This is a genomic window from Streptomyces sp. NPDC091282, from assembly GCF_044757385.1.
GTDB lineage: Bacteria > Actinomycetota > Actinomycetes > Streptomycetales > Streptomycetaceae > Streptomyces > Streptomyces gramineus.
The window spans coordinates 1,077,259-1,134,929 of record NZ_JBIVUX010000003.1 but is presented as its reverse complement, the minus strand read 5'-3'; the positions used below and the strand labels follow the sequence as shown (position 1 = coordinate 1,134,929).

Here is a 57,671-nt window from a genome sequence, read left to right as displayed (position 1 = left end):
CCGCCACCACGACCGGAACCGCCTCGGGCAGCGCGAACAACAGGAAATGCAGGATCTGGAGGAAAACCAGGATCGACTGCGTGATGATCATGGCTTTCGCGTACTCGACCTGAAGCGCCGTCCGTCCCGACAGATCGCTCATCTGGCCCGCGGACTCGGCCAGTCCGGGAACCATCTTCTCCATCTCCGTCACGAAGTCGCGGAACTCGTCCGCGATGCGGCCGCCCACGCTGTCCAGCACCGCGCCGCCCGACGCGCCCAGCTCGCCGCTCAGGCCGCGCAGTTGCCGCGCGCCCTCCCCCCACGCCTCGCCGAGCTGCCAAAGGCCCGTCTCGCTTCCCTTCGGCCAGTTCTGCCCGACGATCAACGCGGCCACCGAAGCGACCGCGTCCGGCATCTGAAGGTCACCGTCCATACGGACCGTCACAGGGAAAGCGGCTCGGCATCACGAGCCAATATGCTAGGCGGAAATCGCCGGAATTCGAAAAGCAATTCGCGCCCGAGATATTGCCCCATAGCGCAACGATAAAGCCTCGGAGAATATATTCACGGCCGGTTCGGCGACTGTTAACCGAGGAGTCGTCCGGATCGTATGCGCGGGAAACAGCGAAATTCCCGCACCGCCCCCGGCGGACGGGCGCCGGGGGCGGTGCGGGAGGGAGAGGGGTCAGGACAGGCCGGTGGCCCGCACGACGGTCTGTGTCACCGTGTCGCCCCGGCTGTCCGACGCGTGCACGCGCAGGGACAGGAAGCGGGCCGTCCGCGGCGCGCCCAGGCGGACCCGGGCCGAGCCGCCCCCGCCCGTGGCGCGCTGGGCGGGCCGCCGCCAGGTGCGGCCGTCGTCGTACGACACCTCCACCGAGTCGGTGTGCAGCGCCCCGGCGCGGATGCCCGGGAGGGCCGCGGGTGTCACCGTGAGGCCGGCGTCCCGTGCGGCCGCGCCGTCGGCGCCGGTCCTGATGCCGTAGTCGAGCTGGAGCAGCGGCAGCACCTGCGGGGCGCCGGTGCCGGGCGCCGCGGAGGCGAAGGCCCACTCGGTGCGGGTGGCGGTCGAGTAGGGGTAGCCCTCCCACCGGGCGGTCGTGGTCACGAGCCGGTACCGCGCCGCGGCGGCCGGCACGCCGTCGACGCGGAGACCGCCGCCGTCGGCGCGGGCCACGAGACGGCCGTCGCGGTACAGCTCGTTCGTCTGGGACGTGGTGCCCGGGCCGACGACTCCCGCGTGGTCGCGTCCGCCGTCGCCCCAGGCCGGGACGAGCACGTCGAAGGCGTCGGCCGTGCGCTCGGGCAGCCGCTGGGACTCGTTGAGCCGAGGGTGTTCGACGGGCCCGAACCACTGGACCCCGGTGGTCCGTCCCGCCGGGTAGGCGACCAGTCCTGAGTACTGCATGGAGCTGACACCGCGTGCGGCCTCCTCCGTCCAGGCCGCCTCCCCGGCCGGGGTCACCCAGTCGGTGCGCCCGGCGCCGACGGGGACCGGGCGGGCGTAACCGGTCTTCACGCCGAGGTAGGGCTGCATGTCGAACCGGAACTCGTCGACCTCCGTGCCCGGGTCGCCGCGGAAGTCCACGTCGACCCGGGCGAGCCGGCTCTCGGCGGGCGCGTAGCGCCGGGTCCGCGGGATGCCGCCGTGCCAGCTGTGCACCAGGTCGTAGAGGTAGCCGGTCGTCGTGCGCCCGACGGTCCGCAGCGGGACCGAGCCGGTGCGGGAGGCCTGGATGCGGCCGATCAGCGTCTCCCCCTCGGTGCGCGAGACACCGGCGATGACGAGGTCGGTGCGGGAGGCGGGCTCGCGCAGCCGGCCGTCCTGGTCGTTGACCACGACGAGCAGCGCGACGCCCGCCTCGCGGGCCGCCGTGTACGGGTCGACGTCCGCCCCGGCGGCGGAACCGGCAGCGGTGCCGGTGCGGTCCTCGTCGTCATCGTCATCGTCGGGGACGTAGCGGACGACGGCCGCCTTGCCGCGCGCGCCGGCCGCCGCGTACTCGGCGGGGGTGCCGTCGCCCGCGAACACGGCGGGCAGGGTCCGGGAGCCGGTGGCCGGGGAGCCCGATCCGGGCTGGAGCCAGAGGTCGTCGAAGTCCTGCGGCCCGGAGGACAGGCGCAGCAGCGGCTGCTCCATGCGCCAGCGGACCGTGTAGGTCAGCGCGCCGCCCGCCGGCTTCGGCATCGGCGTCGCCCAGACGCTGTCGAAGGCGTCGCCGAGCGTGTCGCTGTCGACCACGGCCGGTGAACCGTCGTCGTAGGACCGGCCGAAGTCGACACGGACGTAGGTGTCGGTGCTGGTCCTCGGTGTGACCGCCTCCGTCCTGCGCAACGCCGTCCCGTCCAGGGTGACTTCGGTGTCGCCGGCGCCGACGGCGATGTCCGTGGCGGCCAGCAGCGCCCGGCCCGCGGAGGACGCGCCGTGCACGCCCCGCACGGCGGCCCAGGTCCACACGGTGTACGTGCCGGGCGGCACGACGATGTCGACCGCGCCGTCGAGGTCGCCGTCCAGCACGGTGTCCGTGGAGTCGTCGCCCTGGCGCCGGTAGCTCACCACGACGCCGGGCAGCGGGGCGCCGGACCGGTCGGTGGTGCGCACCCGGAGATGGTGGTCCTCCACCCGGGTGCTGACCGCGAGCAGGGTCCGGGTGACGGTCCTGCCGGCCACGACGCCTTCGAGGTGGCCGGTGAACCGCGACAGCGCCGGGGCCCGGTCGAGGACGGTGGTCACGTCGGTGGCCGCAGTGCCGTGGGCGGGGACGGTGACCGGCCGGTCCGGCACGGTGAACAGGCCCTGGGGCGTGCCGGCTTCGGCCTCGACGCGCGGGGTGACGACGAGCGGGGTGTCGCCGGAGTTGGTCCACGTCACGGTCCGGTGCACGCTGCCGGAGGCCCGGCCCGGGGAGTGGATGCCGGCGTCGGCGATACCGGTCGCCACCAGCGGGCCGGTGGCGGCGACGGCGTCCACCCGGCCGTTGCCGCCCGCGTCCGCGGGGCTGGCGGGCGTGGCGTGGGCGGTGCTGACCAGGGCGTCCTTGATGCGGGCGCCGTCCCAGTCCGGGTGTTCGGCCGCGACCAGGGCGGCGACGCCCGCGACGTGCGGGGTGGCCATCGAGGTGCCGCTGAGGGTGGCGTACGAGCCGGAACCGAAGGACGCCCACTGCGAACGGGCCGCCAGGATGCCGACGCCGGGCGCGGTGATCTCCGGCTTGACCGCGTCGTCCCGGAACCGGGGGCCGCGGCTGGAGAAGCCGGCGAGCGCGTCGGAGGAGTCGACGGCGCCGACGGTGAGCGCGGCGTCCGCGGCCCCCGGGGCGGCGACCGTACCGGCGTCCGGTCCTGAGTTGCCCGCCGCGACGGTGAACAGCGCGCCGGTCTCCGCGCTGAGGTCGTCGACGGCCCGGCTCAGCGGATCGGTGCCGTCGGAGGGGCGGTCGCCGCCGAGACTCATGCTGATGACACGGGCCTTGGCGTCGCGGGCGGCCCACTCCATGCCGCTGATGATCCAGGAGTCGTAGCCGGAGCCGTCGTTGCCGAGCACCTTGCCGACGTGCAGGCGCGCTCCGGGGGCGACGCCCTTCTCCGCGCCGCCGGACGCGGCGCCGCTGCCCGCGAGGGTCGACGCCACGTGGGTGCCGTGGCCGTGGTGGTCGTCCACGTCCTCGCCGGGCACGAAGCTGGCGGAGGAGGCGACCACGCCCCGCAGGTCGGGGTGCGCGGTGTCGTAGCCGGTGTCGAGGACGGCCACGTCCACGCCCTGGCCGGTGTCGCCGTCCTTCCAGACCTGGGGAGCGCCGGTCTGCGCGACGCTGTCCGCGAGGTCGGCCCTGACCCTGCCGTCGAGCCACACCTTGGTGACGCCGCCGGCCAGCGAAGGGACGGCCGGGCGCGCGGCGCGGGCGGTACTCGCTGCGGGCGCCTGCCCGGTGAGACCGGCCCAGAAGGTCGCGGCCCTGCCGTGCTCCTGGGTGACGGCGGTGCCGTCGATGCTGGTCAGCGCGCGGACCCGGGTGGATCCCGCGGGCAGCGACGGCGCCGCCTGCCGCCGGCTCGCGGCGGAGGCGTAGGTCAGGATGACGGGCAGGCCGTCGGTACGGGCGTCGTCGTAGCCGTCTGCGACGAGCCGGGTGACGTCGAAGAGCCGGTCGTCCAGCAGTCCGGCGGCCACGAAGGGTTCGGCTGCGGACGGGTAGACGTAGGTGTCGCCGCGCTCCGTGGTGATCCGCGCGTCGGCGCGGTGGCCGCCGGGTCCCTCCACGGTGACCGTGGGCGGGCCGTCGCCCCCTTCCGTCACGGTGACGCGGTCGCCGGTGACGAGGGTGACGGTGCGGGGAGCGGGGACGGTGCGGGGAGCGGGGACGGCCGCGGTGCGGCCGGACGCCGGTCCGTCCGGGCGGGCGGCGGAGGCGGAAAGGGTGTCGGCGGGCGAGGGGCGGGTGTCGGCGGATGCCGGCGGGATCGCCATCAGCAGCGCGGTGACACCCACGGCGATCGGCAGGCCTGATCGGCCGGGAAAGAGCGGTCTCACAGGGGGTCCTTCACATGAGATCCATGCAAATGTCCGGCGCATGCTAGCCAGTTGAATGTTTCAACGAATCGCCGAACGTGACGCACACCGCGAGGCCGCCCTTTCGGGCACGGACCCTGCCCGGGACCCCGGTGGTCTCAGGCGAGGTGCCACTTCTGGTTCGACGTGCCGCCGCACTCCCACAGCTGGAGCCGGGTGCCCGCCGCGGTGCCCATGTCCTTGGCGTCGACGCACATGCCGATCTGGGTGTTCACCAGGTCGTGGGAGCCGTTGAGGTTGAAGCGCTGCGCCCAGCCGCCGTTGCAGCGGGCCAGCTGGATGGTGGTGCCGTCGCTCTGCGAGGCGCCCGCGATGTCCAGGCACATGCCCATCGACCGCACGCTGCCGTCCGAGGCGAACACCCACTTCTGCCAGGAGCTTCCGGTGCATCCCTGGAGGGTCAGCGGGGAGCCGTCGGACGCCTTGTGCGCGGACACCCCGACGCACCGGGAGGACGCGTACCCGACGATCATCGACCCGGCGACGGTGGTGTGGGTGGCCGCGGGCTTCGACGGGGTCTGGTTCTGGGTCTTGGTGGTGTTCCCGGAGCCCGACGTCCCCGTGGAGCCCTTGGTGCCCGAGGAGCCCGCGGAGCCCGAGGTGTGCGCGTCGGAGGCGTCGACCGCCTTGCCGCCGCCCGAGGAGGAGGCGCCGGAGTGCGCGGACCCGGGGCCGTCCCCGGCCGCCGCAGCGCCGCCCCGTCGTGCCGAGCCGGCCGCCGCGTGCGGCGTGCCCTGCGGGGTGCCGGACGCGTGCTGCCCCGTGGCGGCGGAGGGAGTTGCCGCGTCACCGGGGACCACCGCGTCGCCGGGGCCGGCCTTCGGCACGGCTCCGTCGTCGAGGCGCATCGCACGAGGCTCGGCGTCGCCGTCGCCGCCGGGGACGGTCATGAAGGCGACGGTGCCCAGGCCGAGTGCCGCCAGCACGGCGACGGCGGTCATCACACCGACCAGGCGCACGTTCCGCTCGGGGGGAGCGCCCGGGGACGTGCCGCCGGCTCGGGCGGCCACGACGGTCCCGGCCTTGGACACCAGCAGCCGCAGGAACCTCCCGGACCGGCCGTCCGTGCCACCGTCCCCGTCTCCGTCCCCGGGCGGGTTCTCGGCCCGGTTGCCGGCCCGGCCGCCGGGTGCCGTGGCCGTCACCTCGTCCGTACCGCCGTCCGGGCCGCCGGACGGGTTCGCGGCCGAAGTGCCGCCCGGCCGGGCGCTGTTGTCACGTCGGCCGGCGTTCTGCCGCGCAGGCTCCGCCGCCGGGGCAGCGCTCGACTTCGCGCTCGCCTTCCCGCTCGCCGCGGCCGTCCCGCTCGCCGCGGCCTTCGCGGTCGCCCCGGTCTTCGCGGCCCCCTTCGCCGTCCCGCTCTCCGCGGCCTCGGCGGCCTTCGCGGAACCGGGTGCCGTCTCCGTCGCCGTCCGCGCCCCTGGCGTCGGAACGGACGCCGCCGGGCCCGGACGCACTACCCCCGCCGGTGTCGCGGCGATCGCCGCGACCGCGCTCCCGGCGTCCGGTGCGGGCCCGGCCGTCGGGCCGGTCGCGCCCGCGGACTCCGGCTTCCCGGCCTCTCCGAGCCAGGGCAGCGGCTGTTCCCAGACCGCCGCCTCCGCGGTCGACTCCGCCGGTCCGTTCCTCTGTGCCATGTGTGCCCCGCCCGCCTCAGCGTCTCGTGGTCTGCGAACGCCCGACCCTAGAAGTCCCGGAGGCCCAAATACCGCGCCCATGCGGAACGTTGCCCGGTCGGGCGAAGGGTCTTCCCCCGTGTCCCGCCGTTCCGCCGGCCGGACCCGCGCACGGCACGTCTGCCCTATCGGTCATGCTCCCGTCCCCCCGGGACAGACATCGCCCGTGACGGCCGGTCGGCGTCCGGGGCGCTGCCTAGGCTCTGGAGACTCCAGCCGCAGGAAGCAGGAAAGCGGGAACGCACGTTGAGCACCATGGTCGCCAAACGTCCGCCGCGCGCCGAGGGCCCTCCGATGCCCGAGGGACAGGTGGAGCTCGCCGAGCCCCCCGTCCTGAGCGAGCCGGCCACCGCCGACTTCGGGTCGGTGATGCTGTATCTGCCGATGGGCCTCGGTTCCGGGGCCATGGTGCTGATGTTCTCGGTCGGCAGCGGCGGAGCCTCCACGTACCTGATGTCCGGGATGATGGGCATCGCGATGGTGAGCATGACGCTCACCCAGGTGGGCCGCCCCGGCTCGGACCGGCGCCGCCGGATGCGCGCCGAACGCCGGGACTACCTGCGCTACCTGGGCCAGAAGCGCAAGCAGGCCCGGCAGGCCGCCGACGAGCAGCGTGCCGCGCTGCTGTGGGACAACCCGCCGCCCGGCGACCTGTGGGCGCTGGCCCGTGGCACCAGGCTGTGGGAACGCAGGCCGGGGCACGAGGACTTCGCCCGGGTCAGGATCGGGCTCGCCACCCGCCGCGCGGCGCTCGACTTCATGCCGCCGCAGACGAAGCCGGTGGAGGACCTGGAGCCGCTGTGCGCGATCTCGCTGCGCCGGTTCACCAAGGCCCACCAGACCGTGCCCCAGTTGCCCGTCCCGGTGTCCCTGCAACGCTTCACCAGTGTGGAGTTCACCGGTGAGACCGACGGCGCCCTGGCCCTGGCCCGAGCGATGGTGGCCCAGCTCGCGGTGTTCCACTCCCCCGACGAACTGCGGATCGCGGTGCTCGGTGACGAGGCCGCCCGCGAGGCGTGGGACTGGCTGAAGTGGCTGCCGCACAACGCGCATCCGACGGAGGAGGACGCCGCCGGTCCGCTCCGGCTGGCCGCCTCCGACCACGAGGCGCTCCTGGAACTGCTCGGGGCGGACGTCCGTGACCGGCCCGACCACGACAGGGACTCCTCCCCCAGCGTCGCCGAGCCGTTCACGGTCGTGGTGGCCCAGGGCGCGCGGATCCCCGAGTCGTCCCGCCTGCTGGGCGCCGGGATCCGGGGGGTCGTCCTGCTCGACCTGACCGGCGCGGTGCCCGGCGGCCCCAGGGTCCTGCGGCTCCGTGTCCACGAGGGCCGGGTCGACTTCCCCCACGGCACCGAGACGGTCACCGGCGACGCCGACCGGTTGACGTCCGTGGCGGCCGAGACGCTCGGCCGGGTGCTCGCCCCGATGCGCACCAGCGGCGGTGTCGACCTGGTCGACCGCCCGCTGGAGTCCGACTTCGACCTCACCACCATGCTCGGCATCAGGGACGTGCGCACCTTCGACGTCGCCGCCAAGTGGCGTCCCCGGCTCGCCCAGCACGCCCGGCTGAAGGTCCCCGTCGGGGTCACCGGCGAGGGCGAGATCGTCGAGCTGGACCTGAAGGAGTCGGCGCAGGGCGGGATGGGCCCGCACGGTCTGCTGATCGGCGCCACCGGTTCCGGCAAGAGCGAGCTGCTGCGCACCCTCGTTCTGGGCCTGGCCGCGACGCACTCCTCGGAGATCCTCAACCTGGTCCTGGTGGACTTCAAGGGCGGCGCGACCTTCCTCAACATGGACCGCCTGCCGCACACCTCCGCCGTCATCACCAACCTCGCCGACGAACTCCACCTCGTCGACCGCATGCGCGACTCCATCAACGGGGAGATGATCCGCCGCCAGGAACTCCTGCGCGAGGCGGGACACGCCTCCCTCTACGAGTACGAGAAGGCCCGCGCCGCCGGAGCCACCCTCGCCCCGCTGCCCTCGCTCCTCGTCATCGTCGACGAGTTCTCCGAACTCCTCGCCAGCAAGCCCGAGTTCGTGGAGCTCTTCGTCTCCATCGGCCGGCTCGGACGAAGCCTCGGCGTCCACCTGCTGCTCGCCTCCCAGCGCCTGGACGAATCACGCATCCACCGCGTCGAGGGCCACCTCTCCTACCGCCTCGCCCTGCGCACCTTCTCCTCCATGGAGTCCCGCAGCGTCATCGGCACCTCCAGCGCCTACGAACTCCCCTCCGCGCCCGGCAACGGCTACCTCAAGGTCGACACCACCAACCTCGTCCGCTTCAAGGCCGCCTACGTCTCCGGGCCGGTCCCCGCACCGCCGAGCCCGGAGGAGGCGGCGCGCCGGGAGGGTGCGGTCCTCGAAGTGACCCCGTTCGGGCTGGAGCAGCAGGGCCGGCTCGCCTCCGTCCGCGCGGAGGAGGAGGCCGCGGCCCTGGTCTCGCTCGCCGAGCAGGCCCGGCACGAACCGGGCGGGGACCCGGGAGCGGTCGAGGACGAGGGGGCGGACGGCAGTCTGCTCGACGTGATGGTGGGCCGGCTCGAGGACAGCGGCCCGCCCGCACGGCAGGTCTGGCTCTCCCCGCTGTCCGAGCCGGCTCCCCTGGACCAGCTGCTGCCCGGCATCGTCCCCGACCCGGAGCGCGGCATGGGCACGTCCGACGCCCGTGTCCGGGGCGCCCTGCGCGTCCCGCTCGGCATGGTGGACCGGCCCTTCGAGCAGCTGCGCGAACTGCTGGTCGCGGACCTCTCCGGGGCCGAGGGGCACGTGGGTGTCGTCGGCGCGCCGCAGACCGGCAAGTCGACCCTGCTGCGCACCCTGATGATGTCGCTGGCGCTCACCCACACCCCGGCCGAAGCGCAGTTCTACTGCCTGGACTTCGGCGGCGGCGGCCTGGTCTCCACCTCCGGCCTGCCGCACGTCGGCTCGGTCGCGACCCGGCTGGAACGCGACCGGGTCCTGCGGACCGTCGAGGAGCTGTCCCAACTGGTCGAGCAGAGGGAGCAGTTGTTCACCTCGCGCGGGCTGGAGTCGATGGCCGCGTACCGGGCGCTGCGGGCCGAGGGCGGCGTCGACGACCCCTACGGTGACGTCTTCCTGGTGGTCGACGGCTGGGCCACGCTCCGCCAGGACTACGAGGACCTGGAACAGCGGATCATGGAACTCGCGGCGCGCGGACTGTCGTTCGGCCTGCACATGGTCGTCGCCGCGGTCCGCTGGTCCGAGATCCGGCCCCGGCTCAGGGATCTCCTCGGCACCAGACTCGAACTCCGGCTCGGCGACTCCATGGAGTCCGAGGTCGGCTCCCGCGCCGCCGCCGGTGTGCCGCACCAGCCGGGGCGCGGCCTGACCGGCTCCGGCCACCACTTCCTGTCCGCGCTGCCCCGCCTGGACAGCTCGCCGCGCACCGACGACCTGACACCGGCCACCAAGGCGGCGGTCGCCGAGATCGGCACCTTCTGGACGGGCGACAAGGCACCCGGCGTACGGCTGCTGCCGACCACCCTGGACGCGCGCCGCCTGCCGGCCCCCGCCGACGCCCGCGACCTGAGGTTCTGCCTCGGCTGGGACGAGCAGCGCCTCGCACCCGTCTGGCACGACTTCGGCAGCACCCCGCACCTCCTCGTCTACGGCGACGGCGAGACCGGCAAGACCAACGCGCTGCGCCTGGCCATCCGCGCCATCACCAGCCGCTACCGGCCCGAGGAGGCCCGCATCCTCCTCGCCGACCCCGGCCGCGGCCTGCTCAAGGACGTCCCCGAGGAGTACCGCGTCGGCTACGTCGTCGACCCCGACGGACTCGGCAAGCTCGCCGAGAGCGCCGCCGTCTCGGTCGCCAAACGGCAGCCCGGCGCCGACATCACACCCGAACAGCTCGAAAAACGGGACTGGTGGGCAGGACCCCTGCTCTTCGTCCTCGTCGACGACTACGACCTCTTCGCCGGCGCCCCCGGCACGCCTTCCCCGATGACACCCCTGGTGCCCCTGCTCTCGCAGGGCGCCAACATCGGACTCCACCTCGTCGTCGCCCGCTCCACCTCCGGCGCCATGCGGTCCGTCATGGACCCCCTCGTCCGCCGCATGTGGGAACTCGGCAACCCCGCGCTCCTCTTCTCCTACCCCAAGGAGGAGGGCAAGTTCATCGGCGAGGCCAAACCCCGCACCCTTCCCGCCGGCCGTGCCCAGCTCGTCACCCGGCGCCACATCAAGCTCGTACAGACCGGTCTGGTCTCGGCGGGCCCCGTCCCCACAGGAGCACGATGACCACGGCCGCACCGTTGACGGGCAGGGCCACCGAGGTCTGCCGCGTCACCGTAGAGACGTCGGACGGCCGCACCGACCTGTCCGTCCCGGTCACCACACCGGTGTCCGCCCTGCTCCCCGTCCTGCTGCGGCGGTTGCCCACCGCGGACGGCGCCGACGGCGATCCCTGGGTGCTGCAGCTCCTGGGCGAGGAGCCCCTCGCGCCCGAGGACACCCCGGAGACCGCTGGGCTGCGCCACGGCGACGTGCTGTACCTGCGCCCGGCCGACGCGCCGCTGCCCGCGGTGCACTTCGACGACCTCGCCGACGGCGTCGCCCGGACCGTGGGCGACGGCCCCGGCCGGTGGCGTCCGGAACTGACCCGCGGCCTCTGCCTCGGCCTGGTCTGCCTGGCGCTCGCCGCGGTGGCCGCCGCGCTGCTCGGCGCGGGCGCGAGTCACCGTACCGCCGCCGTGGCGGCCGCCGTCGCCGTCGTCCTGGCCGCGGCCTGCGCGTCCCTCGCCCACCTGGAGGCAGACCGGGGCGGCGTCCTGGCCGCCGGACTGGGCGCGTTCGTCTTCGCGGCCGGGACCGGGCTGATCGTGGGCGCGGGACCGGACGGCGGCCACGCCACCCGGCTGATCGGTGTGCTCCTGGGATGCGGCCTCGCGATCGCGCTGGCGGCGCTGCTGTTCGCGCTGGGGGCGCTGCCGCTGGTCGTGCCGGGCACCGTGCTGCTCGTCGCGGTCGCCGCCGCGGGCACGGCGGGGCTGACGGAGGTCTTCGGACTGCGCGCCTCGCAGTCCGCCGCCGTGACCGCCGTGGCGCTGTTCGTGCTGGGGCATCTGGCGCCCCGGCTGGCGCTGCGCACCGCCCGGCTGCGGGTGCCCCAGCTCCCGCACGACGCACAGGAACTCCAGGAGGACATCGAGCCGGAGACCGGCACCCGGGTCTCGCTGGGAGTGTCCGTCGCCACCGCCTGCCTCGACCTGATCAGCGTCGGCTCGGCCCTGTTCTGGGTGGTCGCCCTCTGGCTGGTGGCCGCGCACGAGCGAGGCTGGGCCGGCTGGCTGCTCCCGCTCTGCCTCGGCCTCGCCGTGCTGCTGCGCGCCCGCGGCACCAACGGCACCCTCCAGCGCACCCCGGCCGTACTGGCCGGGGTCTACGCCCTCGCACTCGTCCTGGTCCTGCGCACCGCCGGTACGGGACCGGCCGGCCGGGCCTGCGCGCTGGCGGTCCTGCTGACCGCCGCGGTGCTGCTGCTCGTCGGCGCCTGGCGGCTGCCGCAGGCCCGGCTGCTGCCCGTCTGGGGGCACCTCGGCGACCTGATGGAGATCATCACCGCGATCGCGCTGCTGCCGCTGCTGCTCCAGGTCCTGGACGCCTACGCCTACTTCCGCGGCCTCGCGGGCTAGGGACGGACCGACGTGCAGACACGACGCGATCACGTGCAGGCCTACCAGTTCGCCATGGGACGCCTCGCCTCCGCACTCGTCAGCGGCGACCCCGGCCGAGGAGAGAGCCCCACCCGACGATCCGCACTCGGCTCCGTCTTCGGCGTCGGCCTGGTCGTCCTGCTCTGCGCCGGCTTCGGCGTCTACGGCCTCATCTCCCCGGTCGCCAAGAACGACTGGCGCAAGGACGGCACCGTCGTCCTCGAACAGAGCACCGGCAACCGCTACGTCTACGCGGACGGCGAACTGCGCCCCGTCCGCAACTACGCCTCCGCGCTCCTCATCGCGGGCAAGCGGACCGACCCCGCGACCCCGTCGGCGAAGTCGCTGGAGGGGGTCCCGCACGGCACCCCGGTCGGCATACCCGGCGCCCCCGACAACGTGCCCGACGCGGCCGGCCTGACACCGGGCCCCTGGGCGCGCTGCCTGCCCCGGGCGGGAGCCGCCGACGCGGGGCAGAGTCTCGCGTTCGGCCCGATCGTCTCCGCCATGCACGCCCTCCCGTCCGGCCGGCAGGCACTGGTCGACGGCCCGAAGGGCGACCACTACCTGCTGCTGGGCGGCGCCAAGCATCCGGTACCCGACGGCGCGGCCCTCATCGCGCTCGGCCTGGACGACCAGACGGCGTTCACCGCCACCGCCGACTGGCTCGCCGCCGTCCCCACCGGCGCCGCGCTCACCGCGCCCACGCCGCCCGGCACCGGGAAACCGGCCGGTGAGGTCGCCGGGAAACCCGCCACCGTCGGCCAGTTGTTCCGCACCGGCACGAGCGGCACCGAACGCCACTACCTGCTGCGCTCGGACGGCTTGGTCCCGGTCAACCCGACGGCCTACGCCCTGCTCGCCGCCCGTCCGGGCGCGCCCGAGCCGAGGCAGGTCGAGCAGACGGACATCGCCATGGCCCGCGCCTCCGCCGACCGCGGCCCCACCGACCGGGTCCCGGACGTCCTCGGCGTCCCCGCCCTCGACAGCGGCACCCCGTGCCTGGTGCGGCTCACCGCCGCCACGTACAAGCTGGTCGTCAGCCGCTTCGAGGGCGGACGGGTCGTCCTGCCGGCGGGCGGCGGTGTGCTGGCCGTCCCCGACGGCAGCCACCTCACCTATCTCGTCACCGAGCAGGGCGTGAAGTACCGGATCGCCGGCGACGACGCCGTCCAGGCCCTCGGCCTCGGCGGCGCAGAGAACCGGATCGCGCTGCCCGCCGGTGTCCTCGCGCTCCTGCCCGACGGTCCGGTGCTCAGCCGCGCCGCGGCCGGAAAGGGGTGAGCCGGGTGAGCAGGCTCCGGCTGCGGGCGACTCCGGTCGGCGGCGCGCTGCTGGTCCATCCGAAGGGACAGCTCGACGAACGGGCGGCGGGTTTCGCGGAAGGGCTGAGCGACGACCCCCAGCACACGCTGGTCGTCGTCGACCTGCCCGCCGGCGTCCTCGCCGACGAGTGGGCCGCCGTGGCCAGGCTGCTGTCCCCGTCCCGGTACGGCAGTCTGCGGATCGTCTTCGGACGCGACCGCGGCGAGGCCGTGCGCAGGGCGGCGGGGCTGATCTCCGAACGGCTCGGCCGGGAGGTCGTCGCCGCCGACGGCACCCTCGTACCGACCGTCACGGGCGGGCTGTTCACGCCCGGGGACGACGCGGGCTGGCTCCGGTTCCGCCCCGGGCACCCCACCGAGCCCGACTCCCGGCGGTTTCCCCGGCCGCACTGGGAACGCTCGCTGCCCGGCCGGCCCCGCGCGGTGAGCGACCGCACCACCGCCCAGCCGGTCCCGTCCGGCGTATGGCTGCGGCACACCGACCGCACCCTGGTGCCCGGCGAGCACCGGGGCAGGATCGAGGCCGCGCCCACCGACCCGCACCGCCTCCTCGTCGTCCTCGGCAGCCCGGACACCCCGCCGCTCCCGGTGGACGACGTGGCCCGCTACTGGGACAGCGTGCTGCCCGACGCCCGCTCCGCGGTCCGCTTCCACCTCTACGGCACGCTCGACACCCCCGAGTCCCTCTCCCCCGGGCAGTGCCTCGCCGACGCGCTGGACCACGAGGTCGTCCTCTGCGCCGACCTCCCCTCCGGTACGCCGTCCGGGACCGACGACGGCACCATGTCCTACGTCCCGGTCGGTACGGCCGTGCTGCTGCGGCCGCCCGCGTCCGGGTCCGGGGTGCCCGAGCCCCGGGAGCCCGCGGCCGGCGGCGAACTCGTCGCCCCGGGGACGAGGGCGGGTGTGGCGGGCGGCGCCGAGATCACGGCGGCAGCCGCCCCCGCGGGCGTACGCCCCCTCGTCCCGCAGCAGGCGCCGCCCCGGGTCCAGATGGAATCGGGGACCGCGCAGCGCCCCGCGGGCGCGGTACGGGAGATACCGGCACCGGTGGGCACGGGCCCCGCTCCGGAAGCCGAAGGCTCGCTGCCCGATGCCGGGGAGGGTCCCGCGAGGGGTGAGGAGGCCCTAGCGAGCGGGGACCCTGCCGTGGGTGGGGACCTTGTTCCGCGGGCGACCCCTGTCCCAGGCGAGAACCCCGCCTCGGGCGAGAGCCCTGTCCCGGGCGAGAACCATGTCCCGGGTGCGGACACCGTCACGGGTGACCGGCCGGAGAAGACCACCGTGGTCCCCCGCGCCGGGGCGCCCGCCGGGAACGCCATGCCCGTCCCCGCGCCGATCGGAACCGCCGAGCCCGGCACGACGCCGGACCCGGTGCCGGGCCCGGTGCCCGACTCGACGCCGGAGCCGGCGCCGGACCCGGTGCCGGACCCTCTGACAACGGCTCAGGCACCTCCCGCCGGACCGCCGGTCCCCGCCCCGGCTCCCCCGCTCCCCGGCCCGGACCTCGCCCCCGCCGACCCGGGCCGTACCGCATCGGCACCGGGAAGCCCCGACCCCTCCGGGCCGGACCTGCTCGCGGCTCCCGGACTCGCGCCCGGGACCGGCCCCGAGGAGGCCCCCGACCCCGCACCGGAACCTGCGCCCGCGCCGCGGCCCGTCCGCCCCGCCGCGCCCCGGTTCCGGCTGGAATCCGCCGCGCCCGTCCCGGAGCTGGGCCCGGCCCCGGAGCCGCACCCGGACCCCGAGGTGCCGGCCGCGCCCGACGCCCGGGAGCGGGCCCGGCCTGCCGGGAGCCCCACCGTCGCCTCGGGCGCCAGCGACCAGGTCCGGGTGCAGCCCGTGCCCGGCCAGGCCGCCTGCGCCATCCCGCCCGAACGCGGCGTCGCCCGCGAACGGGACTGGCTGCGGCGGATGTTCAGCGAGCAGTACAACGCCACGGCCGGTGCCGTGTCCCGCGTGATGTCCGAGACACCGGGGCTGCGCGGCGACTCCCGTGCGGAGGCGGATCAGGCGCTGACCGAACTGGTCGCCGTCCGCCTGTACCTGTCCGGTGACAGCCGCGGCGCGGACAGCGCGGTCCGTACGGCCGCGGCGGGACCGCACGTGCCGCTCGCCCGCTGTGTGACGGCGGGGCTGCGCAGGCTGCCCTCCTACCGTGGCCCGACGCTGCTGCGCACCCGTCTCACCGACGCCGAACGCGCCTGGTACCACGAAGGCAGGCTCGTCACCGAATGGGCCTTCTGCCACGCCCGCACCTCGCTGCACACGGGCCCGCGCGGCGCCGGGGCCACCGACATCCTCATCTGGTCGATGACCTCGCGCCGGACCGCCCAGCTCGACCCGGCCGTTCCCGACCGGGTGCTGTTCCTGCCGGGAACCGTCTTCAAGGTGCTGCGCACCGACGGCCACACCGTGCTGATGCGGGAGGTGTCGTCGTCGGAGATCTCGGCGGACGGCCGGGTGGAGGGCCAGCAGGCCAGGCTCGACGAGATCGCCGTCAAGGGGCTCGGGAACATCCTCGACGCCCTGGAGAAGTCCGGCACCGACGCGGCCGCCGAGTGCGCCGACCCGCCCGGACTCGTCATCACCCCCGACACGGGCCGTTCAGGTCGTGAGGAAGGAGCCACGTCATGAGCAGACAGGTGCTGTTGGTCTCCCCGGACCGGCCGGGCGCCCACCGTACGATCGCCGGCGCGCTGGCCGAGGCCACCGAAGGGGCGCTGGTCACCGTGGCGCCCGGCCGGTACGAGGAGAACCTCGACATCACGCGGGCCGTGACCCTTGCGGCGGAGAGCGGCACCGGGACCGTCCGGGTGCACGCGGCCACGGGGAGCACGGTGGTGGTGGAGGCGGACGCGGTCCAGCTCTCCGGCCTGGTGCTGTCGGGCGCCGACCAGGAGGCGCCGGTGCTCGACCTGCGCCGCGGGCAGTCCGCGCTGGACGGCTGCGTGATCGAGGGCGCGGCCTGGACGGCCGTCCTGGCCTGGAACGAGGGCGTGCTGGCGGCGCGTGGCTGCCGGGTGGTCAACCCGAACGGCGCGGGTGTCGTCGTCACCTCGCGCGGCGGGAACGTGCTGGAGGACACCGAGATCAGCGAGCCCGGTTCGTCGGCCGTCGTGGTCGCCGAGCACGGCCGTCTGGACGTGCGGGACTGCCGGCTGGACCGTCCCGGCGGCAACGGCGTCTGCGTGAACGGCACGGCGACCGCGACGGTGGAGTCCACCCGGATCACCGGGAGCGCCAAGCCGGCCGTCGCCGTCGAGCAGGAGGCCCGCGCCGCGCTGGTCAAGGTCACCGTGACCGGAAGCGCGGTCCTCGACGCCTACCTCACGGGGCGGGGCGCGACGACGCTCACCGACTGCGACTTCAGCGGCTCGGCGGGGCAGTCCGTGCACATTGCCGAGGGTGCGGCACCCCAGCTGCGCCGTTGCGCGGTGAGCGGCGCGGCGCGGGCCGGCGTGCAGGTCACCGGGGGTGCCCGGCCGCGTTTCGAGGACTGCGAGATCACCGGTTCCCCGATCGGCTTCCACGCCACCGGCGCCGGTACCGCAGTGAGCGCCACCGGGCTCACCGTGCGGGACGCGACGACCGCCGCCGTGCAGGTCTTCGACGCGAGCACCGCCGAGCTGGAGCGGCTCACCGTCACCGGGACCACGGGCGCCGGTGTCCGGGCCCAGGGCGGGGCCCAGCTGACCGTGCGGGAGGGCACGGTCGACCTCGGCGGCGGCCAGGGGGTGGCGCTGGCCGAGTCCGCGAGCGCGTTCCTCGCCGGCTGCACGCTGCGCGGCTGCGGCGCGGTCGTCGGCGAGGGCACCGAACTCGTCGTCCACGACAGCGAGTTCACCGACTCCGCCACGGACGCGATCCGGGTGCTGGCCGAGGGCTCGCTCACCGCCTTCGGCTGCCGTATGACGGGCGCCCGCGGCCAGGGGGTGAACGCCCACGACGACGCCCGGACCGAGCTGAGCAACTGCGTCGTCTCCGACAACGCGGGCGACCGGACGTCCGGCGCCGGCCGCGGCGGACCGGGCGACGGCCCGCGGGGCGTCGCACCCTCCCGGCAGGAGGCCGCCGCCGGATCCGGCACGAACGAGGGGTCCGGGCCGGGCAACGGCACCGGGCCGCTCGCCGAACTGGAGGCCCTGGTCGGCCTGGACAGCGTGAAGCACGAGGTCACCGGGCTGATCAACCTCAACAAGATGACCCAGCGGCGCACCGAGATGGGCCTGCCCATGCCTCCGATGAGCCGCCACCTCGTCTTCGCCGGACCGCCCGGCACCGGCAAGACCACCGTGGCCCGCCTCTACGGCGCGGTCCTCGCCGAACTCGGCATCCTCAGCAAGGGCCACATCGTCGAGGTCGCCCGCGCCGACCTGGTCGCCCAGATCATCGGCGGCACCGCCATCAAGACCACCGAGGTCTTCAACCGTGCCCTCGGCGGGGTCCTCTTCATCGACGAGGCCTACACCCTCACCAACCAGTCCCGCGGCACCGGACCCGACTTCGGCCAGGAAGCCGTCGAGTCCCTGATGAAGCTGATGGAGGACCACCGCGACGAGATCGTCGTCATCGCGGCCGGCTACTCCGAGCACATGGACCGCTTCCTCGCCTCCAACCCGGGCATGGCCTCCCGCTTCGCCCGCACCGTGGAGTTCCCCAACTACTCCCCGGACGAGCTGGTCACCATCGCCCGGAACCTGTGCGACAAGCACTACTACGAACTGGCCGACGACGCCCTGCTCGCCCTCCACGCCTACTTCGAGGACGTGCCCAAGGGCCCGACGTTCGGCAACGGCCGGGTCGCCCGCCAGGTCTTCGAGTCGATGATCAGCACGCAGGCGTCGCGGCTGGCCACGCACGCGGCGGAACACGACGGCGAACTGAGCCTGCTCACCGGCGCCGACGTCCCCCGGGCGGCCCCGGCGCCGCCGGGCCCGCAGACCGAGGCGTCCACGGCGGCTCCACCCGGCCGCCGGGCCGCCGACGCACGGCCGGGCCCTGCCCCGGAGGCGGCGGCCGCACCGCCGGACCCTGCCCCGGGAACGACGGCCGCAGCGCCGGGCCCCGACCCGGAAACGGCACCCGCTCCCGAGGCCGTCGGCACACCGTCGTCGCCGCCCGCACCCGAGGCCGCCGCCGCACCGCCGGGTCCGGCGGCCGGCACCGGTGGCGCACCGGCGCAGGCGCCCGGGCCCACCGCAGCGCCGGAGTCCACGCCCGGTCCCGAGGACCCGGGCACCACCCTGCCAGCGGCCGGACCGCCCGTGCGGACCACGCCCGCCGCGGCCGCTCGCGCCTTCGCCCCGCTGACCGGTGTCGACGCGGTGGCGGACGCGCTGACCGCCCGCGTGGACGCGCTGGTCAGGCTCGGCCAGGGGACCGCGGGTCTGGCGGACGTCATCCTCGAAGGCACGCCGGGCAGCGGACGGCGGGCCGTGGCCGCGGCCTACGGCCGCGCCCTCGCCGCGTGCGGCGTCATACCGCACGGGGCGTTCACGCACCTGTCCCTCTCCACCGTCCCCGCGCGCTGGTCCCCGCAGCCTCCCGCCTACCTGGCCCACCAGTTCCGGGAGGCCGCAGGCGGCCTCCTGGTGGCCGAGACCGACCCGGCCTTCGACGAGCGTCCGGACGGCGAACAGGACGCCGTCCTCGACGCGCTGGCCGCCGCGGCCGCGTCCCGTGACGCCGACGGACCGGTCCTGGTGCTGTCCGGGAGCGGACCGCGCCTGCTGGACCGGCTCCGTGACCACACCGACCTGGCCGCGGTGTTCGCCGAGTACGTCCAGCTGCCCGCCTGGACCGGGGACGGGCTCGCCGAGCTGACCCGCCGGCGGCTCACCGCGCTGGGCTTCCGGGTGGGCGAGGAGATCGTGGCGGCGCTGGCCGGACAGGACCCGGCCTACGGGGCCCTGGGCGCGCACCTGCTGGCGCACGGCATCGCGGCGGCGGCCCGCTCCGTCGACCTGACCCTCGACGACCTCGCCGGCCGTCTCCCGATCGCCGACGCCGAGGCGCTCGCGGTGACCTGACGGACCGAAAGGGCAGACGGTCCGAACGGTTGGGCAGCAAGCCCCGAAGGGGCTCGTGGTTCCCGGACCGGCTCACACACCATCGACGTCACAGGACTGAACCGCACTCACGAAGGGAACACGCGTGGCCACCACGGACACCTCGGTAAGCCTTGCGGGCATGAAGTCCGCCCAGGGCGACTTCCAGAACGCGCTGGACGAGGCCAACAGCTCGTACACCCAGATGGCGAGCCAGATCGACACCCTGCGCGCCAGCTGGACCGGTGACGCGTCCAGCACCTTCCAGAGCGCCATGGACACCTGGCTCCAGGACTTCGCGACGGTCCGCAGCCAGCTCAGCCTGATGCTGGAGAAGCTCCAGGCCAACACGGGCAGCTACACCAACACCCACCAGACCACGACCGACGCGGCCGCCCAGGTCCAGCGCGGCATGTCGCAGGGCCTGCCGGGCTTCTGACGCACCCGCCGCCCCCTCCCCCGACGACACCCCTAGGAACGGCAACATGCCCACGTACACAGTGCAGATGGACCAGGTCGAGTACGTCATCGGTGAGATGGCCGCGATCAGCAAGAAGATCCAGGAGACCCTCACCGTCCTGGACAACGGCGCCAGGATGAACCTCAGCGAGTGGACCAGCGACGCGCGCAGCACGTACGACGCGGCCAAGGCGAAGTGGGACGCGGCCGCGGCGGACATGGCGGTGCAGGCCTCCAACGCCACGAACTCCCTGGGCCACATCAACGAGGCCTACCACGCCGGTGAGCGGCAGGGCGTCAGCCTCTGGGGGCAGTGACGTGGCGAAAGAGCCCAAGGAGCCCAGCGATCCCTCCCCCAGCCCGACCCCGTCGGGCACCGGAGGCTCCACCTCCAACCAGCCCTCCGGCCCGTGGTCGGGCGGTACCGACGTCCCCCACGTCCGTGGCGGCATCCACAACGACCATCCGTTCGCGGCACCCCCCGTACCCGGCGGCGACGGCACCAAGGGCACGTCCGTCGACACCCCGTCGATGGACCGCTTCGCCGAGAACATCGACCGGCTGATCGCGCCGGTGATGGCCGCGTACCAGCGCCTCGACACGGTCAAGGTGGCGCCCGGCGCGTTCTACGACGCGAACAAGATGCGGGCGGCCGTCGCCGGGGCCCAGCAGGACGGAGCCCTGAAGAAGAGCTACTCCGACGCCCTTCACGCACTCCTCACGGGTCTCACCGACACACGCGACGGCGCGCGGAAGCTGAGCCACGACTACGGCGCCGGGGAGGACGCCAACAAGGTGACGGCCAAGAACCTGGCCGACGCCTTCGACAAGGTCCCCGGCGACTTCAACGACATGATGAAGGCCAACGGAGGCTCGGGGGCGCCCTCCACCACGGGGGGCTCCGGCTCCGGCTCCGGGGGCTCCGGCTCCGGAGGCTCGGGCTCCGGGGGCTCCGGCTCCTGACCTCTCGGCTCAGGCAGTCACCGGACCGGGACTCCGTCCTCGGCCGGGCGCGGCAGTCCGTGGCCCGCCCTCCTGGCGGCGGCCGGAGGGCGGGCCGGCGGGCACGTACGCGAAGCGCGCAACAGGAGAGCGACAGTGGCGGATTACAACGGCGGTGGCTTCGACGAGAACCATGGCATGGTCTTCGGCAGTCCCGACGGCGCGGCCGACGGAAGCCGCGACGACTACGACAAGTGGGACTGGAAGCAGATCCAGGCCGCCATCGTCGGCCAGGCCTCGGGAACTCCCAACGGCGACGACCTGGCGAGAGCACGTGGCGTCGCCGATCCCCAGTCGCTCGCTGACGCCTCCCGCGTCTTCTTCGAGGTCCAGCAGGTCCTTGAGGGAGTCTCGAAGGCCCTGACCGATCAGGCCAACGCCCTCGCGGGCGACAAGGGCCCCTGGAGGGGAGACGCGGCCCAGTCGTTCGTGAACATGATGACGACCTTCTCCCGCCAGGTCAGGGCCAACGCCGATGTCCTCTCGGGTGGTTCGACCGGGCTCAACTCGGTCCCGAAGCAACTGGCCAACAACGCCGTCGCGCTGAACAACGCCCAGAATCTCATTCTCAGGATCAACTCCTGGTACGCCCAGGAGGCCCTCCTCCAGGGTGCCGCGACGGGGCCCGACGGGGCGGTCTCGGTCAGTCAGAAGCCCAAGATCGTGGAAATGATGACCGCGGACATGCGGGCGGTGCTCAAGAGCCTCGCGTCCGACTACAGCGTCACCGTGGACAGCATCGCCACCCCCACTCCCGTGACCGTCTCGGTCAACGGCGGAGACGGTCCCGGCCTGGGCGGGGGCGACGGGCTGGACGGCGGTCTCGGCGGGGACCCGGGCGGCGGCGGCGACATCCCCGGCCTCGGTGGTGACGCCGGCCTGGGCAGCGACGGAGGAGGCCTCGGACCCGACCCGCAGAGTCTCGCGGCGCTGGCCGGCACGCCGGACACCGGCGGTCTCGACTCCGGCCTCGACCCGGGCGGCGCGGGCGGCGGGCTCGACGGACTGGGCGACCCGGCGCCCTTCCCCGGCGACACGTCCGACCTGGGCGGGGGGACGGACGGGCTCGGACTCGGCGACGACGCCGGGATCGGCGGCGGGGACTTCGACCCGTCGGGTCTCGACAACCTGATCAACCCGTCGCCGTTCCCCGGTCTCGGGGGACTCGGCTCGGGCGGCGGACTCGGCGCGGGTGACGAGGCGTTCGACGGAGTGTCGGCGGGCGATCCGGCGGCCTTCGGAGACACCGGACTCGGTGTCGGCGCCGCCGGAGGACTGGGCGACGGCCTGGGCAGCGGACTCGACGACGGACTGGGCAGCGGGCTGGGAGACGGCCTGGGCAGCGGCCTCGGCGACGGTCTGGGGGTCGGGGAGGGCGCCGCTCAGCCCGCGACCTCGGCCGGATTCCCCTACATGCCCGGCATGGGCGGGATGGGAGGCGGAAGCGCCGCCGGGGCCGGTCTGTCGTCCGAACCCTCGGACGCCTCGGGCCTGCTCGACCCGAGCACCGAGCCCTGGGAGGGCGACACCTCCGTCGGCGACGGTGAGGTGGGCTCCGAACTAGGCGCCGCGGCAGGCGGCGAGGGGCTGGGCACGGCAGCGGGCGCGGAGGGCCAGGGCGCGGCCGGGATGCCCTACCTCCCCGGTATGGGAGGCATGGGCGGAGCGACCGGTGGGAGGGACGCGGCGGCCGAACGTTCCGACGCCTCCGGCCTCCTCGAACCGGACACGGAGCCGTGGGAGCCCGAGGAGACCTCGGAGTCGGAGGAGGTCGGATCGCCGGAGGGCGTCCTGCCCGGAGTGCCGTTCCTGCTCGGATTCGGTGAGGCGGGGCCGGTGAGCCGCCCGGACACCGCGCGGCGCGGGACGGAGAGCGGTGCTCCCGCCGAGGCGGAGGCCACGGCGGACGAGCCCGCGGAGACCGCGGAGACCGCGACCGCCACGAGCGGCGCACCCGTGATGATCGGCTCCGACGGCCTGCCCGTGGCCGGGAAAGAGGTCGGCGACGGGGACGCGGCCGACGGCGGGGCGGACAACGGCGGGGCGGACGGCGGCGCCGTCGTGGCGCGTCCGCTGCCGGGTGACGGCGAGGAGGACTTCTCCGCCTGGGAGACGGCGGCGGGCGCGGCGGCCTTCGTCCCCCTCCTGTGGACGCTGCCCCGGCAGGGGCGGACGGAGCCGGGCACCGACGAGGACGAGGACCGTCTGGCGCACGAGCCCCGCGGCACCTGGCAGCCGGAGCGCAACGCCGCCCAGTCCGCACCGCCTCCGAACGCCGTCGCTCCGTTCGTGTCCTTCCACGACACACCCGCGGCGGAACCCGAGGAGGCCGAGGCCGAGCCGGAGGGGGAGACGGAGGAGTCCTCCCGGGGCATCGCGGATCTCCTCGTCCAGGAAGAAGGCGCGTGGGGCAGCGTCCCCGGCGGGGCGGGCCCGTCCCTCTAGCCCGCCGCCCCGAGGAGAAGTCACCACCGCACGAAGGGAAGAGCCCCCTATGCCCAGTCGATACGACCAGCAGATCGAGGAGTTGCTGGCCCAGTACCGCCGGCAGCGCGACGAGGCCGTCGAGACCCGGCGGCGCATCAACGAGACGACGTCCACGGCCACCGCGCCCCGCCAGGCGGTGAAGGTGACCGTCGGCGCCCAGGGCCAGGTCACCGCGGTGGAGTTTCCCACCGGCGCCTACCGACGGATGCCCCCCAAGGAACTGGCCGACCTCCTGCTCACCACCATCCAGCAGGCCAGGACGGAGGCATTGAAGAAGGTCGACGAGATCGTCTCCGAGCAACTGCCCGCCGGGCTCTCCCTGTCGAGCATGCTCCAGGGCCAGGTCGACGTGAAAAGCCTCCTGCCGGAGGAACCGCTGCGGCCCGAGGCCGCGTTCGACGCCGTGATCCGGAACACCCGAGGAGAATCCGATGGCTGAGCTGATCGTCAACAACACGAACCTCAACCCGGCGACGGAGCAGATGCGGCTTCTCGCAGACCGGTTCACATCGATCATGGACCAGATGCAGGGCGCCGTGTCCGAGCACCGGGACGCCCCGGGCAACGACGAGACGGGCGAGAGGTTCCGCGAGCAGCACGACCCGGCGGCCAGGGACATGTTCGCGGCCCTCCAGGGCTATTCCGGTGCCGTGGCCTCGACCGCGGGCCGCATGGACGACCTGGGCAAGCTGCTCGTGAACACCGAGGACACGGCCGGAGAGCAAGCGGCGCGCATCGCCAAGTCGGGGAACTAGCGGTCGGATCCCTCACGCCGTCCGCGGGTGAGGTGGCGTGAGGAGTGCGTGTCGTATGGGCGATCTGCAGATGCCGGATGCGGTGGCGTCGGTGGCGTCGTTCATCGTCGGGCAGGAGTGGCCGAAGGGGAGTGAGACGGGGCTCCGGCAGTTGGCCTCTGCGTGGAGTGAGGGTGCCCGGCAGCTGGAGGTGCTGAGCGGCGAGCTGGGGTCTTCCGGCAGCGGGGTGCTGGAGAGCGTGGGGGGCCGGATAGCGGAGGAGTTCCGGGACTTCGTCTCGGAGATGGAGAGGATGGTCCCGGGGCTCTCGCAGTCGGCGGGGCAGATGAGCGATCTGTCGGAGCAGACCGCGCTGCAGGTCGAGTACGCGAAGGCCATGATCATCACGCAGGCGATCCTGGTGTTCCTCCAGGTGCTGCACTTTCTGCTGTTCGGGTTGCCCGAGGCCGCAGCGGCGACGTTGACGGCGGGCCGGTTCGTGGTGCGGCAGTTGCTGAAGGAGCTGCTGACCTCGATCGGTATGGGCATCGCGTTGAACGAGGTCAGTGATGTGCTGGTGCAGGTCGGCCAGTTCATCGCGGGGCACCGGCATCAGTGGGACAAGGACGCGACGGTGTCGGCGGTCGAGTCGGGTGCGATCGGCGGCGCGGTGGGTGGTCTGACGTTCGGGGCGGCGCGTCAGTTCAAGCCCAGGTTCGCGGGGTCGCTGGCCGGCAAGCTGGTGCTGAGCGCGGTGGTGGGGGGTGTGACCGAGGGCATCACGTACGGGATCTGGGGCGGTGACACCTCTTCGTTCGGTACGGCGATCACGTCGGGTTTCCTGGGAGGTCTGGAGGGCGGTCACAAGTTCCGCTTCTCCGGTGCCTCTCATGAGGGGTATGTGCGGCTGAACGATGTGGAGATGCCGCGTCTGCCGGCGATGAGTGCGCTCACGGCGGCTCTGCTGGCGGGCGCCGGGGCCGGTATCGACGTGGGAGCCGCTCTCGGTCTCGGCGCCTCCGCCGACACCGCAACCGGCGCGGGCACCGGTGCGGGTGCGCGAGGGAGCGCGGGGGCCGGGGCGGGCGGCGGGCGCGGCGCGGGCACCGGAGCGGGTGCGGGCAGGAACGCGGACGCGGGCCGGGCCGGTGCGATGACCGAGCGGCGGGCACTGGGTCTGGACACGATCAAGACCGCCGTGCTCTCGGGCTCCGCGCGAGCGGGCAACGAACTCACCACGGCCCGCGACTACACCTCCCCGGCCACGGCCGGCACCACCCCCCCGCACACCGCCACCGCCCCGGGCTGGCCCGGCAGGAGCCTGGCCGACGCCCCCGTCACCGGCGACCTCGACCTGCACAGCCTCATCACCTACGGAGACAAGACCCAGACCGCCCCCGCCCAGACCGGCGCGGGCACCGCCACCGGACCGGCCGCCCCCCGCACCACCGTGTCCTCCCCGGCACCCACCACCGAAACCGGCACCCCGAACGCCCGCGCAACGGCGGCGTTCAACCGGCCCGCGACCGGCTCCGACGGCCCCAGAACCACCGCGTCCGCACCCGGCGCCTCCCCCTCCGCCCCCGTCCGGACGGCCACCGGCCCCCAGGCGGAAACCCCGGACTCCCGCACAGCGTCCAGGCACGCGACGACCACCGCGACGGCCGCAGCCGCAGCGGGCGACCACGGTCTGCCCGGCTTCGAGACGCTTTTCACCGAGCCGCACACGACGGCGGACCCCCTCGCCTCCGATGGCGCCCTCCCGCCGACCCCGGACACCCCGCCGCCCCCGCCCGAGCACACCCCTCCCGTCCCGTCCGAGCACACCCCTCCGATCCCGCCGGACCACACCCCGCCGGATCCGGTCCGCGACAAACTCGTCGTACTGAACACGTACAACTCACTGATCGGGCTGCACGGCGGCGCTCCCGTCCCCGGCAACACCGACCTCCACCGCACGATCACGGCGGCGGCGAAGAAGGCGTTCGAGCAGGGGCCGCTGGAACTGCCTCAGCGTCTCGAACTCAGGGCGTCGATCGAAGCGGCCGCCGCCGCGGCCGCCGTATCGGGGCTCCGTCACAGTGCCGACTTCGACGGCGCCATCGCCCGGGTCGCCCACCTGCTGGCCGCCCACCAGGACCTTCGCAACGTCAGGGAGCTGGGTCAGGCCACCGCGGAAACGATCCTGACCGGCGGCCGGGTCCGTATGAAGGGCGGAGCCGCCTCGCACGAAGCCGAGCACGTGGACGCCCCTTCCGGCTCCCGGTCCGGTCCGGTACCCGGACCGTCCCGGCTCCGGACGCCCGGCACCGCTGGGCAGGACATGCCGACGACCACGGGCCCGCACGGCACGCGCTCTCAGGACCTCGCCGCAGCGCTCAAGGCGCGGCGAGCACCGCTCAGCCACGACGACTCGGACTCCGACGCGGGCTCGGACGCGGACTCGGACCCGATGTGGACCAGGCAGAACGACGCGGTCCCGGCCTCGCGCGTCGCCGCCCACGCGCCGACGCGGTCTCACGAGACGACACCGGTCCGCTCCGACGCCGTACCGGAGCGGCACGACGAGACGCCCGCGCCCGAACACCGGACCGAGCACTCCGATGCCGACGAGCAGCGGCCGGCGGAGGACGAGACTTCCTTGCCCGCACCGGTCGTACCCCTGCTGGAGTCGCTGCCGGCGGGCCCGTTCGAGGCGCGCACCCTATGGGGGGACGAGAGGTTCGTCGACTTCGGGCTGGCCGTCACGGAGTTGCGTTCCGCCGACACGATCAGGTCGTTGCCGGTGGCCTACTCCCACGAGGAGGTGGCGGAAAAGCTCGCGAGGGAGGACGACGTCGGCCGGCCGGCCTGGGAGTACCGGAACACGGCGTACGAGGCCGTGGCGGACGCGGCCGCGCACCGGCTCCGGCTGATCGTCGAGCGGGCCGAGCACACCGTCCGCACCGAGGCGCCCGGTGGTCCTGAACACACCCGCGCCGAACGTCTGCTGACGACGGAGGCGTCCCTGGCGAACGACCACTGGCGGCCCGAGTACCGCAGCGAGTTCCTGCACGTGCAGATGCTGCTGGACGAGAGCGGCATCCTGGACGCACTGCCGAACGAGCTGGTCGTCAACGACCGTTGGAACCTCCCGCCCGAAAGCGACGAGAACGCCAGGACGCCGCACGCCCTGGTCGCCCCGGGTGATCCGGCGGGCCCGATCGGCGGTTCACTGCGCGCGCCCGGCGGGGTGTCGGAGCGGTTCCACGCCTGGCTGGACGAGAACGGCGGCGACAGCGACTGGCTGGCGAACTGGGCCGTCGGTCAGTCATCCGGCTCCAACCACACCGAGGCACAACGCTTCAAGGTATTGGTGAGCCATTTCCGTCCGGCGAGGAATTCCGAGTCCTTCTACATGCCCCGACTCGACATCCGGGGTCTGACACAAACCTTCGCCCCGGACAACTTTGCGGTGTTGGACATGGCCCCGAGTTACGTGCGGAGCATCGCGGCTCAGCACGCCTTCACCCACGCGATCCTGACCCGGGTGAAGATGCCGAACGTCGACCCGCAGCGAGGCATCGTCCAGCTCCTGCGCCTGGACAGGCGGTCCCTGGTGGACGACGCCAACGGCGGCCGCACCCCGGACGCAGGCGACACGCTCACCCTGCGACGCGGGCCCGCGGATTCCTACAGCCTGCTGGAACCGTACAAGGACCCCGACGGCACCGACCACACCCTCGGACCGTTCTGGGTCACCTCGCAGGAGATCCCCCTGCACCAGGTCTTCGGAACGTACCTCCAGAGCAGGGCGCCGATCGCGAACGAGGGCGAACACACCCTCTTCCTGTACGACCACGAGAACGAGTTCCTCGCGATGTCCGACGGCGTGGAGTCCGTCTTCCACGGCACCACCGTCCCTCCGCGCCTGCCCGCGACACCGTCGGAGCCGGGCGGGCACCCCGACGAGTCAGCGGCGCCGCACCGCACCGTCGCCGAGCCTTCCGCGGGCCACGAATCGCCGCCGCTCGCGCATCCCGTCGCCGAACCCGATGCCGGGGCCGGACCGCCCGAGCCCGACCCGGCGCCGACCGGTCCGGGCGGCCGGCACCTGCGCTCCCTGGCCGGAATCAAGGTGGTCGACGCTCCCTGGTCGCAGATGGCGGCCGATCTGCGGGGACGGATCCTCCAGACCCTCCCGGCGAGCCGCCGGGACGATCAGCGGACTCTCCTCGCCCTGGACGCGGAGTTGAACGAGGTCCGGCTCCCCGGCAAGCACAAGGAGATCATCGACGGCTGGAACTTCCGGATATGGGCCGGGCAGGTGCCGTACGACGTGGTCGTCACGGCCCGTCCTCAGGGCTGGCACCCGGTGGCCGACCCGCCGCTGCGGAGCCCGGACAGCGGCGACGGATTCGAGCACACCGCCACGTCCACACACGCCGCAACGCCCGACAAAACAACCCGCATGACCTCCAAGTGGGGGTTGGACGCAGGCGCCACCTCGATCGATCCCGATCCCGTGCGCCCGCTGCTCGGTCTGGCGACGCTCTCCGGCAAGGCCCTCGGAGCCCTGCACCTGTCCGACACCTCGGTGAACAGAACCACCGAGGTGACCGCGAAGACCACGTTCACCGGCCCCGTGGGCACCTACCGCTCGGCCTTCCACTACGACGTCACCGTCCACGGCCCCGCCGGTCAGCTGACGCCGCGGGACACCAGTCCGATCGCCCACGACGTCACGGCGGAGATCGCGCACGTCGAGCCGGACGGGGAGGGCCGACCGGAGGTCCGTCCCGGGCTCCTCGCGGGGCGGCCGCTCGACGTCACGGGCCTGGGCGCCGTCCGTGACCGCGTGCTCGACGGTCTCCTCACTCCCGCGGAGGCCCGGTACGGCACCGTCCGCAAGGACGTCCGCGAGTTCCTCAGCCCGCGGAACGTCGTCAGCCGTCTCGACACCACGTCGACGGGCGGGCACCTCACCTCCAAGGAGCTCACGCTGCGCAGCGGCCACCGGGCCCGGCTCGAACTCCGCGTGCTGCGCAACGGCGACCCGGTCGTCGACGGCACCGTCGCCGACAGACAGACCTTCGGCAGCAAGACCACCGTGGAACGCGCCGACGGCCGTATCGACATCTCCGGCTGGTCCGCGGGCGTCAGCGGCGGACCCTCCTTCCAGGTGTGGAAGAGCCCCTCGGCCGGGCAGTCCAACTGGCTCCAGATCACGGGCGGATACACCTACGGTTCCAGCCTGCTGCCCATGACCCACCTCAAGCAGAGCGCCACCCTGGAGGACAGCGTCGAGCACGAGGGCAGACACGATCTGCTCGTCACTCCGGTGCGCTTCGAGGTGCGGCTGATACGGCTGACGAACCCGGACCACTGGTCGGGGGAGCTGAACCTGGGGTGGGGGAATCGCCGGGCGGCCACCGATCCGGAGAGCCCGCCGTCGCCGTTGGACGGCACGATCGTCCAGGTGCGGCACCACCATCCCTCGGACACCGTTCCCGCTGCCCGGGCCGAACGCCCGGACCAGGAAGGAGCCGACCGTCCGGACCAGGAAGGCGGGGACATCCCGGTTCCGCGGCCCGCGGCTCCGGACCTGCGTGATCCACTGGTCGCCCACCGCACCGCGTTCCTTGACGTTCCCGGCTCGCGGCCCCTTGAGGACGTCATCACCCGCCGCCTGCGCGACCTGGACGAGAGGCTTCTGCCTCCCGACGGCGACACGGCCACCGGCATCAGCCGGGAGGCACTGCGGAACCGAGCGGCGCTCCGGGAGTTCCTGTCCCCCTCCGCCCTGGCAGGCAACGGCCGGGACCTGCTGAACGGGCGCTACCGCACCGTCATCGGCTCGCCCGGCCAGGCCCATGAGGTGGTGGTCCGTGCCCACCTCGGCCGAGGGTCCGACGAAGGTTCCGTCCTGTCGACCGCGTCAAGGAAGGCGAGTTCCACCAGCAGCAGCACCAGAACCGTCATGCGGGAGGGCAAGCACACGGGGAACGTCTCCGCGATGTCGCGCCAGGGGCTGATCCCGGACGACACCGTACGCGTGATGGTCCCGGGCAGCATCGACCTGTCGTACGCGGCGGCCGACCACACGGCCGTCGGCACGGAGACCCAGCTCGTCCGGGAGTTCCGGCACACGGGCGAGGCCGACGTCTTCGGCTTCGAGGTGACGTACAGCGTCATGGTGCGCCCGCACCACGAGGGCGACGCTCCGGGAGTCCTTCCCGGCGGCGACCGGCACGACGCGAACGCCCCGGAGCAGCCGATCCGTCTCGACGGCCATGAACGCCTCCGGGTCGAGGTACGGCGTCCGGCGCCACCGGCGTCGCCGCCGCCCGGCCGCCTCACGATCCCGGACCTGCCGGCGACGCACAGGATCCTCGGTGTCGACGAGGGCGATTTCACGGGCCGGGCGACGGACGCGCTGGCCGGCGCCTACCGCTCCCGCGGCACCGGTCTCCTGCCATGGAGCAGCCGGCAGGCGGACGTGAGCGGCCTCGCCAAGGCCGTACACGACTTCGCCGGGGAGGCTCAGCTCACCGCCCTGGTCGACAGCTCTCGTCAGGGCTGGTTCAGCACCAGCGACCTGTACGTGGGCAAGGACCGTGTGGGGCTGTCCGTCCGTACCCGCCTGGGCGACTTCCGGTACCTGGAAACGCTCACCGGCGAGGGCACCCTGGAACTGGAGGTGAAGTCGAGCAGCACCACCGCCGCCACCGGGCAGACGTCCAAGTCCGTCGGCGGCAGCTTCGGCCCCGACTTCAACGATGCCCCGGAGACCATGGCCGGAGCGCTGGTCACCAACCGCCAGGAGCGCATCGGCTTCCGCGGCAAGCTCAGCGGACAGTGGGACGACCTCGACACGGTCAAGTACAAGGCGACGGACTCCTACAAGTGGTCCGCCCGCTCGACGACCTGGCACGTGTACGAGACGACGGCCGACATGCGGATCACCGGCCGGGTCAGCTCCGGGGACGGAGACCCGCACTTCGGTGCCCCCGTCACCCACTCGCCGCGCGTGCTCGTCCTGCTCTCCGACGAGGACGTGGCCCGGATCCACGAAGCGTCCACGGGCTCGGACCGCACGATCGACAGCCCACCGGTGTCCGGTCCCGCAAGCCAGGGCAGCCACGGCTCGGCCGACGTGCCGGCACCCCCGCCGTCCGGTGCGGACTCCACGGCCGACAGCACGCCCCCGGCCCGTCCCGGCGCGGACGGCAGTCTCGACGGCCCGCCCGAGTCCCCGGCCGACGGCGCGCCGCGCAGGACGCCCCTGATCGGTACCGGGCCGGTGTGGATCGCCGACACCGATCCCGTCCTGCACGAGATAGCGCGCCAGAGCATCCGGCAGGCGGACGCGGCGCGGGGCACCGGGCCGGACGACGGCGTGCCGGTCGCGGCGCTGCGCTTCGCCAACGCCTTCTCCCCCGCCAACCTGGCGTCCCGCTGGCAGGAGCTGACGACCACCGGCGTCTCCGAGACCGTCGTCCGGACGACCCGGTGGGGAACCGTCACCACCACGGCTTGGGTTCGCGCCATCCCCGGCGACTGGACCGACGCCGGCCCCCGCCCCGATCTGTCCCTGACCCACGACGCCAGTGTCACCGAGACGTTCACCGGCAAGAACGGCCGCAAGACGGCCCGAGGCGGCGAGGTCGCGGGACGCGTCGGAGTACAGACCGGAAGAGAGCATCTCAACTCGGCCCTCTGGCTGGCGAGCGGCGGCCTGGAACGCAGCCAGGAGACCGGCGCCGAGTCCGGCGTGACCACGACCAGGACACAGAAGACCGCGGGATTCGGCGGCACGGCCTCGGCCTGGGAGACGGAGGTGCGTTTCGAGGTCGTGGTCTCCGAGCAGAGCCAGACGGGACGGTTCGTCAACCTGCCCGAGCCGAACGCGGTGCTGCCCGCCGGCAGGGCCGTCACCCTGGTGCCGGACGCCCTGACCACCGCGGAGGAGTCGGCCAGGCCCGTACCCGACGTGCCCGTCCACCGCGCCCCGGACGGTGCCGACTCCGCCGCGGCCGTCCCGGGCGACGGAATCGAACTCGCCGAGCTCCGGGCGCCGGACGGGCACAGCGGCCCGCAGACCGATCTGCATGCGGCACACAGCCTGCTGCACTTCGACAACACGGCCGACCTGCTCGCAGGAGCTCTCCGGGTGCACGCCGCCGCGCGGCCGGGCGGGACCGGCCTCCTCGGACAGGTCGGGGCGTACTCCTCGCACGCTCTCGCGCAGGGCGCCGGCATGGTCGCTGCGGTCGCGCGAAGGAGCCCGCTGCAACCGCTCATCGACCACGCGACCGCGTTCTACGCGTCGTTCGGCGCCGACGGCCGGCTCGCCGCGGACCATCCTCTGCGCCTGGAGCAGTCGCTGTCCGTCGAGGAACGTTCCGCGGTCCGCAGCGGACTCTCCCATCTGAACGCGCACTTCGACCAGCTCAAGGCGGGTGGCTACCGGATTCCCGGTACGCAGGTGGAGTTGACGGTGGAAGCCCTCGGTCCCGGAGTGGAGATCAGCCGCCGCGAGGCGACCGACGTTCTCACCGTCTCCCGTGAAGCCGAGTCCTCGACCAGCAACGTTCGCGGCACGGGCTGGTCGGTCAGTCCCGTCAACTTCGCGGTTCTCACGGACAAGCCGCTGGTCTGGGTGCCCGTGAATTCCTCTCCCCGCTTCAGCCGCGACCGGCTGACCGACTCGGCCGAACCGGTGACCATGGCCCCCGGCGCACCGCGGCGGGGTCTCACGCCTCTGACGCTTCCGGGCGGTACGGACGCACCGGTACCGGGCCGGGCGGACATCACCGGAACGGTCGCCCTGGTACGGCTGCCGGTCCGGTTCACCGTCCGTAACCCCAACGGAGCCTCCGAGCCGGTCGACGGTCACGCCCTGGTGTGGCGTGCCGTCGACACCACCGAGGCCGAGGCGCCCGCGTCGCCCGTGTCCGGCGAAGGCCCGCTTCCGGACCCGCGTCCCCACGACACCGAGACCACGGCCCGGCGCCCCCAGGGACCGTCGCCGGACCCGGACGACGCCAGGCCCCCGACGCCCGTCCGGCCCGACGGTCCCCCGAGTGACGATCACGCCGCGGAGGGCGACCAGGACGGCGGCCCCGCGGACGAACCCCCCGCCCTGACTCCGGCTCCGGCTCCGGCTCCGGCTCCGGCTCCGGCTCCGGCCGCACGGTCCCGGCTGGCGGCGCTGCTCGCGACGGCGGGACGCAACGACGTCCTGTACGCGCATCCGACGGGACAGCCGTCGGTACGGCTTCGCGGACCTCGCGAGAGCAGCTGGCAGGAGCGGACGCCGAATCAGCTGTCCGAGGGCCGGTGGCGGACCATCCCGGAGAGCATCCGGAACGACGCCTCCAAGGAGCGCCTGGAGACCTCGTTGGATCCGCAGACGTTCCTGGAGACCGACGGACTTCGTTCCAGGGCCTTCGCGGACGCGGGCCGTACGGTGGCGGGCTTCGACCCGGGGAGCGTCGCGAGCAACGCCGAGGTACTGGAGCGGCTGGGGCGCCGCGACCCGCAGACGGCCGGGTACTGGCAGGTCCAGGACCAGCGGGACGGCATGCTGGGTGTCGCCGTCCGCGGCGCGCTGGGCGAGTACAGCGCTCAGCCGAAGACACTCGAGTCGGCGCGTGCGGCGCAGGTGAGAGCCGCGATCGCCGAGGGGGACGGCCGGCTCGGGACCATGGAGAAGCTGCTGCAGTCGTACAACGGTGTGGCGATGGGAGGCAACCACAAGGAGACGTCGATCTGGTCGTTCCTGACCGAGAACATGGCGGAACTGCGCCTGCACACCATCTACCTGGAGAGCATTCGCCAGGACGGTTACGGGCAGCATCTGGAGCACTACCTCGGTGATCCCGAAGCGCGGATGCCGGGTCCTCTCGCGGAGTTCGTCCGCCGTTACGACGCCTCCATGAACTTCAAGGACAACGGGATGCGGGCCCTGCTGGAGGCGGCTCACCGACACCGCGTCCGTGTCGTCGGCGTGGACGGCCGGCCGGCGCGGATGCCGCGCGTCCCCGGCCCGGGACAGCCTCACGGTGACCGCCTCTACCATCGCGTGGCGGCCATGAACACCTACACGGCGGGCCTGATCCGCGGCGACCGGCTCGACGCGCCGCCGGGCAGCCGTTACGTGGTGGAGCTGGGCCAGGCCCACGTGGGCATGTACCGGGGGCCGGTGCGCGCCGTCAACGTGCACGGAAGCCTGTTCGTCCCGGGTGAGGAGTTCCCCGGCGTCGACAGACTGCTCGGCATCCCGGGCGTGGTCCGCGACGGCGCGGGCGATCTCCGTCCCGCGTCGGCCCCCGCTCCCGAGGACACGGCGGGCGGCGGCCGGGACGGGGCCGTGCGGGAGCGGCCGGCCGCCGCCCACCGGCCCTCCGGTTCTCCGGCCGGCGGCCACGACGTCGTCGTGGCCATGGCCGACACCGGCGACAGCATGGTCAACGGGCTGCGCAGGTCCATCGAGGAACACTTCACCCGCCATGTGCGCGAGCTGTCGGCCGCGTCCTCGGTGGGAAGCGGGGAACTGAACAGGGCCGCGGCCGCCGCGGCGGCCGACCCCGCGGTCCGGAGACTGCACAGGGCGTTCGCGTCGTACCGCCCCGAGGAGCGTGTCGACGACCTCTTCTACTCCTGGTGGCACAAGTCCGGCGGCCCGGGAGATCCCAGTCCCGCGACCTGGCGGGCCGTTCATGTCGCCGTCGAGTCCCTGGGCCCGGAGGCAGGGCATGTGGTGAGCGGCGATCTCGCGCTGCACCTGCACGGGGCGGGCGTCGGCAGGCGCCCCGGCGAGATCGACCTGCGCGTCGCCCGCGACGCCGACCTCCGGGCCGTCCGAGAACAGGTCGAAGCGGCCCTGCGCGGGGCCCACTTCACCGTGGCCGTCGCCGGCACCGCCACGGCACCCGCGGTGCGCGTCCACCCCTCGGACCGGCCGGCGGACGCGGTCACCCTGAAGATCTCCCACCTCGGCCCGGACACCACCTCGACCGTGATCGACGGGCTGCCCACGGCGTCCCTGGACGACGTGATCCGGGACGCGGTCGACGCGGCCGCGCGCGAGGGCGGGCCGGAAGGGTTCGCCCGGCTCAGCGACCTGGTGAGCGCCCGCGGAGCCGAGTTCGTCCGGGCCCGTGCGTTCACGGACTCCGGTGCGGCGGAGCACGGGCGCGTCGAAGCCGCGCTCAGACGGTCGGTCCAGCAGCTGGCCGACGAACGCCTCGACGCCTACGGAGCGAGCAGTTTCCGGGTCCGCATGAACGTGCAGCGGCTGCTGGACGACACCCCGCGAGCGATGCGGTCCCCTCTGCTCGCGCCGCTCGCCGGGCCGGCACGGCCCGAGACGGTGGCGGCGTTGGAGGTGCCGTTCGCCGAGCGGGCGGTCGACGTCGACGCGGCCTCCGACACCGGCCTCCGGGCTCTCGCCCGGCAGGTGACCCGCCTGGCGTCGCCGGACGGTCTGGACACGGTGAGGATCAGCGTCGAGGCGAGCGCGAACGGCTACGCGGCCCTGCGCCGGAGGACCGCCGGCCTGCCCGCCGTGTCCGACCCGGCCAACCGGATCGCCGACGACCGTGCCGACACCACGGCGGGCCGCAGGACCCGGCAGGTCGTCACCAGGCTCGTACATCACCTGACCGCCGAGCTGACGACCGCCGGACGGGGCGACCAGGCACGTCATCTGGCGGAGCGACTCGTCCGTTCCGGTGAGCGGCTGCGGGGCGAACACCTCCGTGTGGCCAGGGTCGTCCTGGCCAAGCAGGGCTTCGACAACACACTGCGCCTGCAGAGTCCCGACGGCAGGCCCCTGAACCTCCGCGACGCGAACGACATGCGTGCGTTCGTCGGGTCATGGACGCGGCAGGGGAACCTGGCGCCCGTGCGCCTGTTGCTGCACAGGCTGCAAAGGGCGGGCCACGCCGAGGAGTTCCGCCAGATGCGGCAGTTTGTGCAGGACAGCCGTGGCCTCGGCAACCAGCTGGCGTTGCCCAAGAAGATCCACATGTACTGGGCGGGGAAACGTCCCACGGACGAAGCGCTGGCCAACATCGACGCCTGGGCCGCGAAGGCCGATGCCCGGGGATGGCGGCTGCACCTGTGGACCGACGAGACCTTCGGGCAGTGGCCCTCGGACGTACGGGAGCGGCTGCTCCAGAAGGTCGCGGTGCGCACGGACAGCGGGAACGTCATCTCGCGGCACGGCGGTGAATCCGCGTCCCGGATGTACGAGCAGCTGAGAGCCTCCGGGGTCCACAACATCGTGTCCGATCTGGTCCGTTACGGCATCTTCAGCGATCCCGAGGAGGGCGGCGGCGTCTACCTGGACGTCGACATCGCACCGGGCAACGCCGACCTGCGCCTGCTGGAACACGTCACCACGCATCCGGCCGACGTACCGGTCTTCGCACCGCGGCTGCGGACCTTCGACTCGCTCGGCCGAGCCCTCGTGTCGGCGGGACTGGACGGGCGCACAGAGGATTTCGACCGGCAACTCCACTGGGCCGGGCGGCACCTGTACGAGACGGGCAGCCTCAACACCAACGTCATCGTCTTCCCGAGCGGTTCCGTCTTCGCCCGGCAGGCGCTGGACGGCATGGTCCTTCGCTACGGACGATTCATGGACGACTTCCGCGGCCGTCTGGGCCAGTCCGACATCACGCCCTTCCAAGGGCAGCTCACGACGATGCTCAAGGAGTCCGCCGGAAACATATCGGGACCGGGGCTCCTGCAGGAGACCAGTTATCTCCCGGCCGGTTCGCATCCCCTCCTGAACAGCTATGCGCGTGACACCCTCGGCGTGAGGTCACTCGACGAGCACGGCAGGATCCGCCCCAGCCTGGAGGGCGACGAGACAGCCGTCCTGTTCGAGCCCAGGCTCGTCGACTGGATCCTGAGCCTGCGCACCCTGACCCCGGAAAGCGACAACACACTCGACCGGCCGGCTGCCGCCGGCCGCACCGCAGCCGGCAGTGGTGCGGGGCCTGACCGCGCCCTGCGCGATCCGTCCGTCTACCCGGTACGGACACCCGGCCTGCACGGACCTCTGACCGCCCTGATCCGGGAGCAGCTCGCCGGCAAGGACCTGAACATCGACGAGATCGCCTCGCTGGCGAGGGCCCGCGACCTCGCGAGCAGAGAGGCAGTGCCGGCGGCACGTCGTGCCCCGGCCGCCGAGAACCCGCCGACCGCCGCCGGACGCGACCGGGACGAGCAAGCGGCCGACAGTGCGCGGATCCTGCTCGACGGACATTTCCACCGCGTCCTGAAGCACCTCACGCCGTCCGACGCCACCACGGGCCCCGACCGGGACACCGTGCGGTCCGCGGCCGAGCGGGACCTGGCGATCCAGGGCCTGCACGAGAAGCTGACGTCCAGCGGGTCGAAGGCCGGACTCGGGGATCTCTTCGACACCTGGTGGCAGGGACACACTCATCGGGAGCCGAGCGGCGGGGAGACAGCCCTGGCCGCGAAGGTCAGGGGGATGGTGGGCCCGCGGCGTCCTCGGGTGTGGGACGGACCAGGGCTGAGGAGGGCGGTCGACTCCGCTCTGGCCGACTTCGAGGACCGGAAGACCGCAGGAGCGATCGCCGAGGAGACGCTGTCGCAACAGGAATGCTGGGAGCTGCTGCGCACGCTGGCAGGGAAGCTGTTCCCCCAGGGAATCGCCCCGGCGGACTCCTCGGTGACCGACATGGATTTTGGTGTCCGTCCGGCGGAGAGCTCACTCGTTCTCGGGAACTGGAAGACGGTCGACTCGCTGCGCACGGTCGCAGCCGCGGTCACGGACGCGGGGCCGGGCAGCACGGCTCTGGTACTCGTACGACGCCCCGACCGAGCAGGACACGCCGTCGCCGCCTACGCGCTCCCCGCCGACCACGAGGCGGGGAAGAGCAGGGTGGTGTGGCTCAACCTGCAATCCTTTGACCGCCGCATCAGTTCCGAGCCCCCTGTCATCGCGTCCGCCGAAGCACGGGCGATCGTCGTCAGCCACGAGGCTCGCGTCCTTGATGACGCCCTCACCCACCTCGTGGAGTCGTCCAGCCTCGCGAGCACGCTCACCGACCGCTCGGTCGTGCACCGCTACGGCGCCATCTCGGTTGAGGTCGAATTTTATCAACACCTCGGCAGGTCGAACCAATCCGGAATTCGCTACAACGATCTCGTCGCGACACACGCGTCGGGAACCGAGATCAGGGTCGATACACAAACCTTCTGGAAAGGCGGGGACTCACTCTTCCTCGACGCCGACGACGCATTCTCCCAGGGGCACAGATCCCCCGAACCGGTCGAATACTACATTCCGGAATTCATTCCGAGCCCCGCGGCCATACATGCCGGCGAACAGCGCACCCTGAATCCCGGGTCGTTCATCGACCTGACCAATCGCACCCACGGTCAGGTGAGCGTCGAAAGTCCCGCACCTCTGAGCACCATTCTCCGTCCGGAAGACGGATGGCAGGTCGATCCAAAATTTGAGGGACGCCTGATCCACCCGGCGCCTCTGGGCGTGGACCGCCCGTCGCCGTACACCCAGTTCACGGTCGGCGTGCCGGTCCACGGGCTCCTCCCCATGCTCCACCTGGTCGAATCCCGAGGACAGGGAATGTCCGAAGCGGCACTCTTCGCCGCCTCGCGAGAATTCGGCGGAACTCTGGCGCGATGGTTCGTGGAATACCACTACGGGCAACAGGTAGGATCCGAGGCGGTCCATCTTCTCACCGGACTTCCACAGGTTCGGGAGATATGGGGTTTCGGATGGCTGACCTTCAACCACGTGTCCGCGACGCCCTTCAGGGACGAGTTCCGCCCTAATTCCCTTGTGAAGAACCGGCTGCCTGCGGCATCCAGAAATCCCCTCGGTGAAATCAGGGCGGCACTGCACCCGGCCGGCAGGGCGTTCCTCCGAAATAATTTCGACAGGATTCGCGACCTTTTCACCGCCAGGCTGGGCGACGTCTTCGAGGCGAACGGCCGTCAACGGCCGAAGCCGAATGACATCCTTGAGAAGGTGTTGGCCGGAAACCACGACGTGGGTGACTACCTGTCCTACGCGATCAACGGCAGGACGGAATTCGGGCAGCCGGTCAGCCAATTCGTCGGCGTGGGTATGGCCCGGGACAAGTACGAGACCCTGGAGAAGATCTCGGGAGTTCCCCTCGCGCTCCTGGAACTGAGACAGTTCGGCGCCCACGGCGGCACCATGAGCGCGGCCGAACGCTCCGTCAGTTTCCACGAGATCTCGACCACCGCGCAGTCGAGCTTCGACGAGGACGTGGCGCGGGCCGCGTCGAACACGCCCGGGGAAACGATCAGACGGGTCCTGCGCGACCAACTCGTCTCCAGCACAGCCCCGTTGTTCCAACTGGCCCTCCGCGGAAGCGAACACACGGCCCCGTCCGATCCGGCGGCGGTCGACCGCCATGACGTGATCGCCCTGGCCAGATCATTGAACGGCAGAGCCCTCCACGCCACACCTCTCGACGAGATCGCCCTGGCACGGCTCAGGGGCCTGATCGCCATGGGCCGGCAAGAAGCCGGCAGGAGACCTCTGCCGGATTCCCTGGAAAAGGCCATCACCTCCGCTCAAGCGATCATCCGGTCCCAGCGTCCGCTCCCGGCACCCCCGGTCACCGCGGCTCGGCCCCATCACCCACCGACGTCGACGGGGTCACTACGCCCGCTGTCTTCCCCTCGCCCCGAGGCATCGGCCGGGCCCTCCCGTTCTTTCCCCGGCGTCGGTGACCGGAGGGGCCCACGAGCACCGTTCTCGGTCGTGACCGGGCGGGGAGGCGACGCCGGTGGTCCGTCGGAGGACGGGAGGCGTCCGGAGCCCTCCGTGGCCGAGGCGGAAGAGGAGATCGAGCGTCAGCAGTTGAAGGACCGGATCACCGACGAGTTCGGGATCAAGTTCGACGAGAGCGCGGGAGTCAGGGCGGTCACGGAAAGCAACAGGAACGCCGATCCCAAGGTCCACAGTCTGATCAAGGGCACGAAATGGCCGGTGCGCGCACTGCGGGAGATGAACGCCGGCTTGCAGCACTACAAGCCGATTCTCGGGAAGCACCGGGAGGTTTCAAGCCGAGGCGGTGTCGAACAGGAGATCAACACCGTCGCTTCCGTCAACTTGGCGATCAAGAACAGGGAGATCTTCTTCCAGGCCGCCGGCCAGTACATCGCGTCGCACAAGATCTTCAACATCTACGCGATGGCGCACCGCGAGGTGAATCGCGTGGAGCAGACCGTGACACACGAACTGTCCCACGGGCTGCTCGCATACGCCCTCGGCGAATTCGAGAACGAGTTCTGGACCGGGTCCCAAAGGCCCACCAAGTTCAAACACACGCCGGCGGACGACTTCAAGTACGCCATCGCCCACCACATCCAGAACCCTGCGGCACTGGAGCAGAAATCACCTCGGCATGCGGCGGCGATGACGGCCCTGGAAGAACGCCGACCCGGCATGATCGTCAAGCGGCCGGACGAGCACGCCGCCGGCGCCGCGGCCCGTATCGCGGGAGAACTCGGTGATGAGCTGGACTGGTTCGCCCGGGAAGTCGGCACGTGGACCGCGGACGGGAAGCCGCGGAACTTCTTCCTCAAGGAACGGCCGATCACGGAGTACGGCGAGACGAACTCGGACGAGGATCTCGCGGAGACCGCGATGGTGTACTTCACCGACAACGAACGCCTCAGGGAACACGCCCCGTTGCGCGCCGCCTTCATGGACCGACTGGTCGAGGGGTGGCGGCAGCGGCACGACGACGTGGCGTCAACGCGCACCGACGACACACCGTCGAGAGCCCCGTTCTCCGCAGTGCACGACGGGGCCGACGGAACGACGGGCGACCAGCCCGGCCCTTCGGCACCCACCGCGTCACCGGCGGAGCGTCACTCCGACCACCGGCAGCTCCAGGACACCGCGCGGCAGGCCGACGAGCACACCCTCCGTGAGGCACACGCCGAACTGATCGCCCTGGCGCGACCCGGCCGGCGGCTCGACGAGCGGATCGGCCACGTCGCCGACGCGCTCGAACAGCGTGGGGACGCGCACGGCCGGGCACTCGCCGAAGCCGTCAGAACGGTCGCCGACGTCCTCACCGGTCAGGGCGACGACCGCTACACGCCCGAGCTCGGCCAGGCCATCGAGAACGTGGTCCGACTCATGGCGGCCGAGGGCGGCTACACCCACAGTCGCGACCTCGGCCGGGCAGCCGCCGAAACCATCGTCTCCGGCCGACGCCACCGTATGACGGGGCCACGGACGGAGCCGGCGGACTCACCGCCCGACCGCCGCGGAACCGGCCGTACGACAGCGTGACCCGATCGGCGCCGTCCACCCTTCGGCACCGGGGCAGGACGGCTGCCCGACAGGGCAGGGTCCTGTGGAGTGCCAGGCGGGCCAGGACGGTCGAGTACAGCTGCCGGAACCGCTCTGACCTGCAGAAACCAGACCCGAGGGCGGTCAGGGCCGAGGGCGGGGCGGGACGGCCGTGCGTCGTCGTGCCTCCCGCCGGGCGGTCATACTTCCGGTGCTTCCCACCTCAGGATGCGTGCGGGAGGTGTAACGGGGCGGCCGTGAACTTGTCCTTGGCCGGATGCCGCGGCCGCCCCGGTCACCGCCCGCGGGTCGCACGGAGGCCCGTGTCCGATGACACTCGTCCCAAGGCGACTCGCCGACCCGTACGCCCGTGAAGGAAGGACTCCCCATGACCACCGACCAGCCCCCCGGTCCGCTGCGTGTGCTGGTGCTCGGTGCGTCCGTGCGGGCCGGGTCGCTCAACGCCCGGCTCGCCTCCCTGGTGCGGGACCTCATGGCCGACAGCGGTGCCGACGTCGACCTCGCCACCCTGCGCGAATTCGGCATGCCGCTGTACGACGGCGACATGGAGGAGGCCGAGGGGCTGCCGCCGGGCGCGCTCGCGCTGCACGACCGGCTCGACCGCAGCGACGCCTTCGTCATCGCCTCGCCGGAGTACAACGCCTCCGTGCCGGGCCTGCTGAAGAACGCGATCGACTGGGTGTCCCGCATCCGGCCGCAGCCGTTCAAGACCAAGCACGCCCTGCTCGTGTCGGCGTCGCCGTCCCTGGTGGGCGGCAACCGCGGGCTGTGGGCGCTGCGGGTGCCCCTGGAGCACCTGGGCACCCGCGTCTATCCCGACATGTTCAGCCTGGCCGCGGGCCACCAGGCCTTCACCGCGGACGGGCGGCTGACGGACGCCGGGCTCCAGGAGCGGCTCGCCGAGACGGTGTCCGGATTCCTCAGCCTCGTCGAGGCCGACGTGCGGTACGTGTGCCTGGAGCGCCGGTGGTACGAGTTCCTGGGCGACCGTACGGAGGCCGACATCACCCAGCGCGCCGAGACGTGACGCCCCTGGGGCCCGACCGGGCCCGCGGCGGGTTCAGTTCCGTACCGGCGTGGCGTCGGCCGGAGATCCGGTGACGGCGGCCTGCCGGAGCAGCAGGGAGGCCAGGGCGTGCGCCTCGTCGGGGCTGAGCGCGGCCCAGGTGCCGGGGACGCCGCCGCAGTCCTCTCCGATGGCCAGCGCGATGCGGTGGACGGACCGGTCCGGCCGGCCCAGGCGCAGGCTGCGCACCTCGATCCTGCGGCCGCAGCCGGTGACGAGATGAGCGTCGTCGGCCCGGTTCTCCTGCACCCCGCGCAGCGGCTCGTCCTCGACCGTCGCCATCGGTTCCACGCTCCTTCGTCGCCGATCCGGGGGTCTCCCCGGCGGTAGCCGTCCCCCGGTCGTGCGACCGGGGCCGTATGCCCACAGGAGCGCTCCGCGGCCACCGGATTGTTCCCGGCGGACCCGAACGGCCGAGCCGGGAACGTGTATTGCGTGTTGGGGCAGTCCCGCCCGCCGGGCGTTGACGTCGCCGAACGGGCATCCGATGATCACAACCGCGCGGACACCGGACGCCTCGTGCTGTCACGGCACTCGCAGGCTCGTCCGCCGCCCCCTCCGGGATCACCCGGGCACGGGGACCGACTCCGAGATCACAGGAGAAGAGGCCGATCATGACCATGCCTGGCTTTCCGCCGAGCACCGTGGATTCCGAAGGACAGCCGGTGTGGATCACGGATCTCGAGGACGGGTACGGGAACCACATCCTGCACGTCGTGCGCGGCGTGGAGCCCGTCGAGGCGCTGAAGGCGCTGGGCGCCGAGCCGGGGTCGATCCGCTCCTGCGAACTGCCCGGGAGCAAGCCGGACGAGTCGACCTCACTGCCCCGCGCGGCGCTCGGCACCGATCCGGGAGTCGCCGCCGTGCTGCTGGCGGGGAGCACCGGCGGGTGGACCTTCGTCTACGACGACTCCGGGTGGACCTTCGAGGACGAGCCGGCCGAGACCCTGTCCGCCGGCGGCCGGGCCGCGGTGACCAGCTCGACCACCATCAACGGGGACGCCTTCTTCACGTACGCCGTCGACGGGCAGAAGATCGTGGAGATCAGCCTGGACGACCTCCACCTGCCGGACGACCTTCCCGGCATGCCCGCCGAACTGCGCGCCGCCTTCGAGGCGGCCGGTGTCGCCGACTGGGAGGATCTGGAGCCCGGTGAGGTCGACACCCTGATCGGCATGCGGGCCGCCTGCGCGCTGGCCGGCCTCGCCCTCACCCTGGACGACATACGCCGGATGCCGCTGCTGGTCGCGCAGACCGCACAGCAGCTCGACTGACCGCGACGCGCCGCAGGGCCCGGGACCGTCCGCCGTCCCGGGCCCTGCGGCGCGTCCGTTCCGCGTGGCTCAGCCGCTCAGGCCCCGTCCCAGCTCCCAGAGCTGGAGGACCGACGAGGAGTTGATGGCGTAGGCGACGCCCGTGACGTCGTCCCTGGCCGCCACGTACTGCTTGCCCTGCCACAGCGGCAGTACCGGGACGTCCTCGGCGACCGTGTCCTGGATGCGGGCCAGCGTGCCCGCGGCCTGCATCCGGTCGGGCTGGCGGCGGGTCTCGGGGATCAGCGTCCGCTGGATGTCCTTGTTGGAGTACGGCGAGTTGAGGAAGTTGTCCTTGTCGAGGAACGGCGCGACGAAGTTGTCCGCGTCGGGGAAGTCCGGGAACCAGCCCATGCCGTACACGCCGTAGGCGCCCTTGCGTTCGGCCGAGCTGAAGGTCGACCAGGGGGTGCCCTGGATCGTCACGTCGAAGAGGCCGCTCGCGCGCAGCTGCTCGCTCAGGATCTCGAACTCCTCCTTCGTGGCGGACCCGTAGTGGTCGGTGGTGTAGTGCAGCGTCAGCTTCACCGGGGTGGCGACGCCCGCCTTCGCCAGCAGGTCCTTGGCCCGCGCGACGTCGGGGTCGCCGTACTTGTTGAAGAACGAGTTGGAGTGCCCGGCCAGGGTCGCCGGGACCAGCGAGTACAGCGGCTCGGCCTGGGTGCCGTACACCTTGGCCACCAGTGCCTCGCGGTCGACGAGCTGGGCCATGGCCTGCCGGACGGCCTTGGTCCTGATGACGGGCGCGTCGGTGTCGAAGCCCAGGTAGCGGATCTCCAGGCCCGGCATCTCGACCAGGTCGACCTTGGCGTCGGTGCCCGCGTCGAGCTTCTCGATCTGGGCCGGCGACATCGTCCGGATCATGACATCGATGTCCCCTTTGTCGATCGCGGCGCCCATCGCGTTCGTGTCGTCGTAGACACGCACCACGACCTGGTCGTTGTTGACCGTCAGACTCCCCTTGTACGTGGGGTTCTTGGTGTACGTGACCTCCGTGACGGTGTCGCCCTTCACGGCCGCCCTGAAGGTGTACGGGCCCGAGCCGTCGACCGCGAAGCCGTCGCGCAGCTTGTCCGGGTCGTAGTGCTTGGCACTGACGATGCCCGCGACGGGGGTCGTGAGCTTGAACGGGAAGGTCGCGTCGGCCGTCTTGAGGTGGAAGACGATCTCGCGGTCGCTCGGGGTCTCGATCGTGTCGATCGTGTTGAGCAGCGCGGCGACCCCGGTGTCGGCGTCGATGTGCAGGGACCGTTCGATGGAGTCCTTGACGACGCGGGAGGTGATCTTCTCGCCGTCCGAGAACTGGAGGTCCTTGCGCAGGGTGCAGGCGTAGCGCTCGTCGCCGTGGTCGGTGAAGCCGCAGCGCTCGGCGGCCTCGGGCACCGGGGAGCCCTCGCCCTTGGGCTCGATCATCAGCGTCTGGACCGTCTGCCGCAGCAGGTTCCAGGAGTTGGTGTCGTAGGTGTAGGCCGGGTCGAGGGGGGCCGGTGCCTCCTTGGTGGCCGTGAACCTGTCGGTGGTGCCGACGACGATGGTGGCACCGGCGCTTCCGCCGTCCTGTCCGCCGCACGCGGTGATGACCGGAGCGAGCAGGCCGGCCACCGCCGACAGCGCCAAAGTCCTGCGGTTCATGCGTTGTTCTCCAAGGGACGTTCCGTGCCTGCGGCGCCCGCGCGGGGGTGCCGAGGCGGCGCACCGGGCTGCGGTCGCCGGCCGCCGAGATCCCGTCGAACGGATCGTTCCGCCTCGACAGTCGGTGGAATGTAAGACGGCGACCGGCCGTGACTCCACAAGTCAGGCCCGCATGCTGCGTGATCGGGTAGGGCCACGGCGTCAAAGGGCCGAGTTCGGCGCGGTCGTCCGGCCGGCCCGGTCGCCGCCGCTTTTGATCTCCTTCTGCGCGGTGTCGGCGCCCGGTGCGACGGGCCGGCCGCGTCGACAGCACCCGACCCTGTCCAGGAGCGTCCCGTCCCCATGAACCCCGCGCACGACCACGGCACTTCTCCCGCCGGCCCGCGAGCCCCGGAGTGGACCCCGCGGCTCGGTACGGCCGTCGAACGCCGCCCGCTGCCGGACGGGGTGGGGCGGGTCGAGGACATGGCCGCGACCGGGCGCGGCATCCTGCTCCTCGGCGAGGACGGCCGCCTTCACCTGTGGGACGGCCGGGGGCGGGTGGGCGTCGAGGCCGGCCGCAGCGACGTCGGCCGGACCGACGGCGGCCGGTCCTGGGACGACCGGGCCGGGACCCGGCGCCTGCACGCCTCGGCGGACGGGCGCTTCGCGGCCGTGGTCGTGGACCACGGGCGGCACGGCGAGGTCCTGGACCTGGACACCGGAGCGGTGACGCTCGCGCTGCGCAACGACGGCTTCCACAGCGGCACCGTCCCCTTCTCCCTGGCGTTCACCGTGCACGCGGGGCGGCACGTGGTGCTGCACCGCACCGCGTGGAACCGGATCACGGCCGCTGACGCGGCGACGGGCGCGGCCCTGACCGCGATACCGACCGAGCGGCCGGAGATGCCCTGGGTGTCGGTGTTCCACGGCGCCCTGCACCCCAGCCCCGGCGGCGGGCGCGTGGTGTCGGACGGCTGGCACTGGCACCCCTACGGAACGGTGGTCGCCTGGAACCTGCGGGCCTGGCTGGCCGGGCTGGAGTCCGCCTGGCCGGCCGCGGTCGGATGGGCGCAGCTCGACGGCTGCCGGGCGCACTGGAACCGGCCGGTGACCTGGCTCGACGAGAACCGGCTGGCCGTCGGCGGGCTCGGCGGCACCGAGGACCTGCTGGTGGACGGGGTGACCGTGTACGAGTTCCTGGACCAAGACGGCGGGCACCGGGTCGCGCAGCGGTTCACCGGTCCCGGCGGACGGCTGTTCGCCGTGGACGGCCTGCTGCTGTCGGCCGGGGAGACCGGTGCGGAGATCTGGGATCCGGTGGCGGGCGCCCGGATCGGCGCGGTTCCCGGGTTCCGGCCCACTCACCGGCATCCGCGTACCGGCGAGCTGCTGGAACTCCACGCCGGCAGCGGCGAGCTGCGCAGCTGGCGGCCGCGGGCGGGCGAGGTGTGAGGGGAGCCACGGCACCGGCCGGGTTGTTGAAACGTCAATCACCTATTACCGTTTTCGGTGGGTGATTGCTTAGCGATTGCCCCGTTTTGGATCAATCGATCCACCTCCCGAATCGATCCACCTCCCGGCGGTGGAGTTCCGCTGCCACATAGTGGAGCGATCATTCCAGATAAGAGGATTTCTCATGAGGAAGACCCAGCTGACCGCCCTCGTCGGCGGCGCGGCCGTCGCCGCCACGCTGGCCACCACGCTGGCCGGCGCCCCCGCGTTCGCGACGCAGCCCGAGCACGGGTCCGGGCCCGGCCGCCCCGCCCGTGCCGCCGCCGAGCCGCGGGTGCCCGCCGGTTTCACGGAGCACAAGGTGAAGGTCGGCAAGGTGGGCATCGACTACGTGGAGGGCGGGCGCGGCAAGACCCTGGTCCTGCTGCACGGCTACCCGCAGAGCTGGTACGAGTGGCACAAGGTCATGCCCGAGCTGAGCAGGCACTACCACGTGATCGCGCCCTCGCTGCGGGGCGCCGGCGCCAGTGACGCCCCCGCGTCCGGCTACGACAAGAAGACCATGGCCGAGGACGTCCACGGGCTCCTGGAGAAGCTCGGACGCGACCGCGACGTCAACCTGGTCGGCCACGACATCGGCACGATGGTCGCCTACGCCTACGCCTCCGCGCACCCCGGCAGCGTCTCCAAGCTCGTCCTGAGCGAGGCCCCCCTCCCGGACAAGAGCCTCTACACGTTCCCCTCCCTCACCGCGCAGGGTCCGGGCTTCTGGAACTTCGGATTCTTCAACGTCACCAACGGCCTGCCGGAAGCGGCCGTCAAGGGACACGAGACGGAGTGGGTCGAGCGCTTCTCCGACATGCTGGAGCACGACAAGGACGGCGTGACACCCCGGGACGCGGCGGTCTACGGCCACTACCTCAAGGACCCCGCGCACCTGCGGGCGAGCTTCGAGTGGTTCCGGGCGCTGAACAAGGACGTCGCCGACAACGCCGTCTACGGCAAGCGGAAGCTGACGATGCCCGTCCTGGCGCTCGGCGCGCAGTACAGCCTGGGCAGCGCCGTCCCCGACCAGGTCAGCCGGTACGGGACCCATGTCACCGGCGAGGTCGTTCCCGGTTCCGGCCACTGGCTGTGGGAGGAGAAGCCCGCGGAGATGACCGCGCGCCTCCTGGACTTCCTGGACCGCTGACCGGGCCCGGCCCGCGTTCATTCCCGCCGCCGGTGTGACCCATCTTCCGTCGTACGGCTGTTGCCGACGCCCGGAGGCCGCCGCTAGGTTCCAAGTGAACAGAACGTTCTATCTACGCTGCGGTCGGCGCGCGACCTCGCGCGCCCGCACCCCGCAGTCACCCCGAAGGAGAAGTCAGGTGTTCCAGCACCGCTCCGGCCGTCTCGCGGCCATCGCCACCACGGCCCTCGCGCTCGCCGCGGGCGTCAGCACCACCACCGCGTTCGCCACCCAGGACCACCATGCGGACGCGGCGGCCAAGCCGACCGTGGTCCTCGTGCACGGCGCCTGGGCGGACTCGTCGAGCTGGAACGGGGTCGTGCGGCGCCTGCAGGGCGACGGCTACCGGGTGACGGCCCCCGCCACCCCGTTGCGCGGCCTCAGCAGCGACGCCTCCTACCTGGCCGACTACCTCAAGACGGTCAAGGGACCGATCGTCCTGGTGGGCCACTCCTACGGCGGAGCCGTCATCACCGACGCGGCGGCAGGCAACCCGCGGGTGAAGGCCCTCGTCTACATCGCCGCCTTCGCTCCGGACAAGGGCGAGAGCGCCGCCGGCCTGGCCGCCGAGTACCCCGGCAGCCACCTCAGCGACGACCCGCACGCCCCGGTGCCGACGGCCCTGAACCCGGTCCCGTTCACGCAGGCCGACGGCAGCACCGGCGTCGACCTCTACATCAAGCCGGACAAGTACCGCGACGTCTTCCTCAGCAACCGGCTCGGCGCGGCGAAGGCGGCCGAACTCGCCGCCACCCAGCGGCCGGTGACCGCGCAGGCGCTGGGCGAGCCCTCGACCGCTCCGGCCTGGAGGAGCATCCCCTCGTGGTACCTGGTCGCCGGCGCGGACCACGCCATCCCGCCCGCCGCCCAGCGGGCCATGGCCGCCCGCGCCCACGCGCACACCGTCGAGGTGGCCGCACCGCACGACGTGGCCGTCACCGACCCGCACGCCGTGACCCGGCTGGTCGAGCGGGCCGCCACCGCCCGCTGACGCTCCACGGCCGCACGGACCAGGGCTTAGGGACCCCGGGCGGGGCAGGCCGACGGCTGCGGCGGTGACATGGTGCCAGGCGGCCGGGGCGTCACGCTCGGGGGCGCCGCGGGGTCAGTCCAGGGTGCGCATCGCGACGGACAGGGCGTCCTGCGCGAACTCCCGCCCCATCCGGGCGCGGCCGATGACCCGGATCCCCTGGATGAACGTGGTGAAGAACCGGGCCAGCTCCCGCGGGTCCTTGTCCGCGGCGATCTCGCCCCGGGCCTGGGCCCGCTCCAGGCCGCCGGCCAGGAACGTCTCGACCTGGCGCATGGCGGCGGTCACACGGTCCGACGCCGCCTGCTGGTCGCCGCACTGGGTGGAGGTGTTCACCACCAGGCAGCCGCGCGTGGGGTCGGCGAGGTCCGCCTCGATCATGGAGGTCAGCACCTGGCGGATGGCGGGCCGGATCTCCGCCGTCCCTTCGATGACCCGCTCCAGGTCGGCGGCCTGGAGGGAGGCGTACCGGTCCAGGGAGCGGAGATAGAGCTGTTCCTTCGAGCCGAAGGCCGCGTAGAAGCTGCCGCTGCCGATGGACAGCTCCTGGAGCAGGTCCTGGAGCGAGGTCTCGGCGTAGCCGCGGCGCCAGAACAGGTCGGTGGCGCGGTCCACGGCCTGGTCTATGTCGAACTCCCTGGTGCGTGCCATGGGGCCAGGCTAGCGCGCTTTGTGGAGTAGTCAATCAATAATCATCGCCGTGCTCCGCCCGGCCGCGTCCCGGCCGGTGAGGGGCGTGCGCAGGTCTGCCTGACGGGTCACGCGCGGGGCCCGTCAGGGCAGGATGCGCAGGTCGGCCTTGTCGGTCCCGACGGCTCGGTGCGACGCTCGCACGGTCGGCTCGGGCGGTTCCTGAAGGACGTCCGGGCGGACGGGCGGAGACAGCCCATCGTCCCGATCGGCCTCCCGCAGCGTTGTGGCGACTCATGCTCCCCCGCGGAGACACTGGAACGCCGCGGGCCGCCCCCACCACGCCCGTCGGCGTGGACGGAGGAAGGCCCGCTCCCCAGTCGTAACTCCCCACGGGGGCGCGGGCCTTCCCTCAGGCCGCGACCATGACTTCAGGCCGGGACCGCGACTCTCAGGCCGGGACCGTGACCTTCAGGTCCAGCACCGGGATGTCGACGCGGCCCTCGCCGTCGGCGTACCAGTGCCAGTGCGCGTCCGGCGACCCGCCGTAGACGAGCCCGGTCCAGCCCGCACCGCCCGGACCGCACAGCGCCGCCAGTTCGGCGGCCTCCCGCCCGTCCGGCGTGCCCGCCACCACCACCAGGCCCTGCACCGGCCGCCGCGAGGCGGCGGCGCGCACGGTGCCCCGCGCCGGTGCCGGAGCGGCCACGGCCGGCGGACCGGCCTGCGGCAGCTGCCGCAGGCCCGGCGGTACGAGGAGCGGCGGGGCGTCGGCCGCACCGCGCAGCACGGTCACCGGGGTGCCGGGGCGGGTGCGGGCGATCTCCGCCAGCAGGTTCTGCACGACGTCACGGGCCACCGATTTCTCGCCGGTCACGCTGAGGACGCCGTCCAGGCGGCTGAGGTCGACGAACACGGGCCGTCCTTCGGCGTCCGTGCCGGCCCGCACCAGGCAGGCCGCGGTGGGCGCGGCGGCGGCCGGGGCGGTGCCGGACGGGGGGTACGGGCCCGGCGCACCGGCCGGGCGGCGCCAGCGTGTGCCGTCGGCGTTCGTCCAGGGCGCGTCGGCGGTGTCGGACGGCGACAGCCACACCGTCACCTCGCGCGCGTCGACGCTGAGCGCGTGCACCGCCCGCTCCGGCGCCCGGTCCGTGGCGGCGAACTCGCCGAGGGCGTCGTAGGCACGCCGTACCGACTCGGCGTCCGCGTCGAACCAGCGGCCCGTCGCCTGCCGCTGCGCCAGCCTGCGGCGCCTGCGTGCGGGCTCGCCCAGCCTGCCCAGGGCGCGGCCGGCCGCCGACCATCCGGCGCGCACCTTCCGGCGCCCCACGATGCCCGCCGTGACCAGCGCGAGCAGGACCGCGCCGAGCAGCGCGACCGCGGCGGCCAGCGGAATGGTGAGCACGGTGGACGACTGCCCGCCGCCCGTGCCCGCCCCGGCCGGCTGCCCGGAGCCGGGCGGGGCGGAGGTGCCGCCGCCCTGGCCCGAGGTGTCCCTCGCCAGCTGGACGCCGGGCCCCGAGGCGTCCTGCGGCAGCCGCAGGATCCAGCCGGGGTGCAGCTGGTCGCCGGGGCCGGTGAGGGCGCCGCCGTCCTTCTGCGTCTGGCCCTGGTTGAGCCGGAGGATCTCGTCGGCCCGTGCCGGGTCGCCCAGGACGGCCGCGGCGATCGAGGGGAGCGTGGCGAGCTGCCCGCCGGTCTGCGCCGGGTCCTGGACCACGAACACCTTGACCAGGTCGTCGCCCGGCGGTGCCGCCGCCGCGGGACCCGCCGTACCGAGCGCCACCAGGAACGCCGCGAACAGCGCGGTCAGGGCGTGCAGCAGAGCCCGCGGGATGCTCGGTGCCGAGACGGTTCTCGGCCGGTGCTCGGGCAGTCGGCCCGCGCCGTTGCTCATCGTGTCCACCCATGTCGTCCGGTGTTGCGTTGCACCGACTACACGGTGCCGCCGGGCCGGAACGTTCGAACGCGGCGCGAGATTTGTTGAACCCTCCAGGACTCCCGCCCCGTGTACCTCGCGATCGCACGCCACAGGAACCGGACCCGGGGGATCGCACATGGCACGTCGGCACTCGAGCCCCGAGGACTTCCAGCTGCTCGGCATGGACTCGGACCCGACCCCCGGCGACCCGGCCGTCATCCAGGACATCGCCAAGCGCTACCGGGAGATCGGCGACGCCGCCGAGCGGGCCTTCGACCTCATGAAGAAGGACGGCGGGCTGTCCCGGGGCAAGGGCGCGGCGATGGACAAGCTCACGGAGAAGATCGGTGACGATCTGCCGGAGAAGCTGAAGACCACGATGACGTCGTACCACGACGCCGCCCAGGCCTACAGCGAGTACATCCCCCGGCTCCAGGAGGCGCAGGGCACGTTCGACCAGGCCGTGGACCGGGCACGGACCGCGGCGCCGCAGGCGAACCTGACCCCGCCGCAGCTGAGCGCCCAACCCACCGACGAGGAGAAGGCGCAGGCGCGTTCGGCGCAGGACTCCATCGCCGCCGGGCAGGCGGAGATGGGCGCGGCCCGCGGCCTCGCGGAGCAGGCGAAGGCCATGCGGGAGAGTGCCCAGCGGCGGTGCGCCGAGGTGCTGGACCGCGCGGCGTCGGAGGCGATCCCGGAACGGAACATCTTCCAGAAGATCGCCGACTTCTTCAAAGACTTCCCCTTCGTGCAGATCATCCTGGCCCTGCTCGTGGCGGTCGTCTCGGTGTTCTTCCCGCTCGTCGGCGTGCTGCTCGGCGGCGCGTTGTTCATCTTCAACCAAGTCGTGGCGAGTCAGACCGGCGGGATCAAGGCCGGGGACTTCGTCACCGGGCTGCTCGGCATCATCCCCGGCGGCTCGCTGCTCAAGCTCGGCGGCCGGGCGCTGGAGGCCGCCGCCCCCGCGCTCGTGGCCGCGGTGAAGAACTTCCCGCTGCTCAAGCAGGCCACGGGCAGTATCGGCAGGATCGGGGAGTCCCTCACCAACACCAAGGTGATCGGGGGCTTCATCCGCAGCCCCGTGGGCAAGGCCGCCGGCGACATCACCAAGGACTTCGCCGTCAACTCCGGTATCGAGGCGGCGTCCAAGGCCGCCAACCACGACCAGCTCACGGCCGCCGGCATCCTCGCGGGGGCCGCGGCCGGTGCGGTGGCCAAGACGGCCTTCAAGGGCGTGGTGGGCGGGATCGGCAAGGCCCGCGGCAACACGCCGGTGGAGGAGGGACAGCCCGGCCGGTTCGGCGACACCACGGAGCCGGCCCTGGGCGACTCCCTCGGCAAGAAGTTCTCCGACCAGGCGGGCGCCACCCTTGAGGAAGGCGCGACCCTCGGTACGAAGATCGGCGTCGGGGTGGCCCAGGGCGGCGACCCCAACGAGGTCGCCGCCGGCGAGATCGCCAACTCGGCGGCCAAAATCGGCGTCGGGGCGATCGGCAAGGCCGGGTTCGGCCGCTCCGTCGACGGCCTCACCGACAAGATCCCGTTCAAGGGGAGCCCTCGCCCGGACGTCACGCCCCCCGCGCCGCACCCCGCGACTCCGCCTTCCCCGCCGGAGACCCGGCCCACGACTCCCGCACCGGACACCCGGCCCACCACACCGGCGCCCGCACCGGACACCCGGCCCGCCACACCCGCGCCCGCACCGGCACCCCCGGCCGCAGCCCCCGCCCCGGCCCCCGCACCCGTGCCCGCGACGGCCCCGGCATCGGCGCCTGCCGCAGCTCCGGCCCCTGCGCCCGCACCCGCGACCGCGCCCCAGCCCGCCCCCGCGCCGGCGCCGACCCCCGCACCCGCACCCGCACCCGCATCCGCCCCGGCCCCCGCTCCCGCGACCGCCCCGGTGGACGCGGGTCCCGCCGGTCCGGCGTCTCCCGCCGCCTCGGACGGCCCGCCCCCGGGCGGCGGCCAAGGCGGCTAGGGCGGCCAAGGCGGCTACAGCGGCCAGGGCGGCCAGGCCCGCCCCCGCGCCCCTCCAGTTCTCCATCCCCGAACGGATGGACCGTACCGATCACCAGCAAGGAGTACTCCACGTGCCCAACTACAGCGTCAACTCCGACACCACCTCGTCGACCTCGCAGGCCCTGCTGAACGACTTCGCCCAGCTCCAGGACAAGCTCAACGAGGTCCGGGGCAAGATCACCAACCTGCTCGCCGACGGCTACAGCACCCCGGCCGCCCAGCAGAAGTTCTCCCCGTTCTTCGACGAGTTCGCGAAGGGCTTCGAGCAGGTCAACCAGGGCCTCCAGGGCATCGGCCAGTACGTGAAGACCGTCGGCGAGGCCTTCGACCAGACCGACAACCAGCTCGGCTCCGCCCTCTCCTGACCCGCCGGCCCCGCACCCACCGCTACTCGAAAAGGACGATGAGCAGTGCGACTGACCGTCAGTGTTCGTGACCCGCGGGCCGAGGGGGTGTCCACCACCGTCTCCGTACGGACCGAACCCGCCGCCACCGCGGGCAGGTTCGCGTCCGGGCTGGCACGTGCCGTCGGGTACGCGGGGGCCGACGGCACCGCGGCCCCGGAGCCGGCCCTGTACATCGGCTCGACGCTCGTCGACCCGCTCAGCACCCTTCAGGCAGCGGGTGTGCGGGACGGCATGGACCTGGGCCTCGGCGCTCCCCTCCCCGGGGAGGCCGAGCCCGAGGGCCGTACCGAGGTCCGGGTCGTCTCCGGACCGGGCGCGGGCACCACCTACCGCCTGGTCCCCGGCGACTACGGCATCGGCACCGGCCCCGGCTGCCGGATCCGCCTGGCCGAGGGCGCGCCCGCGCTCGCGGCCCGGGTACGGGTCCACGTCGACGGCCGGGCGGAACTGCTGGAGGCCGAGGCGGCCCTGCTCGACGGGAAGCCCTCGCCCCTGCCCTCGCCCTGGCGCGAGGGCAGCCAGCTCGCCGTCGGCACCATCCTGCTGGAGCTCACCTCACGGCGGGCGGCGCAGGCCCCGCTGGTCGCGGCGGAGGACGGGCTCGGCCTGGAGTTCAACCGGCCGCCGCGGTTCCTGCCGCCCGCGGCCGGCGGGAAGTTCCGGCTGCCCACCCCGCCGGTCAAGCCCGACAAGCGGCCGATCCCGCTGCTGCCGATCCTGCTGCTGCCGGCCGGCAGCGCCGCCATCGCCATCTTCGTCACCCACCGGTGGTCGTTCGTCTTCATCGCCCTGCTCTCGCCGATCGCCGCGCTGGTCACCCAGTTCGGCGGCCGCAAGCAGGCGATGCTCAAGTACCTGGAGAAAAAGGAGGAGTACGACCGGGCCGCGGCCGGCGTCCGCGCCGACATCGACGCCGCCGTCCTCGACGAGCAGCACAACCTCCGTCTCTCCCTGCCCGATCCGGCCGCGCTGCTCCAGATGGCGGTCCAGCCGTCCGAGCGGCTGTGGGAACGCCGCTGGCAGGACCCCGACTTCCTGACCGTGCGCGCCGGCACCACCGATCTGCCGTCGTCGGTCAGCGTCGACGACCCGGAGCAGGAGGAGCACCGCCGCACCACCGTGCCGTGGCTGCACCAGGTGCCGGTCGCCCTGCCGCTGCGCCGGGTGGGCGTCGCGGGCGTCGCGGGACCGGGCGCGACCCGGCTGGCCGGCTGGCTGACCGCGCAGGCCGCCGCCCTGCACAGCCCGACCGACCTGCGCATCGTGGTCCTCGCCGGGCCGTCCGGCGAACGCGACTGGTCGTGGACCCGCTGGCTGCCGCACGGCCAGGCGCAGGGCGAGGACGCGTACGCCCTGATCGGCAGCACCGCCGAGTCGCTGGCCCGGCGGATCGGCGAACTCGGCCAGATCGTCGCCGCGCGCGGCGCGGCCGGACCCGACATCACCCGCGGCGGCGCCAACGGCTACCCCGACATCCTCGTCGTCCTGGAGGAGGCGCGCCGGGCCCGTTCGCTGCCCGGCGTCATCGCCCTGCTGCGCGACGGCCCGTCGGTGGGCGTGCACACCATCTGCATCGACCGGGAGGAGCGGCTGCTGCCGGAGGAGTGCGGCGCCGTCGTCGTCGCCGACGCCGCCACCGGCACCGTCAAGGTCCGCACCGGTTCCGCGGCCGCGCTGGAGAACGTGCGCGGCGACTCCCCCGAACCTGCCTGGTACGAGGACTTCGCACGGGCACTGGCCCCGCTGCGCGGAGTGGGCGACAGCGACGAGAGCGCGCTGCCCGGCTCCGTGCGGCTGCTCGACCTGCTGGGCCTCGAACCGCCCGGCGCGCAGGCGCTGGTGGCGGGCTGGTCGCTGGGCGGCCGCTCCACGAGAGCGGTCCTCGGCGTCGGCTACGACGGTGAGTTCGCCGTCGACCTGGTGCGCGACGGACCGCACGCGCTGATCGCCGGCACCACCGGCTCCGGCAAGTCCGAACTGCTGCAGACCCTGGTCGCCACCCTCGCCGTGGTCAACCGGCCCGACGAGATGACGTTCGTCCTCGTCGACTACAAGGGCGGCAGCGCCTTCGCCGAGGCCGCCGACCTGCCGCACACGGTCGGCCTGGTCACCGACCTCGACACCCGGCTGGTGGAGCGGGCGCTGGTGTCGCTCGGCGCCGAACTGCGCCGCCGTGAGACGCAGTTGGCGCAGGCCGGGGCCAAGGACATCGAGGACTACCTCGACAAGCGCTCGCGCGGCGGCGACGTGCTGCCGCCGCTGCCGCGACTGCTGCTGGTCATCGACGAGTTCGCGTCCATGGTCCGCGAACTGCCCGACTTCATCTCGGGCCTGGTGAACATCGCGCAGCGCGGCCGGTCCCTCGGCATCCACCTGGTGCTCGCCACCCAGCGGCCCGGCGGCGCGGTCACCCCGGACATCCGGGCCAACACCAACCTGCGGATCGCGCTGCGCACCACCGACACCGGCGAGAGCCGGGACATCATCGACGCCCCCGACTCCGGTGACATCTCGCCCGCCAACCCGGGCCGCGCCTACGCCCGGCTCGGCCCGTCGGCGCTGCTGCCGTTTCAGTCCGGGCGTGTCGGCGGCCGCCGTCCCGGCGGGCTGCCCGCCCAGGGCACCGAGGTCGCCGTCGACGCGACCCCGGTGGCCTGGAAGGACCTCGGCGGACCGCTGCCGGCCCCGCGCGGGCGCGCGGGCGGACCCGCGGCGCGGACCGAGGCCGTCACCGACCTCGCCGTGCTCGTCGCCGCCGTCGCCGAGGCCGCCGCGCTCAGCGGGGTGCCGCGCCAGCCCAGCCCGTGGCTGCCGCCGCTGCCCACGCTGCTGCCGTGGACCCCGGCGCCCGCGCCCGAGCCCGCCGCCGCACGCGAGGCCGCGCTGCCCGCCGTCACGTACGGCATGGTCGACCTGCCCGCCCGGCAGAGCCGCGCGCCGCTGACGTTCGACCTCGACCGCGCGGGCCATCTGCACGTCATCGGCTCGCCGCGCAGCGGCCGTTCGCAGACGCTGCGCACCCTGGCCGCCGCGCTCGGCCAGGCGCACGGCGCCGACGACGTGCACCTGTACGGCATCGACTGCGGCAACGGCGCGCTCAACGTGCTCGCCGAACTCCCGCACTGCGGTGCCGTCGTGGACCGCACCCAGACCGAACGGCTGGGCCGGCTCCTGGACCGGCTCGGCGCCGAACTCACCGCACGCCAGGCCGTCTTGGGCTCGCGCGGCACGGCCGACCTCACCGAACTGCGGCGCGGCCAGCCGCCGGGCGGGCGGCTCGCGCACATCGTGCTGCTGGTCGACCGGTTCGAGGTCTTCGAGCGGGAGTTCGCGGCGTACGACAACGGCAGCTACCTGGAGCGGATGCTCCGCCTGCTGCGCGACGGCGCGGGCGTCGGCATCCACGTCGTCCTCGCCGGTGACCGGGTGCTCGGCGGCAGCCGCTTCTCCGGCACCACCGAGGACAAGATCGTCCTCAGGCTCAACGACCGCCAGGACTACTCCGGCGTCGGCATCCCGACGAAGTCCGCGCCGGCCGACCCCGAGCCCGGCCGCGGCATCCGCCCGCAGGACCTCAGCGAGGCGCAGATCGCCGTGCTCGGCGAGGACCTGGCCGGCACCGCGCAGGCCGAGGTGCTGTCCGCCCTGGCCCGGCAGCTGACCGAGCGC

The 57,671-nt window shown here is 73.1% G+C and carries 27 protein-coding genes (2 of these 27 only partly in view); 20 read left to right on the top strand and 7 right to left on the bottom strand.

Annotated elements, in window-relative coordinates; all coding sequences use genetic code 11:
- The 3 genes from ACIQOE_RS19000 to ACIQOE_RS18990 form a co-directional block, all read right to left on the bottom strand.
- Positions 1–415: the 5' portion of a hypothetical protein gene (locus ACIQOE_RS19000; RefSeq protein WP_401412484.1), read on the bottom strand. 8,897 nt of this gene lie to the left of the window's left edge; only the first 415 of its 9,312 coding nucleotides appear in the window; the start codon lies at positions 413–415; the stop codon falls past the left edge of the window.
- A gap of 252 nt (positions 416–667) precedes the next feature.
- Positions 668–4,513 (bottom strand): S8 family serine peptidase, encoded by a 3,846-nt coding sequence (locus tag ACIQOE_RS18995; RefSeq protein WP_401412482.1) that lies wholly within the window; start codon positions 4,511–4,513, stop codon positions 668–670.
- A gap of 137 nt (positions 4,514–4,650) precedes the next feature.
- Positions 4,651–6,189: a ricin-type beta-trefoil lectin domain protein gene (locus tag ACIQOE_RS18990; protein ID WP_401412480.1), complete on the bottom strand. Its 1,539-nt coding sequence runs from the start codon at positions 6,187–6,189 to the stop codon at positions 4,651–4,653.
- Between the two features lie 294 nt (positions 6,190–6,483).
- Here ACIQOE_RS18990 and eccCa point away from each other — a divergent pair, with 294 nt between their 5' ends.
- From eccCa to ACIQOE_RS18925, 13 genes are all read left to right on the top strand, one after another.
- Positions 6,484–10,497 (top strand): type VII secretion protein EccCa, encoded by a 4,014-nt coding sequence (gene eccCa, locus ACIQOE_RS18985; protein WP_365556341.1) that lies wholly within the window; start codon positions 6,484–6,486, stop codon positions 10,495–10,497.
- Positions 10,494–11,891 carry a type VII secretion integral membrane protein EccD gene (eccD, locus tag ACIQOE_RS18980; RefSeq protein ID WP_401412478.1) on the top strand — a complete coding sequence of 466 codons (1,398 nt, stop codon included), beginning with the start codon at positions 10,494–10,496 and terminating at the stop codon, positions 11,889–11,891. The genes eccCa and eccD overlap by 4 nt, the downstream gene beginning before the upstream one ends.
- Positions 11,892–11,903: 12 nt before the next feature.
- Complete coding sequence (eccB, locus tag ACIQOE_RS18975; RefSeq protein ID WP_401412476.1) at positions 11,904–13,196, top strand: type VII secretion protein EccB; 1,293 nt, start codon at positions 11,904–11,906, stop codon at positions 13,194–13,196.
- 5 nt (positions 13,197–13,201) lie between these two features.
- Positions 13,202–15,874, top strand: a complete 2,673-nt coding sequence (locus ACIQOE_RS18970; RefSeq protein WP_401412474.1) for a hypothetical protein — start codon at positions 13,202–13,204, stop codon at positions 15,872–15,874.
- Positions 15,871–19,269 carry a right-handed parallel beta-helix repeat-containing protein gene (locus ACIQOE_RS18965; protein WP_401412472.1) on the top strand — a complete coding sequence of 1,133 codons (3,399 nt, stop codon included), beginning with the start codon at positions 15,871–15,873 and terminating at the stop codon, positions 19,267–19,269. Before ACIQOE_RS18970 ends, ACIQOE_RS18965 begins: the two co-directional genes overlap by 4 nt.
- A gap of 124 nt (positions 19,270–19,393) precedes the next feature.
- Positions 19,394–19,726 (top strand): WXG100 family type VII secretion target, encoded by a 333-nt coding sequence (locus tag ACIQOE_RS18960; RefSeq protein ID WP_351322122.1) that lies wholly within the window; start codon positions 19,394–19,396, stop codon positions 19,724–19,726.
- Positions 19,727–19,772: 46 nt separating this feature from the next.
- Positions 19,773–20,063 (top strand): WXG100 family type VII secretion target, encoded by a 291-nt coding sequence (locus ACIQOE_RS18955; protein WP_351936302.1) that lies wholly within the window; start codon positions 19,773–19,775, stop codon positions 20,061–20,063.
- A gap of 1 nt (position 20,064) precedes the next feature.
- Entirely contained in the window at positions 20,065–20,709 is a 645-nt protein-coding gene (locus tag ACIQOE_RS18950) for a hypothetical protein (protein ID WP_399012820.1), read from the top strand.
- Positions 20,710–20,844: 135 nt separating this feature from the next.
- Positions 20,845–23,193, top strand: a complete 2,349-nt coding sequence (locus ACIQOE_RS18945; RefSeq protein ID WP_401412469.1) for a WXG100 family type VII secretion target — start codon at positions 20,845–20,847, stop codon at positions 23,191–23,193.
- Positions 23,194–23,242: 49 nt separating this feature from the next.
- Positions 23,243–23,674, top strand: a complete 432-nt coding sequence (locus ACIQOE_RS18940) for a YbaB/EbfC family nucleoid-associated protein (RefSeq protein ID WP_401412467.1) — start codon at positions 23,243–23,245, stop codon at positions 23,672–23,674.
- Positions 23,667–23,990 carry a hypothetical protein gene (locus ACIQOE_RS18935; protein WP_401412465.1) on the top strand — a complete coding sequence of 108 codons (324 nt, stop codon included), beginning with the start codon at positions 23,667–23,669 and terminating at the stop codon, positions 23,988–23,990. The genes ACIQOE_RS18940 and ACIQOE_RS18935 overlap by 8 nt, the downstream gene beginning before the upstream one ends.
- 55 nt (positions 23,991–24,045) lie before the next feature.
- Positions 24,046–41,298 (top strand): hypothetical protein, encoded by a 17,253-nt coding sequence (locus tag ACIQOE_RS18930; RefSeq protein ID WP_401412463.1) that lies wholly within the window; start codon positions 24,046–24,048, stop codon positions 41,296–41,298.
- 388 nt (positions 41,299–41,686) lie between these two features.
- Positions 41,687–42,346, top strand: a complete 660-nt coding sequence (locus ACIQOE_RS18925; protein ID WP_365556361.1) for an NAD(P)H-dependent oxidoreductase — start codon at positions 41,687–41,689, stop codon at positions 42,344–42,346.
- 33 nt (positions 42,347–42,379) lie between these two features.
- Here ACIQOE_RS18925 and ACIQOE_RS18920 read toward each other — a convergent pair whose 3' ends face one another.
- Positions 42,380–42,667: a hypothetical protein gene (locus ACIQOE_RS18920; RefSeq protein ID WP_351322106.1), complete on the bottom strand. Its 288-nt coding sequence runs from the start codon at positions 42,665–42,667 to the stop codon at positions 42,380–42,382.
- Positions 42,668–43,050: 383 nt separating this feature from the next.
- On the opposite strand from ACIQOE_RS18920, the gene ACIQOE_RS18915 reads away from it, so the two are divergent.
- Entirely contained in the window at positions 43,051–43,659 is a 609-nt protein-coding gene (locus ACIQOE_RS18915) for a DUF6461 domain-containing protein (protein ID WP_401412460.1), read from the top strand.
- A gap of 69 nt (positions 43,660–43,728) precedes the next feature.
- Here ACIQOE_RS18915 and ACIQOE_RS18910 read toward each other — a convergent pair whose 3' ends face one another.
- Positions 43,729–45,330: an ABC transporter substrate-binding protein gene (locus ACIQOE_RS18910; RefSeq protein ID WP_351322101.1), complete on the bottom strand. Its 1,602-nt coding sequence runs from the start codon at positions 45,328–45,330 to the stop codon at positions 43,729–43,731.
- Positions 45,331–45,672: 342 nt separating this feature from the next.
- Between ACIQOE_RS18910 and ACIQOE_RS18905 the strand changes: the two genes are divergently transcribed.
- The 3 genes from ACIQOE_RS18905 (at position 45,673) to ACIQOE_RS18895 (ending at position 48,986) form a co-directional block, all read left to right on the top strand.
- Positions 45,673–46,764, top strand: a complete 1,092-nt coding sequence (locus tag ACIQOE_RS18905) for a hypothetical protein (RefSeq protein WP_401412457.1) — start codon at positions 45,673–45,675, stop codon at positions 46,762–46,764.
- Positions 46,765–46,948: 184 nt separating this feature from the next.
- Positions 46,949–47,956, top strand: coding sequence for an alpha/beta fold hydrolase (locus ACIQOE_RS18900; protein WP_401412455.1), 1,008 nt, complete (start codon positions 46,949–46,951; stop codon positions 47,954–47,956).
- A gap of 178 nt (positions 47,957–48,134) precedes the next feature.
- Complete coding sequence (locus tag ACIQOE_RS18895) at positions 48,135–48,986, top strand: alpha/beta hydrolase (protein ID WP_365556371.1); 852 nt, start codon at positions 48,135–48,137, stop codon at positions 48,984–48,986.
- A gap of 114 nt (positions 48,987–49,100) precedes the next feature.
- On the opposite strand, the gene ACIQOE_RS18890 is transcribed toward ACIQOE_RS18895, so the two are convergent.
- Positions 49,101–49,676, bottom strand: a complete 576-nt coding sequence (locus ACIQOE_RS18890; RefSeq protein WP_365556373.1) for a TetR family transcriptional regulator C-terminal domain-containing protein — start codon at positions 49,674–49,676, stop codon at positions 49,101–49,103.
- Between the two features lie 430 nt (positions 49,677–50,106).
- Positions 50,107–51,552 carry a hypothetical protein gene (locus tag ACIQOE_RS18885; RefSeq protein ID WP_401412452.1) on the bottom strand — a complete coding sequence of 482 codons (1,446 nt, stop codon included), beginning with the start codon at positions 51,550–51,552 and terminating at the stop codon, positions 50,107–50,109.
- Positions 51,553–51,712: 160 nt separating this feature from the next.
- Here ACIQOE_RS18885 and ACIQOE_RS18880 point away from each other — a divergent pair, with 160 nt between their 5' ends.
- The 3 genes from ACIQOE_RS18880 to ACIQOE_RS18870 form a co-directional block, all read left to right on the top strand.
- Complete coding sequence (locus tag ACIQOE_RS18880; RefSeq protein WP_401412450.1) at positions 51,713–53,554, top strand: hypothetical protein; 1,842 nt, start codon at positions 51,713–51,715, stop codon at positions 53,552–53,554.
- 112 nt (positions 53,555–53,666) lie between these two features.
- Entirely contained in the window at positions 53,667–53,960 is a 294-nt protein-coding gene (locus ACIQOE_RS18875) for a WXG100 family type VII secretion target (protein WP_351322087.1), read from the top strand.
- A gap of 45 nt (positions 53,961–54,005) precedes the next feature.
- On the top strand, positions 54,006–57,671 hold the 5' portion of the coding sequence (locus ACIQOE_RS18870; RefSeq protein ID WP_401412448.1) for an FtsK/SpoIIIE domain-containing protein. The gene runs 735 nt beyond the window's last position; only the first 3,666 of its 4,401 coding nucleotides appear in the window; its start codon is at positions 54,006–54,008; its stop codon lies beyond the right edge, outside the window.

What these genes read in the sequence shown, in the direction of transcription:
- ACIQOE_RS18990 (WP_401412480.1), bottom strand. Translation starts at nt 6,189, where the DNA reads ATGGCACAGAGGAACGGACCGGCGGAGTCGACCGCGGAGGCGGCGGTC.
- eccCa (WP_365556341.1), top strand. Translation starts at nt 6,484, where the DNA reads ATGGTCGCCAAACGTCCGCCGCGCGCCGAGGGCCCTCCGATGCCCGAG.
- eccD (WP_401412478.1), top strand. Translation starts at nt 10,494, where the DNA reads ATGACCACGGCCGCACCGTTGACGGGCAGGGCCACCGAGGTCTGCCGC.
- ACIQOE_RS18965 (WP_401412472.1), top strand. Translation starts at nt 15,871, where the DNA reads ATGAGCAGACAGGTGCTGTTGGTCTCCCCGGACCGGCCGGGCGCCCAC.
- ACIQOE_RS18955 (WP_351936302.1), top strand. Translation starts at nt 19,773, where the DNA reads ATGCCCACGTACACAGTGCAGATGGACCAGGTCGAGTACGTCATCGGT.
- ACIQOE_RS18940 (WP_401412467.1), top strand. Translation starts at nt 23,243, where the DNA reads ATGCCCAGTCGATACGACCAGCAGATCGAGGAGTTGCTGGCCCAGTAC.
- ACIQOE_RS18935 (WP_401412465.1), top strand. Translation starts at nt 23,667, where the DNA reads ATGGCTGAGCTGATCGTCAACAACACGAACCTCAACCCGGCGACGGAG.
- ACIQOE_RS18930 (WP_401412463.1), top strand. Translation starts at nt 24,046, where the DNA reads ATGGGCGATCTGCAGATGCCGGATGCGGTGGCGTCGGTGGCGTCGTTC.
- ACIQOE_RS18925 (WP_365556361.1), top strand. Translation starts at nt 41,687, where the DNA reads ATGACCACCGACCAGCCCCCCGGTCCGCTGCGTGTGCTGGTGCTCGGT.
- ACIQOE_RS18920 (WP_351322106.1), bottom strand. Translation starts at nt 42,667, where the DNA reads ATGGCGACGGTCGAGGACGAGCCGCTGCGCGGGGTGCAGGAGAACCGG.
- ACIQOE_RS18910 (WP_351322101.1), bottom strand. Translation starts at nt 45,330, where the DNA reads ATGAACCGCAGGACTTTGGCGCTGTCGGCGGTGGCCGGCCTGCTCGCT.
- ACIQOE_RS18905 (WP_401412457.1), top strand. Translation starts at nt 45,673, where the DNA reads ATGAACCCCGCGCACGACCACGGCACTTCTCCCGCCGGCCCGCGAGCC.
- ACIQOE_RS18900 (WP_401412455.1), top strand. Translation starts at nt 46,949, where the DNA reads ATGAGGAAGACCCAGCTGACCGCCCTCGTCGGCGGCGCGGCCGTCGCC.
- ACIQOE_RS18890 (WP_365556373.1), bottom strand. Translation starts at nt 49,676, where the DNA reads ATGGCACGCACCAGGGAGTTCGACATAGACCAGGCCGTGGACCGCGCC.
- ACIQOE_RS18885 (WP_401412452.1), bottom strand. Translation starts at nt 51,552, where the DNA reads ATGAGCAACGGCGCGGGCCGACTGCCCGAGCACCGGCCGAGAACCGTC.
- ACIQOE_RS18880 (WP_401412450.1), top strand. Translation starts at nt 51,713, where the DNA reads ATGGCACGTCGGCACTCGAGCCCCGAGGACTTCCAGCTGCTCGGCATG.